Genomic DNA, 48916 nt, shown 5'->3' on the forward strand with positions numbered 1-48916 from the left:
CAGGGAAACCACCCATACCTGTTCCAGGGAAACCGCCCATACCTGTTCCAGGGAAACCACCCATACCTGTTCCAGGGAAACCGCCCATACCCATTCCAGGGAAACCACCCATACCTGTTCCAGGGAAACCGCCCATACCCATTCCAGGGAAACCACCCATACCTGTTCCAGGGAAACCGCCCATACCTGTTCCAGGGAAACCGCCCATACCCATTCCAGGGAAACCACCCATACCTGTTCCAGGGAAACCACCCATACCCATTCCAGGGAAACCGCCCATACCTGTTCCAGGGAAACCACCCATACCCATTCCAGGAAAACCGCCCATACCTGTTCCAGGGAAGCCACCCATACCCATTCCAGGAAAACCTATAATACGGTAAGAATCTAATGTCATGTTTCCACCTACTTTTTATAAATATTTCATACTCTTTTACATGCTATGCTTAAAGAAAATAAAGGAGCTTATTCTCATTTGAAATTAGGCAGACTAACTACTGATAAGTGGGGTTATGTGAACTTCATATGTATAGGATATAGATAAAAGGACTTTCAATCTTCGAATAAGAATTTAATAATTTATACAATGAATTGATAAACTGGGCAATCTGTTCATGTTAGAGTTTGTTATCATCAATCCTTTTAAACAAAAGATATAGTATTATCATTTCGAGAAGATTCTTTTATCTCCAGTTTTGGTAGCGATAAGGACTTTTGGGGAGGAGAAATCTATTACTCTTGTTAAGTTTATAGTAAACAAATTAGTCTCATACGTAGGCTTTTAGTTCAACAATAGGTAGATTACTTTCCTTTAGTTTGTAATTAAATATTATATCGTCCATGCGAAAATTCACATCAACTTCAAGAGAAATGAGAGTACCCCCGTTTTTGTATTGTAAAGAAATTCTGTATATATTGATTATAGATGGTGTGGAATAAATTGGTAATGGTTATTGCTAAAATTCCAAATATAAAAAACTGGAAAATTCAGTTTTATGAGAAGGGACAATGTGATAAAATGTAAAAAATAAAGAAAAAGCAATGAAAGAGAAGAGTACATATTCAAAACTTTTCAGAGAGCTGATATGTGGTGGGAATCAGTAAGGGATGAATATGGAATGGGCTCTGGAGCTTCTAGCTGAAATGAGTAAGTAAAGACGGTTACTTCACGTTATCGAAGTATGAAGTGAGCTAATGATAGCTAATAAAGGTGGTACCGCGGGAGTCTCTCGTCCTTTTTAAGGATGAGGGGCTCTTTTTGTTTTTTTTTTGAGAAAGGAGGAGTTAGGATGAGTGGAAAAATTATGTTAACAGGAATTAAGCCGACGGGTTATCCACATTTAGGGAACTATATTGGCGCGATTAAACCTGCATTGCAAATGTCAAAGAATAATGAAGGAAAAGCATTGTATTTTATAGCTGACTATCATGCGTTAAATGCTGTGCATGATCCAGAGAAGTTTAGTAGTTATACGAAAGAGGTAGCTGCTACTTGGTTATCACTCGGACTTGGAGAAGATGTTATTTTTTATCGACAAACAGAAGTGCCGGAGATTCTAGAGTTAGCTTGGATATTAGCTTGCTTAACTCCGAAAGGGCTTATGAACCGTGCTCATGCGTATAAAGCGAAGGTGGAGCAAAATAAAGAAGCAGGATTAGAAATCGATGCAGGAGTGAATATGGGATTATATACATACCCGATTTTAATGGCAGCTGATATTTTATTATTTCAAGCGACTCATGTACCGGTAGGAAAAGATCAAATCCAGCATATTGAAATCGCTCGTGATATTGCGACGTATTTTAATCATACATTCGGCACGACATTTACGCTTCCTGAGTATGTAGTGCAAGAAGAAGGGGCAATTTTACCGGGACTTGATGGAAGAAAGATGAGTAAAAGTTACGGAAATGTTATCCCATTATTTGCAGAGCAAGAAAAACTACGAAAGTTAATATTTAAAATAAAAACAGATTCTTCACTTCCAAATGAACCGAAAGAACTAGAAACGTTATTTACAATCTATAAAGAATTTGCGACAGAAGATGAAATTCAATCAATGCGTGAAAAGTATGAGACCGGAATCGGATGGGGAGATGTGAAAAAAGAGTTATTTCGCGTTGTAAATCGTGAGTTAGCTGGACCTCGGGAAAAATACGCAACGTATATGAATGAACCCCATTTACTATATGAAGCATTAGAAAAAGGTGCTGAGAGGGCGCGGGCTATTGCGAAGGTGAATTTGGTGGAAATTAAAAAACGGATTGGATTTGAGAGGGGACGCTGAGCGTTCCCTTGTTTTTTTCTATATAAATTTTAATGATTTATTCGTCATATTGTTACGTAAAAGTAAGGGGTTTTATATTTTCTTTCGAAACTTATTAGTTGCATATATTAAAAAGTATGCTAATATAATTATACTTATTAAACGTGTTTAATAAGTATAATTAAAGGCACTTATTAAAGTTGTTTAATAAGTGTAATTCATTCTATAACGAAGGAGATGATTCTATGAAAACGGAAAAAGAAAAGATGTTGGCGGGAGAAATGTATATTGCGGATGACGAAGAATTAGTGGCTGATAGGGTGGAGACAAAACGTTTGACACGTCTTTATAACGAGGCTATGGAGACAGGAGATGAACAACGTTTTACTTTATTAAATCAGCTTTTAGGTTCTTCAGCTGACGGAAAAACCCACATTAATCCTGATTTTCGTTGTGATTACGGCTACAATATCCATGTTGGAAAGAACTTTTTCGCAAATTTTAATTGTGTGATTTTGGATGTTTGTGAAGTACGAATCGGTGATAATTGTATGTTTGCACCTGGTGTTCACATTTATACTGCTACGCATCCGTTGCATCCGGTAGAGCGGAACTCTGGAAAAGAATATGGGAAGCCTGTAAAGATTGGTAACAATGTTTGGGTTGGCGGGGGAGCCATTATTAACCCTGGTATTTCAATTGGAGACAATGTTGTAATTGCTTCAGGAGCAGTTGTGACAAAAGATGTACCTAATAATGTAGTAGTTGGTGGTAATCCAGCTAAAGTTATTAAAACGATAGAAGAATAAAAGGCGTTTTCATTAGTGTGTAAATTATCGTATAGACAATTTGAAAGGTGTTTCATATGGAGAAATATAGTGCGGACAATCATACAAAGACATTACTTGCCTCCCGAAACGTTCTTTTTCTCTTATTTGCTTTGCCAGGTGTCGCGTTTGCTACATGGATTTCAAGAACAGCAGCGGTGCGAGATATTTTAGGAGTGTCAAATGCAGAAATGGGCTGGATTTTGTTCGGACTATCAGTCGGTTCAATAATTGGTTTACTGAGTGCAAGTCGCTTCATTGACTGTAAGGGAGCTAGAGACGTTATTATAGGCAGTATGTTTTTTATGATTGTTGGATTGCTTTGTTTAGGTATTAATATTTATTTTGTTTCTAGTATGGGGGCTTTTGGTAGCTTACTAGTATTTGGGGTAGGATATGGATTAGCAGAAGTCGCATTAAATGTAGAAGGTTCTTCCGTTGAGCGGAAATTAGGAACAACACTTCTACCGAAATTTCACGGTTTTTTTAGCATAGGAACTTTAGTAGGCGCGCTTAGTGGTTCTGTCGCGGCTTCGCTTCACATCCCAATTCTGTATCAGTTTCTTGCAATTTCGATCGTATTTGTATTACTTGTATGTATGTTGTATCGTTTTCTTCCGCATGGAACAGGAAAGAAGGAGAAAGCGCGGAACAATAAGCGAGCGAAGCGTACTTCTTTACGTATGGAAAAAAAGGTGCTTTTAATTGGTCTTTTTGTACTTGGAATGGCATTTGCAGAAGGAAGTGCAAATGATTGGCTACCTATCGTGATGGTAGACGGACATCAGCAAAGTGTAGTGACAGGCTCTATTATGTACACAATTTTTGTATTGGCAATGACGTTAGCTCGTATGTGTAGTAGTTATTTCCTTGATCGATTCGGTCGTGTCACTGTCGTACGTGCTACTATTATAATGGCGATTATAGGAATGTCAATCGTCATATTTGGGAGTAATTTATATTTTCTAGCACTTGGTGTAGTACTGTGGGGGATTGGTGCCGCGCTAGGTTTCCCGATTGGTCTTTCAGCTGCTGGAGATGGTGGTGAAAATGCGACTTCTAATGTTGCTGCAGTTTCTATCATCGGTTTTACAGCCTTTTTAGCCGGACCACCATTTTTAGGTATACTGGGGGAAGCATTCGGAATACGCAATGCCTTGCTAGCTGTTTTATTATTTGTTGTCTTGTCTGGAATTGTATCGTCTGTTACGAGAGAGAATAAATCGAGTTAAATAAGGAGTGCATGCCAGCGGAAATATATCATCTCTATTGCTTTAGAAAATGATGTATGATATATTGTCAACGCAACTTATTAAAAGTGTTTAATAAGTATGTTGATTAAGGTGGTGAGCGATTTGAGTGAGCAATTTGTTACTCAAAAATCGATTAAAGAGACGATCCTTCGCGGCATTCGTACAGCTCTTCTAGAGCAAGGTAGTGCAACGAAAGTTGAACTTAGTAATACATTAGAAATTAGTTTTCCAACGATAAGTAAATTTATAGAAAATATGAAACAAGACGGTGAAGTCACTTTAGTTGGTTTAGATGATTCAAGTGGCGGAAGAAGAGCGAAACGATATGCGTATAATCCGGAATATATGTTAGGATTAGCGATATTTTTAGAGAAAAATGAAACGAATTATACCATTTTTAACTGTTTAGGGGAAGTAAAAGAACAAGGAAGTACTTCAAGTGTATTAATGGATACGGGCTTACATTTATTAACAGAACATATAGAAAGTCTTATAACTACATTTCCGAAAATAAGCTCTATATCAATTGGTGTTCCTGGTGCGGTCGATAATGGACGTATTTTCTACATTCCTGGATATGAAAAGTTTCAAAATTTTAATTTGAAAAGTCATTTGGAGGATCTGTTTTCTATACCAGTAGTAATAGAAAACGATATGAATGCCGCAGTGCTTGGTTATTATAAAAACACTGGAAATCATGACAATTCCTCTCTTGTATATTTGTATTCAGGTCAAAATGGCCCAGGTGCGGGGATTATGATAAATGGAGATGTAGTACGAGGAAGCACCTTTTTCTCAGGAGAGATATCTTTCGTTCCGCAGTATGATAATAAAAATTTCCTACAAGCTTTAAGAAGTGGAGACGAAGTAAACGATGCAAATAATCCAGAGGAATATAATATAGATGCTATTACTCGTTTAATAGCTACATGTATAGCTATTATTAACCCTCATGCCTTTATCTTCTGTGATGATGAAGTGAACCAATTTGTAATAGATCAAATTGTAAAAACTTGTCCGCAGTACATTCCGGCCGAGCATATTCCTCAAATAACAGTGAGTGTTTGGAAAGAAGATTATTTATATGGATTAAAAAGCCTTGGACTTGATCTTATGATTACGAAAACAAAGAAAGAAAATTAAATGTACTGGCAAATAAGCATCCAATTGCCAGTTGAATAACATAAAAGAAAAGGTGTCGATTATGAAAATTGAACATGTAGCAATTTGGGTAAATGATTTAGAAGGTATGCGTGATTTCTATAAACAGTACTTCAATGGTAAGGAAAATAGCATATATCACAATCCGAAAAAGCAGTTTGAATCTTATTTCATAACTTTTGAAGGTGGGGCGCGTCTAGAACTTATGAGACAGGTAGGGATAGATGATGCATTACAAACACAAACAATAGGATATGCTCATATTGCTTTTTCTGTAGGTAGTAAAGAAAAAGTGAATCAATTAACGGATATGTTAAGAGAAGCAGGCTATCCTGTGTTAAATGGCCCGCGTACTACAGGAGATGGTTACTACGAAAGTGTAGTAAGTGACCCTGAAGGAAATCAGATTGAGATAACAATCTAGTTATGTAGTAATAATTGATAAAAGTATAAAACTTGTTGTTCCCCAAAATGTTTGCGAGAAATCTATTATTTCTTTAGAAAGGGGGACATAACAGTGAGTGAGTCAATTTTTATTTTTTGTATATATTCATTGTTTATTTGTATTATATCAATAGCTGGGACATATAAAATGGGTACATTTTACGTGATGCCAATGGTAACATTTCTTGTTTTTCTTATTTTAAATGTTGCATTGTATGATCCATCATTTTTCTTTTGGGTTGGCATGTATACTATTTTTGCATTTATTGTTTCTTATATAACTATACTTTTTGTAAAGGGATATAAAGTTGTAGAAAGAGAACGTTAATATCATTTTGGGGAAATAGGGATTTACGGTGAACGAAAACAACCTCATTTCACGTTGTAATGACGGGAAATGAGGTTGTTTTATTTCCATTTTTAATTAGAGGGATGAAAATCGTGAAGAATCCCCTCAATGACTGGATGAAGGGTACTAGGTAACTCATCAAGCGGAAAGAAACGTAATTCTTTTGACTCAGTTTGATCACATATAAGCTCACCGTGAAATTCACGGCAAATATAAACAACGAGTACACCGTGTACTTGATCGCCGTTTGGATAGATTTGAAAGTAATCTGGTCCTGAGTATGTACGGAATAGTTCTGGATTTTTAATGATAAGCCCAGTTTCTTCAAATACTTCTCGCTTTAAAGCGTCTTCGAGTGTTTCGTTATATTCTAAGGCCCCGCCAATAATACCCCAGCGGTTAAAATCTGTCCGAAGCTGCAGTAATACTTCATCTTTTTCATTTAATATAATGGCGTGTGAGCCTATCAAAATAAGTGGATGATTTCCTACTAGATTTCTCATGTCTTCAATATAGCCCATATTTCTTCTCCTTATATTTAATAATAATTAGGCAGTTCTTTTAACATTTTTTCTGTTTTACGTGCTGTAAATGCTAAGTTATGATCATCTTTTGTTCTAAAAAATAATGTGCGTAAAAAGAGTTTAATGTTTGCGCATAAAATACAATACTCATTAAGGGAAAGGCGTTTTCTAATTTGAGGAAGCCTTTTTATTTTTTTATAAATAATTGAAATTAACTCATCTTGCGGAAAGTCATGATATAGCATCGATAGTAACGGCGTAACAATGCGTTCATCTTCGTTATTATGAAATAGATCCGATGGAATGAACATTTTATTTAATAAACAATGAATTAATTCTTCGTACGACTCAAAGGTCGTATAGGAATTGTGAACAATTTCAGTGAAGGCATCAGATACGTGTGCAAGACAATGAGCCCATCCTTTATTTTCAATATAGCCTCGAAAATCCATTTCTAAGTTTGTGTATGTAATGAGTTTGTTTTTTATTTCTTCGATATCCTCCTCTGTAAAAAAGTAGTGCGAGTTAGCGAATTGGAGTATTAACGCAATTAACGAAACAGTGTATGAACGTGTGAAAACCCCATCTGTATGTGGGGAGTGAATGTCACAATATAAATACTCATCACTTAAACAAGTTTGTAAAAGTAATTTCAGTTGATCATCCATAAGAAATTCGTGATGAATAAAATGGGCAAAACATTTATAGATAAGTTGGTAACGAACGTAACTATCAGTCGTTCCGACATACTGAAGCATGTTCAACGTTAACTCATTAATATCTATATGTTGCAGTTGCGTATAGTCATTTTGTTGTATAAGCTCTAACTGTTGTTGCAGCGCTGTAATATCCAATGGAGAACCTCCTCCGCACTTTAAAGATGCGATGTTTTCTAGTATTCTATATATTCAAGGACAATCCTGCTCATGCAAGGAGAACAAGTAGAAATTCGGGTATGACATAGATGAGGGAAGTATATGATGACTATAGAACAGTTAGAAAAACATTTTAAAATAAGAAGAAATGCTTCTTCTGTCATGATAAAAGAAAATAATGCAGAGATTTTTACAGAAGAGCAATTAGAAGAGATGATGCAATATTGCGTTGCTGAAGCTGAAAAAGATGGATTAGAAAAACTATATTTTGAAATCTCTTCAAAAAGCCCAAATTATGATGTGTATAAAAAATGTTTCGAAACGTATTCATTTGAATATATTACTGAAAACATGATCGTATTTAAGGATATATATGAAGTAGAAGCTGTAGAAAGTGAAATTGATTTTAAGCTTATTGAAGAAGTAGGAGAAGATACTTTTTATTCTCTTTGGAACGAAATGACGGAAGAACAAGTCACTTATGATCAATTTGTAAATATGATGCTACAAGAAATTGGTGGGCAATGGAAAGAACATTGTTTAACAGCGAGTATCGATGAAGAGCCAATAGGAATTGTAATCCCGCATATTGAAAGAGGTACGTTAGAAGAAGGAAAACTTATGTATTTCGCAGTCGCTCCAAATATGCGAAATAAAGGGTATGAAGCAGCATTCTTTACAGGGGCAATGTTTGTCTTAAAGGAAATAGGCGCATCTTATTATATTGGTGAGACAAATGTACAAAACGAGTGGATGAAGGATGTCTTTGAAAAGAACGGATGTCAGCAACTGAGCTCTACTGAGCGATATGTGAGAAGATTTTAGAAGGATGGATGGCTTACTCTCTCGAACTCATTTAGCGGGAGGGTTATATATGCCGGAAAAACAATTTCATTCTTTTGTTTTACTGTATCCAGAGATCTTGTTAGAAGGTTGGAACATCGAAAAATTTTCAGAGCGTTATGAGGGTGAAAAGTGGGAAACATTTTGGTTTCAAGTTGTTACGCCAACTAGTATGTTTCGGGTAAAAGAGTTTTTCCTCGATATAATGGAGCCGGTATTTCCAGATAGTTGTATTTCTCAAGCAAAAGGAGCTTGTTTTCAATATAAAGGGTTTGTGTATTGGAAAGGTGTAAATTATAAGGGAAAAGAAAGTTACGTTACATCTAAATGGAAAACGCAAATTGAAATTTCTATTGATCGTGGAAATGTAAACCAAGATGAAATGGAAAGATTTCTATTTGGGTTACAGCCGGTAAATATGGAGTTTGCGAAAACGATATTACATACACCATTTCACTTATTAAGCTTTCAAGCGAAGAGAGGTGAAATGGGTGAGATAGGAAGATGTCGTGATTGGAATGCTCCAGATGACGTAATCTATTCGAAATTGCCAATTCATGAAAAGTTAAGTTGGAAGCTCGAATCGATCGGATTAGGAAATGACGAAACGCAGTATGTATACTGGGATGAAGATAGTAAACTATATGCACTTTGGGTTTGTAGGCATAAAAACAAAGCGTACTATCCTGTTTCTTCATGGACAACGAATTATAGCGTTAAACAGATGATAAACGGGTTAGAGTTTTATTCGCACCCAGATCGGGGAACAGTTGTATATGAAGATTTAGATGATGAGCAAATCGCATATGTATTTCGAGGGAATCCGTGTACAAATTTTGAACAAGTAAAAGAACTTTTTGCCTGTTTGTAAGATAAAAAGAAAAATGAGAACGACAAAGTAGATATTCCTATAATACAATAGAGTAAGATTCGATTATAAGAGAAAGCGTTGGTGAAAGAATGGAGCAGCAAAGAAATTGGCTACAAGCAACTGTAGAAAGAAATGAAGATAATACGTTACAAATAAAGTGGGAAAATAATATAGAAGAAGTTCGTATTTATTGGAGTACTTCACCAGATCATATTGAAGAAACTGGAGAATTACTTGTAACAGTAAGTGGGGATTCAGCATGTACAATTGAAAACCCGAGTGAAAATGAGCGTCCATATTTTAGGTTAGTAGGAAGTAATGGACAAGCAGTGACAGTAGCTGAGCGTAGATTACCATTACAAGGTGCGTTTAACTTCCGTGATATGGGAGGATATGAAACGACTGAAGGCCGTAAAGTAAAATGGGGTAAGTTGTATCGTTCTGAAGAATTAGCAGGATTAACTGAGTGGGATATCGAGTATTTACAGAAGTCTGGCTTAAAATTAATTTGTGATTACCGTACAGATTTTGAAGTGAAACATAAGCCAAATCCAGGTATTACAGGTGCTCGTCAAATATGCTTACCAGTTATGCAAGACTTAGCGAAAGATTTAAATATAAATGAGTTTTTCCAAGTTGGTGATTTATCAGTATTAGGCAAACCAGGCGAATACCTTGTGAAAATGAATCAAGATTTTGTAAGTGGTAATGAGGCGTTTGTGAGCTTCTTAAAACTCGCTCGAAATCCAGAAAACTTACCGTTAGTAAACCACTGTACAGCTGGAAAAGATCGTACTGGATTTGGTTCTGCATTATTATTACTTCTATTAGGTGTATCAGAAGAAACAGTAATGAAAGACTACTTACTAAGTAACGGTTTCCGTGAAAAGTTAAATGAAAAAATGATGGCATTTTTAGGTGCAAAATTACAAAACGATGAAAGTAGAGCAATATTAGGTGCGATGTTTGAAGCTCGTGCTGAATATTTACAAGCTGCGATTGATGAAATTAAAAAGCAATACGGATCAGTTGAAGCATACGCTGAAAAAGCTCTTGGCTTTACGAAGGAATCGTTAGAGGAAATGAAAGAATTATTGCTAGAAGATAAATAATGAGGAGGGAGGCTGATGGGATTAGCCTCCTTTTCTTATTGTTGCTATAATTTTGTTTATGAGGATGTTGTGCACCGAGGAGAAAATGGTGAAAAGGACTTACGAATCGGGGGATGAAATGATTCATACACGCTTAAAAGCAGAAGAGTTAAGGGGAAAGCTAACAATAATATTAAGTCAAGAATACAGGGAATTAGCTGTTCAGGATTTAAAGGTGATTGGAACGGGTGTGCAAAATATTGTTTTTCGCGGAGATTCAGAAAAAGGGGCTTTAGCATTTCGAGTGCCGTGGGAACGTGAAGTGGAAAATATAAATGAAGATTTATTTAATAGTCGGATTTCATTGCAAAAGGAAACAGAGCTTTCTAAGTTTTGTTATTCAAAAGGTATTCCAGTGCCAAAGATACATGGATTGTATCTTTCTGCCGAACTTGATTTTTTAATATCGGATTATGTATCTACTGATCATATGCCAATTTCTGCATGTGAAATAGGGAAGTTAGTTAGTGAGCTTCATAGTATACCAATCGATGGTTTACAATACGAGCAGAACATTAGAGAGCCAATTAGTAAGTATATAGCGGAACGAATTGTGAAAAGAGTAGAAGGTTTTAATACAATTACGGATTGTGGAATTAAACTTCCAGATACAAAAACAATTGAACATATTCTTAGTACAGCTAATCATGTAAAGAGTTTATTGCATATGGACATTCGACCAGCAAACTTAATTGGATATAATGGAGAAGTTAAAGCGATAGTTGATTGGGATAACGCTCTAATTGGTCATCCATTATTGGAGCTTATGAGAATAGCTGAAACGAATGAGGTTAATTGGGAAGAATTTAAAGAGGGATATAAGAATGATGGTATCTTTAACGCTACCCCGCATATTGTTAGTTTATTTTATAGGTTAGATACAGCGGTCATGCTTGCAAACTTATTTATAGCACATTTGAAAATAGAAGATAAAGGTGTATTCTATAAAGAGCGAGTCAAAGCACTTTATAATGAAATATATATAAGCTTATAATTAAGCTATGAGAATGAAGTTTTTAAATTAGGAATTGAGGAGAACACCATGAAATACAAAGTTATATTATTCGATGTAGACGATACATTATTAGATTTTCCTAAAACGGAAAGAAACGCATTACATAATACCTTTGTACAGTTTGGCATGCCTACAGGGTATAATGATTATCTTGCAAGTTATAAAGAGATTAGTAATGGATTATGGAGAGATTTAGAAAATAAAATGATTACGCTAAGTGAATTAGCGGTAGACCGATTTAGACAATTATTTGTACTTCATAATATAGAAGTAGATGCGCAGCAATTTAGTGATATATACCTTGAAAATTTAGGGAAAGAAGTACACCTTATAGAAGGTGCAGTGCAATTATGTGAGAACCTTCAAGATTGCAAGTTAGGTATTATTACGAATGGATATACAAAAGTGCAACAATCTAGAATTGGAAATTCGCCTTTATGTAACTTCTTTGATCATATTATTATTTCAGAAGAGGTTGGCCATCAAAAGCCAGCCCGTGAGATTTTCGACTATGCATTTGAAAAACTTGGGATTACTGATAAATCCAGTGTACTAATGGTTGGAGATTCGCTAACTTCTGATATGAAAGGCGGAGAAGATTACGGTATTGATACTTGTTGGTATAATCCGAGTCTGAAAGAAAACAAGACAAGTGTTAAGCCGACCTATGAAGTGGAGAGTTTGCTGCAAATTTTAGGAATTGTAGATATTGCGGAAAAAAGTGTAGTCTGTTCCTAATCTAAATGAAATTATATCGACGCAAAATGAAATATATCGAACATAACTTCGAATATATCGACGTTTCAACAAAAGATACCGATTTAACGACATGTTATGACACAAAAAGCCCTTTATTTTATAAGGGCTTTTTTACATTAATCTTCAAAAATAAAGATCTCATCAATAGAACTATGTAGTGCTTTCGCGATATCATGGGCAAGCTGCAAGGAAGGATTATATTTTCCTTTTTCGAGATGGCTAATTGTTTCACGGCGTACACCAACACTTTTCGCTAAATCTTCTTGTGTCAAATTCAATTTGGCGCGGTATTCTTTTATCTTCGTTACGAACGCCATGGCGCATCTTCCATTTCATCAACTGGTTTATCGTAAAAGAACATAGAGAAACCGAACGTAAGAATAAGTGTGCCGAAAATAAGAGCGATATCAATCTCTTGTAGTGTAGGGTTTGGAAATAACATTTCAACAAACATAATGATAGCGGTAGTTAGTAATGTAACGATAAATGCATTGCGGCACGATTTATTGACGATTTGTTCAAACAGTTCATCGTGTTGAACCGTTCTATACGTTGTGAAAAAGGAGAAGAAACAGAACATAGTAAACAGTCCTTTTTCGTAAAAAAATCCGAGAAATCCGAAGAAACCGAGAAATCCTAAATATTTTATCCAAGTTGTTTTCATGATAGGTCCTCCTTATAATGTTAGAAATAAATCATATTATGTTATAAATATATCACATATAGAAAAGAATGGTAATAATAGTTTTCCAGCTCTTTTCATAATAATAGTAAAAAGAGGAAATATACTGCGAAACAAAGAGGATAATATTGTAAAATGATTGTAAGGAGGGGGAGGAAGAAATGTTAACTTGGATAATGATCGTTGTATTACTTGTAGTGATTACTGTAATTGCAACGGTATTAATTGGGCGAAATGGTGATGCGAATTATAGTAAAGCTACAAAGGGGAATATTAAACGGCTTACAATGATTTATATTATACTAGCTGTCGTTTTAATTGTTGGATTAGGGGTTTATATTTATTTTAAAGGTTGAAAAAACTGAAAAAAAACAAAAATCTAAAAATAGAATTATGCTATAATATCAATATAGTTATTTGGTAATTAAGGAAAGGATTGGATGGAATGATTGAAATTACGAATGTGTCAAAAAGTTATAATGGGTCTACCTATGCAGTAAAAGATTTAAGTTTATCTGTGCCTAGCGGAGAAATCTTTGGATTTTTAGGACCGAATGGTGCGGGTAAATCAACGACAATTAAGATGATTACTGGTATTCATGGGGTGGACAAAGGGACCATTACGATTAACGGCAAAGATATTACGAAAGAGCCGATGGAAGCGAAAAAGACGTTTGGTTATGTGCCAGATAGCCCAGATATGTTTTTACGATTAAAAGGAATTGAATATTTAAACTTTATGGCAGATATGTATGAAGTGCCGAAAGAACTAAGGCAAGAGCGAATAGAGTCTTTAGCGAAGAAATTTGATCTTTATAATGCATTATCTGACCAAATTCAAAGTTATTCACACGGTATGAGACAAAAAATCGTTATTATTGGTGTGCTTATACATGAGCCGGATGTATGGATTTTAGACGAACCATTAACAGGGCTTGATCCGAAATCTGCATATATTTTAAAAGAAATGATGAGAGAACATGCGGATAAAGGGAAGATTGTATTTTTCTCTACACACGTATTAGAAGTGGCAGAAAAATTATGTGACCGCGTTGCGATTATTAACAGGGGGAATCTTCAGTTTAAAGGGAATTTAAATGAAATGAGAGATCATTTTAAATCCAATGAATCACTTGAAAAAATGTTCTTGGAGATGACGGGAAATGAGTAAAATTTGGACGTTAACGAAAGTATTATTGAAATTAAATTATGCAGATTTCATAACAGATAAGAAGAAACGCTGGGCGTATGTATTTTCATTTGCAGCAATATTATTTGTTGGCTTCTTAATATTTGGTTCGATGACACACGGAATGTATGAAGGTATGAAACATATAGGACAGGAACCGGGAATTATTATCGCAATAGGACTTGCGATTGCGAGTATTTGGGTATTTTTAATGAGTATTACGAACATTTTAACTGTATTTTACTACAGCAATGATATTGAAATGTTACTGCCGTTACCATTAAAACCAGCGCAAATTATTTCAGCGAAATTTTTAACGGTATTAATAACACAATACGTAATGAGTTCATTCATTTTATTACCAATCTTTATTACGTACGGTCTAAAAAGTGGCGCATTTATTACATATTACATATACATGATTTTTATTTACTTACTCTTCCCGATCGTGCCGTTAGTATTAGCTTCGTTACTGATGACAATTATTATGAGGTATACGAATATAGCGAAAAATAAAGACCGAGGAAATATATTTATTGGAATCGTAAGTATACTATTTATTGTAGGAATTAACGTATTTATGCAGTGGAGAAATAAAAGTGCGTTTTCTGGAGACGCAGCTGCGGAATACCTTGTAAATAATCAATCCTCTCTTTTAGTACAAATGACAAATTATTTTCCAACTACATATTTTGGAGCAGTGGCATTAATAGAAAGTGCAAGTTGGAAGGGACCTTTATATGTATTAATCTTTGCACTTATTTCATTTGTATTTTTTGTGGTGTTTTATTACATTGCAGAGCGTACATATTTAAAAGGGGTTATTGGACTTTCAACGAGTACAGCAAAGAAACAAGCTATTACGTCGGAAGGTTTACAGAAATCAACGGTACAAAGTTCACATTTAAAAGCATATGTGAAAAAAGAATTTAAAACGTTATTCCGTACACCGCAATTTTTCTTAAATTGCATTGTACAAACTTTCGTTATGCCGATTATGCTATTCTTTGTTTTATTCGTACAAGATGGAAATTTAAAGTGGATTACAGGATACATTAATAATCCAGAATCGGCAGGTCTTGCAATTGGTGTTGGCCTTTGTGCATCGTTATTTTTAATGGGGAGTAACGTTATTGCAACAACGTCATTTTCACGAGATGGAAGCTCTTGGTTTGTGAATCGATACTTACCAGTAAAGGCGTCCGATATCTTTTTTGCGAAAGCATTAACAGCTTGGATAATTAATATAGCAATTCTAGCAGTATTCGGTATTACGATGGCAGTTGTAGCGGGAGTTTCACCAGTCTTTATGATACTTTGGTACTTGCTAAGTGCGAACGGGTTATTGTTAATTAATTTGATAGGTACACGCTGGGATGCACAAACTGCAGACATACATTGGGATACCGAACAGAAATTATTTAAAAGTCGATATACAACTTTATGGAATTTTTTAGCTAATATTTTAATAGCTTTAGTTATTGTAGCGGGAGTAAGTGTATTATACTTCTTCCTTCAAGTAGGACTGTGGGTTATGTTTATTGTTTTATTTGTAATGTTTACGATTGTAAATTATATCTTTATTAAAATTTTAAAACTAGGTGCAGAACGCATATTGTCAAATATTAATTAAGAAGGTAGATCCTCTGTATTCGTGCAGGGGATTTATCACGCTATTTGTGGGCAGTAAGACCTCTCACTCAAAATTAGGCTGAAAGCAAAGAAGTTAGGTGGAATCAACTGCCCGTAAATGCCCGATTGGTTCAACTAATAATCAGCGGGGGATGAACAAAAACCCCGCTGATTATAGTTTCACTTTACGTATAGATGGAGGAGAAAAGGTGAAGACAATAGCAATTGTAACAGGGGCAACTCGTCTGAATGGAATTGGTGCAGCTGTATGCAAGGTGCTTGCTCAAAAGGGGATAGACGTCTTTTTCACGTACTGGCCAAGGTATGATAAAGCGATGACGTGGGGAATGAATGGTCAAGAACCCTTTTTGTTAAAAAAGGAGATTGAAAGTTACGGTGTTCGATGTGAAATGGCAGAGATCAACTTATCGCAGTCTTATTCGCCTAATCGTGTATTGTATATGGTATCAGAACGTTTAGGTGAGCCATCTATTCTTATTAATAATGCGGCGTATTCTACTCATACGAAAATTGAAGAGTTAGATGTAGAGCAATTAGATAAACATTACACGGTCAATGTCCGTGCTACTATGTTATTAAGTTCATTATTTATTAAACATTTTTCACTTAAAACGAGTGGTAGTATTATAAATCTTACTTCTGGGCAATCATTGGGACCAATGCCAGATGAATTGGCATACGTAGCAACAAAGGGAGCGATAGAAGCATTTACAAAGTCTGTTGCACCAGTTGCTATGGAGAAGGGGATTACAGTCAATGCTATTGATCCAGGACCAACGAATACAGGATGGATTACAGAGGAATTACAGCATCATTTAGTATGGAAATTCCCGCAAGGTAGAGTTGGAGAACCGGTGGATGCAGCACGTTTAATTTCTTTTTTAGTAAGTGAAGAAGCAAAGTGGATTACTGGGCAAGTCATTCATTCGAATGGTGGTTACTTATAATAATATTATGTTAATATGTGTTGAGAAACAAAAATATTATAAAATATTTAATTTTTTTGCATAAATAAAATGTCAAGAAAGATAAAAAATTGATAGGGGAGTATGTTGTCATTTGTAGATTGTAAATCTTCATGTGACAACATACTCTTTTTCTTTTGTACAGAGGAGAAAAATGAGGTAGAAGAAACTCGAATATTAAAATAAATTTATCGTTTTTTGTACGTATTATTATGAAGATTACTGTCGGAAAGATGATGATTCGTGTGAAAAGGAATTTTTCAAGGGAAAATAGAATCGTAAAGAGGAGGATAAAATTGTAAACATAGGGGGATTTTTATGAAAATGAAAAAGGTCGCTATCGCATCAGTAGCAATTGGTACAATGCTTACAATGGCAGCTTGTAGTACCTCCACAGATAAAGATGCAGCGAAGAAGGATCAGGCAACTGCACAAAATGAAGAGCAATCAAAAACGACAAGTGCAGATGAAGCGTCAAAAACAACGAAAGATACTGAAAAAGACACAAATACTTCTTCGAATGAAAAAACAGATAAAGATGCAAAAAATACAAAGGAATCAACAGGAACAGAAAGCAACGGTAAAACGTCAACTCAAAATGAGAATGGAAAAACAAAAGAAAAAGAAACAACAGGAAAAACGAATGATCAAACTACTAGCGGGAAAACAACAGATCAAAGCACAAGTACAAGCACAAACAATAACGGAAAGACAACGAAAGATCCGAAGAAAAGTGTTGCTGTGAAAACGAGCGTTAAAGAAGTTGTTGCATTAATTGATAGCTTAGACAAGCAGTTGGCTGCTAATCCTAAGTTAGATACAGTAAATAAACTCGGAAAACAAATTAATGAGAAGTGGGATGTAATTGAAAAAGAGTTAGAAGCATCACATCCGACGGATTCTAAAACAATTGGTCAAAGTATGTATCCGTTAATTGTAGGAGCGGAGAAAGAAAAGATCGATGTTAATAAAATGAAGTCATTAACGACGAAAACGAAAAAAGATTTAAATCAATTATTAACGAAGCTTTCATAGTTTCAAAAGCCTACTCGTGTGAGTAGGCCTTTTTTCGGTTGTTGAGGTAGTTGTCTTATTCTATTTAAATTATGTTATTTATTGTTCATTTGCGTTTCGGTTTAAGAAATAAAGGCTTCATTTGAAAGGAACATTATAATGATAGAAAAGAGGGATAACAATTAAAGATATTCTTTGATAGAAAGTCATAAAAAATACTTCCTTGTAAATATATAGTAGTCTATTTAAATTTGTAATTTAGTAGTTTTTAAAACTTATTATTTTTAACGGGAATTTTATTTTGTAAGTATGTGAGACTCGAAAAAGAGCACTTCGTAAAAGTGCTCCTTAATATAGTTTTATTAAAGATATTCTAACTTAACAATGTTAATAAGAAAGTAGAAACATCAAATAGGATATGCGCGATAGCACTTGCCCATATTGAATTAGCTTTAAATGCAGCCCAGTTGAAAGGTAATCTAGCTAAAGCGATGACAGCAAAAATCTGAATCAAATTTCCTTGGTATGTAAAATAGTGTGCTAAACCGAAAATAAATGCTCCAATAAGTGTTATTAAAATCATTGCCCACTTTTCATTAATTCCTTTTCTTTTTAAGTAGTAGATCCCTAGTATTGATGGGACTAGAACTAAACATTCTTCACCAATTAAACTGAATACAATAATTACAAAATTAAGAGTAAATTGAACGGGAGTATTGTGTTCAAAAATACCACTAGCTGCATTAGTAGCAAATTGATAATGGAAAATATATTTCAGTGATAGTGCGATAGCAAAACTTTGTAAAATGTTCCATACGTAACTTATCAAAATGATTTTAGTTGCTCCCTTTTGTAAGGGACTAAAAGCTAACTTAATACCATCTAGTCCGTAGGTTACATATAATCCAACCAAACCTGCTATCGCCAAAAATGTGAAGCTAATAAGTATTTCTGAAAATACTAAACCTAGGTAAGCAATGATAATTAATAAAATACTAAAAATTGCGCGCCAAACATTAATAGTTTTTTTGTTAAAGAGACTGTTCATTTTGACTTCCCCCAACTTTATTAAACGTTTTAATGGTATAAAATTACAAAAAACAGCTTCCAAATTTATTGTATGATAGGGGTAGTAAATCTAAAAGAAGAATGTTTGCAATTACATCAATTATTTTTAGAAATATGTAAATATTGTGAAGTTGTTTACAATAGCGAAATTTAATGAAACAATCTTTTTTAGCGAGAATGCTTTGTGAATAGTTGAATTGCTTTTTCAGGTACATAGAATTTCCCATTGCTTTTTACAACAATGCTTCCTAATTCATAATCTTTCCCACCGATACGAATAATGTTTTTATTAACAAACAATTTGGCCGCCGTATTATTGCGTTTTACTACAAGCACCGGGTTTCGTACATCTTTTTTGTCAATTGTTACAGTTGCACCAATTTGTTTAAAGGCCGTTTCAGCATCTAAGAACAATTTCTTAGTGATTTCTCCTAATTGAAATCCCATTGCTTTAGCCATTATTTTCGCAATGTCTGTATTTTGGACTAAACCGTATGGCTTTTGAGGACCGTAAGAGTATAAAAATACATCTTCACCTGTATGACCACCAGTTGTAAAACCGATGTTCGCACGGTTGGCCAATAATTTAGTAAGGATTGGACCTACATCAGCTTTCTTATGTGCATCTTTTAATTTTTCTCTTTCATCATCAGTTAGGTTGTCTAAACCGTAAAGAGCAATTACTTCTTTTATATTAGATAAATCATCTTTTAGTTTACTTGTAGCACCTTCAAGTGTCATTTTCGCCTTTTTCAGTGGGTCAATGTAAGCTGATACTGGTGTAGTATCATATCCTTTTGTTGTATTGCTGTTGCCAATGGAAATACCGCTATTACCGTGATCCGCTAAAGCAATGACCATAGTGTTACCATCTTTCTTCGCAAACTCTAACGCTTCTGTAACTGCATCATCAAACGCCAATACATCGCTAATCATCCCGATTGGGTCATTTGCATGTGCTGCCCAATCTGCCTTACTACCTTCTACGAATAAGAAGAAACCATCTTTATCTTTTGATAATGTTTGAATTGCTTTTCTCGTCATCTGGGAAAGAGTGGGCTGCTCAGGATGATTTGCTTCACGATCCATATCGAAGGCAAGGGCAGTATTAGAGAAAGAACCCCAGATTTTCTTTGATTTGGAGTTTAGTAACGCATCTTTTGTTTCGACAAAGTCGTACCCTTTGTCTTGAATCACTTTTACTAAATCTTCGTTGTCTTTACGAATGCCATTGCTTGTCGTAGGCTGAAGTGCTGCCTTTCCACCACCTAATACAACTTCTATATTTTGATAAACTTGCTGTTCACCAAGTAGTTCAAAATTTTTACGGTTAACGTGGTGGGCAGAGAAACTAGCAGGAGTAGCATGCTGAATTTCTGAAGTAGCAATGATTCCTGTCGCGCGGCCGGAACGTTTTGCGCCTTCTAATACGTTGGCAACTGGACGAAACTTGAATTCTTCTTTCACTGGTTCTAAGCCAGGTGAATTCACAATAGAAGGTAATACGCCCACGTAACCTGAATTTGATTTGTTTCCTGTCGCTAAAGCTGTGGCTGCCGGTGCAGAGTCCGTAATAGCTGATTCTGCGGAATACGTACGAACACCTCCGGATACAATTTGATCTAGTGCAAGAGGTGAGCCTTTATACCACCGGGCCAATGTTGTAGCAGAAGAACTTGTCCCATCTATAACCATGAAAATTACATTTTTGGGTTGCTTGCTTTCTTTTTTTACCGCAGCTTTTACCTCGTTATGGTTCATCATGATTCCTGCTGCTAATGTACCTATTGCTATCGTTCCTGCTAAAGTTAGTCCCGTTATCTTTTTATGAAGATTATTCATTGTGATTCCTCCATAGGTTGTTTTCGATATCCCAATCTATCGTTCGTATGTAAACAAGATTTATTATTAGTAGTACCCTATTGCAACGAAACTAACAATAACTATTGAGTCAAAATATTGGACACCAAAAGTTAAATTTAAGCTACGTATTCAGCAATCGCTTCTTCTCATATAAAACCTTTGTGCACCTTTAAGTTACACAGTCTTTCCTATAAAAAGAATCTTCTCTTTATTTTATGGGAAACATTAGAAAAAGGATGGTGGGAACATGACAATTGATCGAGTTTGTACAATTGGACCAGCGAGTAATAATGAAGAAACATTAGCGCAGCTAATAAACAATGGTATGAAAATTGTTCGTTTGAATTTATCACATGGCACGCATGAAAGTCATAAAACAATCATGCGTTTAGTAAAATCGTTAGACGATTCTATTAAAATTCTAGGGGATGTACAAGGCCCTAAAATAAGATTGGGTGAAATGAAAGAGGAACAAATTACACTTGAAGCAGGGGATTCATTTATTTTACATACCAATCCAGTACAAGGGAGTAAAGAAGAAGCAAGTGTTGATTATGTGGAGATTGCGAATGACGTAAAAGTTGGAAGTAGAATTCTTATTAATGATGGAGAAGTTGAATTAATTGTTGAAAAGGTAAGTGCGGACAAAATAGAAACGAGGATAAAAACAGGTGGAAATATTGCTTCTCATAAGGGGGTAAACTTACCAGGTACAATTGTTAGTTTACCAGCTATTACAGAAAAAGATAAAAAAGATATTCAGTTTCTTTTAGAAGAGAATGTTGATTTTATTGCGTGTTCTTTCGTTAGAAAACCTAGTCATATAAAGGAAATACGAAGTTTTATACATGAACATAAAGAAACATCTCCTAATTTAATTGCAAAAATAGAAACGATGGAAGCAATCGAGAATTTTCAAGACATATGCAAAGAAGCGGATGGCATTATGGTCGCAAGGGGAGATTTAGGTGTGGAATTACCGTATCAATTTATTCCGCTTTTGCAAAAAATGATGATTCGTGAATGTAATCGAACGAATACATATGTCATTACAGCGACACAAATGCTTCAATCTATGGTAGATCATTCTATTCCTACAAGAGCTGAAGTGACTGATGTATTTCAAGCTGTACTGGACGGGACGAATGCTGTTATGCTTTCTGCTGAAAGTGCGTCAGGGGAGCATCCAATCGAAAGTGTGAAAACGTTACGTCTCGTTTCGGAATTCGCTGAGCATGTGAAAAAAGATGGGCCTTTTGCGATGAAAGACGTACTGGAATTGCTGCATAAGTCTCTTTAATATGAAAATTTATATTCATCGTTTATAGTATTAATGGGATACTTATGCTGAACCAGCAAGAATTTGTTGTTCTTTCTGTATGAATTCAACTTTTTTATGGAAAGATATGTTAGTAAGTATACGATTTGAACGTTCTATTTTTTAGAGTGTGATAGGAGGAGAATGAATATGTCAGATATTGAAGTAGGCGAAGTTTTTAGCCTTAGCGACGAGAATAATGAAGAACAAGAAGTTGAAGTACTTGGAGCGATGGATGTCGAAGGAGCAGAATATATTGCGGTTGCTTTTGTTGAAGATATTCAAACAGAAACTGAGGAAGACATTGATATCTTCTTTTTAAAAGTAGAAGAAGATAGTGAATTCTCATACATTGAGAGTGACGAGGTATTTGAAAAAGTATCTGCTGCATTTGAGAAGATTTTGGACGAGCAAGAACAAGAATAGTTTGACACAAGAGGGAGATGTATATCTGCCCTCTTTTTTGTATAGGATGGAAAAATTTTTCTCTAATTTCTGTTTTTCAATCCACTATGAATCATACACTTCTTTTGTGTTCGCGGAAGCCGCATTTAATAAAAGGAAAATGGCTGCTATAATATGCAGAACGATTGCTATATAAGGAAAGAAGGCAACTAGAATAGTGAGGATACCTATATAATTAGAATAGGTTTTCATGTCTTCCTTTTTAGCTAATAAAATTGTAATGATATGTAAAGTAATTACTATAAGTAGCGGTATCCCGTATAAGTCAACTATTCCTTGAAGTAAATAATAAGGAATTAATAAAAGGTGGGATATACCTGTAGTCCACTTCAATGCTTTTACGACTGTCTTCAAAGTTAATTCCTCCTAAATAATATGTTACTAAATATAGTGGTGAATGGATATACTTTTGTAATTCACATTCAGGAAAAACAGATAATAATATTATGTAAACTGATTGGTTCTTTATCCCGCTATTGGTGGTCAGTAAAACTCCCACCTCAAAATTCGGCTAGAGTAAAGAAGTTAGGTGGAAGCCCTGCTGCCCGTAAACGCCCGTTTGGTGAAGGCTAATAATCAGTGGGGGATGAACACCCACTGATTATAGTTTCACTTTATTTATGCACTAGAAAAACCACCCAAATGAGGGTGGTTCGTATTATAAATAATTACGTAAAGAAGAAAGGGGAACCTTTACTTCACTACCTTCCTTCATATTTCGCAGCATAACTGTTTCTGTAGATAGTTCTTCTTCACCAATTATTAGCACATACGGGATATTTTCTTTATTGGCATAATTAAGGGCACGTTTCAATTTACGTCCGGCTAGTTCAAGTTCGATTTTTAAGGAAGTAGTAGAACGCAATTGCTGGGCAATTTGTAAGCATTGTAATTCTGTCCCGAGTGGGATGATAAATACATCCGCTGTAGATGATATTGCCTCTTTCTGTGATAGTGCTGTATAAATAACGTCTAAACCGAATGAAATACCGACTGTTGGATAGTTCATATTATCATCACGGAATGCACCAATAATATTATCGTATCGACCACCGCTACCGATGCTGGATGTAATCGAGCCATCTTTTAGAAAAATTTCATACACGGTACCTGTGTACATCGTGAGCCCTCGTGCTAAAAACGGATTGAATATAGCATTTTCATTTATTCCGAGGGCGATTAAATATTGCTGTAGTTGTTGTAGTTCATCTACTCCATCGGCGACAAGTGTATTATTGAAAGTGTCTTTAAAGTCGGTAATAGTGAGCTTTAGGCAAGATAAAACAGTATTACATATTGTATCGGCCATTTCTACAGTAATCCCGCGCTCCAATACGTCTTTTCGTACACCATCAATCCCAATCTTTTCGATTTTATCCAATGATAAAATTACGTCACTCGTTAATTCGATAGGGATGTTAATAGACTGGAGAATACCATTTAATAATTTTCGATTGTTATATTGAATCGTTACTTCTAAGTTTAACGTTCGGAACAGCTCAAACGCCATGCTCATAAGTTCTGCTTCTGCCATGACGGATTCTACACCGACTATATCAACGTCACATTGAATGAACTCACGAAATCTCCCTTGTTTAATCGGACCATCTCGAAATACTTTCCCAATTTCATAACGTTTAAAAGGAAGGCGGATGTTCGGATTCATTGCCACGACTTTTGCGAATGGAATTGTTAAATCATAGCGTAAGGCAAGGTCGCGTTTCCCTTGATCCTTAAGTGTATATATTTCTTTTAAAATCTCATCACCACCGCCGTATTTGTATGCCATAAGTTCATACATATTTAACGTTGGGGTTTCTAAAGGCTTACATCCATACCGTTCAAATATATCTTCACACGCTCTTTTAATTTTGTTTCGCAATACTTGTTCCTCTGGTAAATAGTCTTTTGTTCCTTTTACATTTTTCATTTCCATTGTAATCACTCCTCTTTTAAATTAAAAAAAGCTATGCAGGTATAAAAATACCCACATAGCTTTTTGAACGCTTCGTGGGTCAACAGGAAAAGCCCTGTACCCACGAAGAAAAATTTTTCTTCGGATACACGGCGTTACGTATGATGATGAAGTTGGAAAGAAGTATTAAAATTTCGCATTACAAATCTCTCCTTAACGTAAGTTTTTCCAAATTATATCAGATGATTTTTGAATTATCAATATTTTTAGTTTTGAAATATACGTGAAGTTATGTAGGAGAAATGGGAAAGGGTGTATAATATAATAAAACTTAATAATATGAAATAACTTTTTAAGGAGACCGCTATGAAAAAAGATAAAACTAATGCGATGCGAATATTAGATAAAGAAAAAATTGAATATTCGATGATGTCATATGATCCGGATGATGGGAAAATTGATGGCGTATCAGTGGCCGAGAAAATTGGACGAGAAGTGAGAGAAGTATATAAAACGTTAATCGCTCAAGGGAATAGTAAAAATTATCACGTTTTTATCATTCCAGTAGATGAGGAACTAAATTTAAAAGCAGCCGCAAAAGCAGTAGGTGAAAAGAAGATTGAAATGATTCCTGTAAAAGATATTACGAAAGTGTCAGGATACATTCGCGGCGGTTGTTCACCAGTAGGAATGAAGAAGTTATTTTCTACATGTATTGATGAAAGCGCCCAATCGCTTGATACGATGATAGTAAGCGGCGGGAAAATCGGCATACAAGTTGAGTTGAAAGTGGATGACTTGGCGAAAGTGACGAGAGCGCAGTTTGGTGAGATAACGAAGTTCTAGTTTTATTAAATTCAGATAATAATTTATAGGATAGTTAGTCCATTATGAGGGCTGATTATCTTTATTTATTTACATAATGAATGAAATGAATAAAGATTGAATATTTAGTTTAATTAGAATGAATACAAACATCTAAAGAAATATGATAAAAGGTTGGTGGTCCTCCATGCCCATCAACCTTTTATTATGAAGTAACACCAGAACGTATTATATTATTGTTTTTTATTAACAGACATAAAAAATATTTTTTATTGATAATTAACAAACACTATTATAAAATGTTAGCATATATATAAACAAAATTAATATTCGTTTGATTTATCTAAAATAGATAGGAAGGGTTAATAATAATAAAATAATGGGTATATCACCTACAAAGAGCCACGAAAAGAATGGGACCAGTACGGAAAAGATGCTTTCGTAAAAAACAAAAATAAAAATTATTTGTTCTTGAAGAAAAGTGACTAGAAAAGTTACAACCATATGGAGAATAAGGTTATACGAAAAAAAGTCTTAAAAGGGGGACGGAATTATGGAACAAAGAAAGTTTTCAGTAACACCTCAAGATCGAATGAATTATGTATTAGGTCTTTATGCTGCAGATCAACAAATTAATGCAGTTCTTTATTTTCCTGTAGGTATATCAAAGGAAATACTTGAACAATCAGTAAGGATAACGTTACAATTGCAGCCGGTTTTGAACAGCCGGTTTGTAGAAAATGATATTCCTTACTGGGAGGAGCATTCATCTGCCACTAACTCACCTATTTGCCTTTTTACAGAAGGAAATGATCAAGAATTTGAAATAATGGCAATAGATTTTATTAAGGAACCTGGTGATCGTATTCAGGGGCCTATGGTTCAAACAAAATTATTACGAGGCACTACAACAGACATGTTAGTTGTGAAATTATCTCATCTATGTTCAGATGGTGCAGGAGTCAAGGAATATATTAATTTGCTTGGAGCAATTTATACTCATCTTTCCTTAGGACGATCTAAGGATCAAATTATAAAGGAATTTAGTGAGGGAAATGAGAGTTTTCGAGATCAATCACATGTATTCAAATATGCTGGAATATCGGACATAAAAAGTGCGTATCGTCCTAACCAAGAACAACAGGCATCGTTATGGTCTTTTCCATCTCAACCCAACAAAAATAAATCCCCTCAAATGTCCGTACGGCGGTTGAGCCATGAGCAATCTCTACGTCTAACCCAATGGACAAAAGCACAACAGGCTACCTTGAATGATGTAATCATGACTGCATACTTCCGAGCTTTATCACATTTCACTGTGTATGCAGAACCTCGCACCGCAGAAAAGATGATCGGTTTAACAATTGATTTACGTCGATATCTGCCTAATTATACAACTGGTGCTATTTGTAACTTATCTGGCATGGAAATGCCAGTGATTAAAATGGGGGATGATGAATCATTTAATCAGACTCTCGTTCGAATTAAACAATCAATGGATAAAATAAAGTCTCAAAATCCAGGTCTTTCTTCAGCAGCAGGAATGGAGCTACTGGCAGGTATGAAGCTATCTGTGGTGAAGGAAATGTATAGTCAGCAATATGAACAGGCTTTACAGATGGGGATGGCATTGCCATTACTGACAAATTTCGGGGTGATCGCTGATGAACCTATTCAGTTTGGCGAATTTCAAGCTGAGGACGGGTATATGACATCACCCATTATGTATGCGCCATTCTTTTCAATGGGTGCAAGCTTTTATAATGGAAGGCTTACATTTACGATTGGTTATCATACACCGGATACATCAAAAGAAATGGTAGACAAATTTTTAGAAAGTGTTGTTAATCAACTACCATAAAAAAAAGAGAATATAGCGCGAAAATTTCTAGCAGGATTGTATTTTAAGGACTCGTCCCATGTACGGCTAGTCTCTTTTATAAACTATACATTTACCAGGCAGGCCTTACTCCTGATAAAAATTTATCTTCGCTTACTTCGTAAAATATTTTTGTTAAATCTACTCTGATCATTTGTATTTGTTCAGCACCTATCTTTATGTTTCATATTTATGGAAAATCGAAGTGGAAAACAATTTGCACCGCGAGAAAAACAAGATATATCGGCATAAAAGTACTAAAAAAGAGCTGATTTAAACTAAACTTTGAATCAGCTCTTTTTATTATTTTTTGAAATGTTTCATATCTATTATTCATAATAGGTGTACCCTTCATGCCCATCAACCTAGGTTTTTAATATATCCTCAAAACGAAAACTTTATATCGCTACAGTAATTTATGAGAATTCAGCTCGTTTTTTTCGTTTTTGGGAAGAGCATATTTCTTAAGTTGATGGGTATTTGGCGATACCCCTATAAAATCTATGACCTAAATATAAGCTCATTGGAGCTTCTTTTTATTTTGGACGGATGTTTCCTAACGGTTGTTGTGGGCTAATATAGTTCAGTATATGTTTTTTGTAATAAAAATCCATTGTAAAATGTTTTTTTTATTAGATATCCTTTTAAAAACGAACATTTTTTGGGTTTTGAAGAGGAATGTTCATGTTTTTCGTTGCGTATTCACTAATAGTTTGTTATATTATCCATATAATAATTAAAAAAACATCACTCGTATATACTCGGTAATATGGTCCGAGCGTTTCTACCTAGTTCCCAATGAAAGAACTGGACTACGGGTTAAAGTATTCGGTCGTTCGGTGTATTGAGCCGCTACCGATCTATAATTTAGCATTGGCCTCATTTTTTGCTTAATTAACTTTGACTACCGTAGTTCTAGAAAGTAGAGATTCTTCTACAATTTCTAGAACTTTTTTCTTTGGACCAAAACTCCGAGTATGTGAAACAACAAGAGAAAGAGGAGATTATTTATGAAGAAAAACCTGTTAAAAAAATATGCTTCCCTAGCAACTACTATCGCATTGTCATTTGCAATACTTGCAGGATGTAATGCTAGTCCAAAACAAGTAGCTGAGGCAAAAAGTGATCAAAAACCTATCTTAATTCAAGGCCCAATGCCAATAGAAGCTGAAAAATTTGCAAAAAGGTTAAAAAATGTGAAAGAAGAAAAATCTGGGAGTTTTGTATTTTATAAAGGAACTGTAGACAATTATCCTGTAATCGTTGCGAAAACAGGTAAAGGAATGGAAAATACAGCAGCCGCTACAGCAGTGGCTATTGAAAAATATAAGCCTATAGCAATTATTAACCAAGGAACATCAGGTGGACATGATCCTAATTTAAATGTATTTGATATTGTTTTAGGAAAACAAGTCGCGAATATAGGTTCACTAAAAACAACAAATATGAATGAGAACCAAGGAATTGAACCGGAAAAATGGATATCTATGGACCTGATGGCTTCTGAAGGGAGTGCAGGAGAAGATCCAAATGCTGAGAAAATCCGATACTACGAGGGAGATAAGGATTTACTTGCAGCAGCTAATGCAGTAAAAGATAAATATACAAAAGGTAAAGTGGTGGAAGGTACTATAGGTTCAGCAGACGTTTGGAATAATGAAGTTGATAGAATTAAGTGGTTCCATACAAAATACGGTACATCTGTAGAAGAAATGGAAGGTGCTGCAGCAGCGCAAATCGCAAAAGCTTATGACGTACCATTTTTAGGAATTCGAGTGTTATCTAACAATAAAACAAACGGCGGAAAATACAACCCGAATACAGCAGCGGCAAATCAAGAATATGTATATGAAGTAGTTAAAAAGTATATAGATTCGATGCAAAGTAAATAGTAGTAGTTCTGTCCCAGCATAAACATCAAGTAACTGTAAATGTTTTCGAGACGGATAAACTTGTCTTAGGAATGGTAGTTGAAAAAGAAAAGCTTGTTTCTTATAAAAAATATAAGAAACAAGCTTTTTTATTTAAAATAAATTGGGTAATTAAACTATAACGTCAATGTGTATCGTTGAATATCATAATAATATAATGGGGGGTGATGTTATATGGCTCTTACTACAGGACCAATTGAAAACGTAGGAAATCAACCTGCTAATGCAAATAGAGTTAGGGTGAAGATCCTTAACCGTACTGCGGGCCCACTTACTGGAGTAGCTAGAGTTTTTAGACTTGACGGTTCATTAGTATTAATTGAACAGGTAAACTTCAATGTGAATTCTAATGCTTCTACTTTTGTAACTCTAAGTTTAGTTCATCCTGCTTTTGGACAAGCATTTGAATATGAAGTTCAAATTGTTCCTAATCAACCTGGTGGACTATATAGTGTTTATGGACTAACAGCTGAAAGTGTTATCATTACTGCACAACGTGTTGTGAACTCAGAATTGACACAGTTTCTTTAATTAAAATAGATTGGTGCCTACATGGTATCCAATCTATTTTTGTACGTATTATTCAGAGAAAGAAAGGTTTTACACAAAAAAAGACAGTTATGGAAAAAGGAAAAGTCGAGCTATCATCTTGATTTTTATTATTTCTGTCTTAGACTTTATCCCGCTATTTGCCGGGCAGTAAGACCCCCCACCTCAAAATTCAGTGAAAGCGAAGAAGTAGGGTGAGGGATGAACAAAACCCCACTGATTAAAGTTTCACTTTATCTGTTTTGTGGCATGGTTTTCTTTGAATGCTTTTTATTCAAAATGTTTTTTTAAGTATTTATCAAATATGCATTATTGCATAAATAAATTTAAATTTATAAGTTAATATTAAACTACTTTTTAGTTGTAAAGAATATTTTAATAATCTTTATAAGAGAGGGGTATGGGTTTCTAAAGAATTTTGGGGGGGAGAAAGCATTTTTTAGCGAATAGCTTCAAATTATATTTTAAAGGGGAAATGGGTATATGAAGTTCCGAAACACAAAACTTGCTATGGTTACACTATCTTCATTTTTTATTTTAGGTTCTGCATCTCTATCATTTACAGATATCATACATGGTGAAGTAGTTTCTGCATCTCCACAAGTAGATACGTTTTCAGCACAAGAGATTACTGTAAAAAACTATGACGATACATATTATAATAACGCTATAGGAAAAACGGGTTTAGAATTAAAGAAGGAACTTCATAATGTTATTGATAATCATACAAAGATATCATACAGTGCGGTTTGGGAAGCGCTAAGAGATACTGATGAAGATCCAAATAATAAAAATAATGTGTTGCTCTTATATACTGGGCGTTCGCAAGGGAAATTTACGAATGGTTCAGGAGTTGATAACTGGAACCGAGAGCATGTTTGGGCAAAATCACACGGTGATTTTGGAACGGCTGCAGGACCAGGAACAGATCTGCATCATTTAAGAGCGACAGATGTATCTGTAAATAGTTCACGTGGAAATCTGGATTTTGATAATGGTGGTATGAACCATTCGGAAGCGACAGAATGTAAATATGATAGTGATTCTTGGGAACCTCGTGATAGTGTAAAAGGAGATATTGCTAGAATGCTGTTTTACATGGCTGTTCGTTACGAAGGAGACAACGGCGAAATAGACTTAGAACTAAATGAAAAGGTGAATAACAACAAAGATCCATACATGGGGAAATTATCTGTTTTATTAAAATGGAATGAACAAGACCCTGTCGATGATTTAGAGCGAAAGCGTAATGAAGTGATTTTTACAAAATATCAACATAATCGCAATCCTTTTATTGATCATCCTGAATGGGTAAATAAAATTTGGAACTAAGATTTTTAAAGAATTTTTAGTGACATTATACTTTGACAGAAGGGATTGATTATTATGATCAATCCCTTCTTATATCTATGATAGAATAAATGGTTTTCATAGGAGTGGAATAGATTATAATAAAGTTTTTTACTTAAAGCAATAGTTTCAAGTGGTAAGCTTTATTTTCCTTCATTTGTATATAACTTTCACCGCACATACAAATTATTGCAACATTAGACAGGGAAACGAAAAAAATCCAAGAATATGTAATATAAAAGGAAAAGAAAAGAGGGAAAGAGATGTGGAAAACTACGGATCTATGTGATGAATTTGAAAAGGAATTACAAATATGTCGCCAGTCTTTTCAATCTTATGGAAAGAAAGAACAATTTTATGGGAAAATAGCAACGGTAAAAGTGAAGGATGATAATGTACTAGTAAAAGAGGGGTTACAAACACTGCCGGAAGGTACAGTATTAGTTGTTGATGGCGGAGCTTCTAAAAATTGTGCGTTACTCGGTGATAATTTGGCAGCTATTGCGGAAGAAAGAAACTTAGCAGGAATTATTGTAAATGGATATGTTCGTGATTCTAGTGCATTAAAAAATATTAATATTGGTATTGTAGCGTTAGGGACAATGCCAAATAGAAGTGTAAAAGAAGGAAAAGGAGAAAGAAATATTCCGGTGCAATTTGGTGAGGTTGAATGGAAGCCGAATGAATATGTTTATGTAGATGAAGATGGAATTATTGTTAGTGATAAAAGCCTACATAGTGAGGGATAATTTCTATTAATGGAAGCTTATTAAGCTATTATTCTTAGAAAATAAATCTGATAAAGCATGGACAAAATTCTTTGTCAATAGTAAAATAATACAGAAAATCAAAATTTGCAGAATGTATAGGTTTATCGTTTTACGATAAAGTGAAACTTTAATCAGTGGGGATTTTGTTCATCCCCACTGATTATTAGCCTTCACCAATCGGGCATTTACGGGCAGCCCGACCCCGACCTAACTTCTTTGCTTTCGCTGAATTTGAGGTGGGGGTCTTACTGCTCAGCAAATAGCGGGATAACTTGAAAAGGGAGTAAATTTTGCCTAGAAAAGTGAATGTTATCACAATGGTGCGTTCATAAACGAAATTATTTTTCCTATACAAATATAGCCGCGAATAATGCGGGTAGGAGGTGTTGTGCATTTTGTTCGACACTTACAAAAAGAGAGTGTCAATCACACGCCCTTAAAGGGTCTTTTTTTGTGTAAATGTTAGTAAAGGGAGGGGATTTTGGAATGGCAATGTTAAAGAAATGGCTGCTTACATCATTAATGGCAGTGGCACTTGTATTTGTTTCTTTTGCGAATACAGTACATATTACGTTTGCTGAAGGAAAGACAGCGAAACTTGCAATTATTGGTGAATCACAAAAAGGAATTATGTTATGTCCAAAAGAAGTTTCCATTGAAGATGGAGAAACAGCTTTTAGTTTGTTACGAAAAGTCATGGGTGACAAAGTAATATCTGAAAGTATGTCATTTGGAACGTATATAAAGGGCATCGACGGATTAATGGCCGGAGCAACGAGCGGTTGGTTGTATGATGTAAATGACAAATCTGCAGAAGTTGGGGCAGATAGTTATAAATTAGAGTCTGGGGATGTTGTTGCATTTCGTTACGTTGCGGACTGGAGCAATATGAGTCAAGAAACGTTGCAACAAACGTTAGATAAGTTCGGGACTTGTAAAACTGTAGAAGAGCCAAAGACAGAGGAACCGAAAACAGAAAAACCAGATGGTAAACCAGAAGAACCGAAAACAGAAAAACCAGATGGTAAACCAGAGGAACCAAAACCAGAAGAACCGAAAACAGAAAAACCAGATGGTAAACCAGAGGAACCAAAACCAGAAGAACCGAAAACAGAAAAACCAGACGGTAAAACAGAAGAACCAAAATCAGAAGATAAAACAACAGAACAACCAAAGCAAGAGAAAGTTGAAATTCCAGCAGCACAATTAAATGAAACAATTTCTAAAACGTCAGAAAAGATGTTACAAGATGGAATTGGTAGTGATTGGGTTGCGATTGGACTCGCTCGTTCAGGTGTAAATATTCCACTTGAAACGAAAATAAACTATGTTCAGCCAGTAGCTGAAAAGGTTAAGAAGCGTTTAAATCGTTTTTCAGCAACAGATTTAGCTAGAACGATTATTATGATGAATGCAATGAATGTAGATCCTACAAAGGTAGAGGGACAAAATTTAGTACAAAATTTATTTGAATCAGATAAAGTGAATTCTGTTACAGGATACGCATTTACATTACTTGCATTAGATACAAAGAAATATGAGGTTCCGGCCGAAGCGAAATGGAATCGAGCTACTTTAGTACAAGCACTTTTACAGTCACAGCATACAGACGGTGGCTGGACGTATGATAGTTCAAGTAGTAAAGAAAGTGCTAGTAGCGTTGATGTAACAAGTATGGTATTAGCTGCATTAGCTCCTTATCAAGATCAAACAGATGTAAAGCCAGCTATCCAAAAAGCTGTTGATTATTTATACAAGCAGCAGCTAGGTAATGGTGGTTTTGCCGCTGATGGACGAGAGAATTCTAATAGTACTGCACAAGCAATTATTGGACTATCGCTAGTTAAAGATGTAGATCACGATCGTCTTAATAAAGCAGTACAAAATTTAATGTCATACCAGCTTCCAAATGGTGAGTTCAAATGGTTACCGAGTGATCAAAAAGGTAGCGGAATGGCTACAGAGCAAGCATTTTTAGCTTTACTTCAGTTTAAAGATCTTGGAAAATCGATTTATGATTGGTCAAATGTAGTAGAGAATGAAATCGATACGAAACCAATTGTAGAGCCAGAGACAACTGTAGAACAGCCGAAACAACAAGAACAGTTACAAAAACAACCAAAAGATGAAAATCTGAAAGTTGTTGTAGATAACGAACGAGTTAATAAAGAAACAAACAAGAATAAGAATCAATTACCACAAACAGGAGCATCTTCTCATAGTGCAGCAACAGAAGTAGGTATGGGTGTATTATGTATTGCTTCTGCATATGTATTATGGAGACGTAAAGCAGCTTAACAAAAATTAGGAGCAATCATTTGCTCCTAATTTTATTATGAAAGGTGAGGGACAGCATGAGTAAGATGAAATGGTTCATTTCTTTAGTTCTTTCATTGGGATTATTAGCCGGATGTGAAGAAACGGCTGTAAAGCCTGAGAAGAAGGCAGAACCGAAGCAAGAAGAGCAAAAAGAAGTAGCGAAACAGGAAGAACAAAAAGATGTACCGAAACCAGAAGAGAAACAAGCTGAACCGGAACAGAAACAACAAGAAGAGCAGAAAGATAAACAAGAACAGAAAGTAGAAGAGAAACAAAAAGAAGAAAAAGCGCAGGCACAACCGGAAGTAAAGAAAGAAGAGCAACCAAAGGAAAAGCCTGCTGCAAATAAACAACCGGAACAACAAAAAGTACAAGAAGAGAAACCTCAGCCGCAGAAAGCGCCAGAAGTAAAAGAAGAAGCAAAGGTTGTTAATCAGCCGAAAGAAACACCAAAGCAAGAGCAAAAAGAGGATCCGAATAAAGGGCAACAGGTAACTCTTCCAGCTCCACCGCAACAAAAGGCAGAATCAAAGCAGGAGCAAAAACCAGAACCAAAACCAGAGCCGCAGGCGAAACAAGTTACTATCTCCGTAAAAGGTCATGAAGGATACTTATTAGGTGCGAAAAAGGTTGATGTACAAGATGGCGATACAGTTTATAGTGTGTTAAAGAGCACAGGATTAGATGTTGATGCAATGGGCTCTAAAGGAGATGTTTACGTAAAAGGTATTGAAAATTTATATGAAAAAGATGTAAATGATAATAGTGGCTGGAAATATCGTGTGAACGGATCGTTTCCAAACCGTAGTGCTGGTGTAGTTACAGTTAAACCAGGAGATACAGTTGAATGGGTGTATGTATACTAAATTAAGAAAGGATCTTCGGTAAAGGACTATGAAAATAAGTTTTTCTTCTTTACATCCTTTTGTGAATTTTTTCTATTATATCGGGGTGATGATACTATGTATGATGTGTCTTCATCCTCTTTTTTTAATTGGAGCGATTATACTAATAGTAATCTTAAATATAGTGCAAGGAAATGGTGAGAAAATAAGAAACATGCTGCCTAGTACTATCGTGTTCTTTTTGATGGTTATTTTATTTAACTCTTTATTAACACATAGAGGAGCGACTACGTTATTTTGGTTAGGAGATAGCCGGATTAAGCTTGAGGCCTGTATGTATGGACTTGTTATGGGATTATTATTAGTTGCAATTATGTTTACGTTTGCTTCGTATAATGATATTATTTCGAGTCATAAATTTTTATATTTATTTTCAAGAATTTCACCGAAAGTAGCATTGTTAACGATGATTACAGTGAGGTTTGTTCCTTTGTTTATTAGGCGGTTAAAGAAAATTACACTCGTCCAAAAAACGAAAGGTGTGCAATTAGATTCAGGTTCACTCATTGAGCGTATAAAAAATGGGATGAAATTACTGCAAGTGTTATTAATTTGTTCGTTAGAAGATGCACTACAAACAGCAGATTCTATGCAAGCTCGTGGATTTGGTGTAACAAAACGTACGACTTATATTCGGTATAGAATGGAAAGACGCGATTGGTACACGCTAAGTTATTTAAGTATTCTATTTATAGCCTCATTCATATTTAGTTATTATGGAGGAGGGAAATTGATCATCTATCCGAAAGTGGAATCAATACTATTCCAGCAATACGATGGAATGATGTTTTTATTATTTATGATGTTTGTTAGTTTACCAATTATGATGGAAGGAAGGGAATGGATATGGTGGCGCATGCAGAAATAAAGAATTTATCATTTATATATGCTGATGAAAATGAATACGCGTTACAGCATATTTCTCTTTCTGTTCAAAAAGGAGAATTTATAGTACTTGCTGGTGGTTCAGGATCTGGGAAGACAACTTTATTGAAACATTTTAAAAAGGAGTTACTTCCAATTGGTACACGTTCTGGGCATACATATTATGATGGAGCTTTATTAGAAGATGTACCAGATTTATTATCTGCACAAGAGATTGGTATGGTATTTCAAAATCCAGAAAATCAGCTCGTGATGGATACAGTTATTCAAGAGCTAGCATTCTCTTTGGAAAATATTGGGTTACCATCACATATTATTCAAAAAAGAATAGCGGAACTCATTAGCTTTTTAGGATTTCAAGATTTATTGCATCAATCTGTTCATACGTTATCTGGTGGTCAAAAACAACTAGTAAATTTAGCTGCAGTATTAGTCATGCAGCCGAAGCTACTATTACTGGATGAACCGACAGCGCAGCTAGATCCGATTGCTGCAAAAGAGTTTTTAGGATTATTAAAACGTATTAATGAAGAACTTGGAATTACGATAGTTTTAAGTGAACATCGTTTAGATGAAGTTATACCGCTCGCAACACGCGTTGTTTGTATGGATAATGGTAGAATCATTTATGATGGTACTTCTAAAAGTGTGATAGCGAACATGTGGGAAGTAGAAAAGTTCCATCCATTCATTCCGCAAATTCCAAGATTGTTTTTAGAGTGGAATGTAGAAGATATTCCGTTTACAGTACGAGAAGCGCAAATGAAAATGAATGATTTTTCAGCGATATCATATAGGAATGGGCAAGTAGAACAATGTGAAAAGCAAGAAGTGATTTTAAGTGCAGAACATATATCTTTTCAATATGAGAAAAATAGTCCACTTATTTTACGAGATTTAACAGTAAACATCGAAAAAGGAAAATGGACAGCTCTAGTTGGGAAAAACGGAACTGGGAAGTCTACACTGTTAACGATTTTAGCAGGATTGCAAAAAGCTAGAAGAGGTAAGGTAAAGTGGAATGGAAAAGTGATACATAAAATTGATTCAAAAGAACGGTTTAAAAGTATAGGGTACGTATCGCAACATCCGTATTATCATTTTACATTTGATACAGTCTGGGAAGAGGTTTATGAGCGTGCTCGTGAATTATATGGCGAAGAGGGAAAAGTAATAGCAGAAGAAATGTTGGAAAAGTTCTGGTTAGATTCGCTTAAAGAGCGCCATCCGCATGATTGTAGCGGTGGGGAGCAACAACTACTTGCATTATGTACAACGTTATTATCAAAGCCAACTTTATTATTACTCGATGAGCCGACAAAGGGACTAGATCCATGGAAAAAGGAAAGAGTAGGAGAGCTGTTTAAACAGTTGCAAAAAGAAGGTACAACAATTATAATGGCAACGCATGATATTGAATTTGCAGCAAAATATGTAGATCAATGCATGATGTTATTTGATGGGAAAGTTATTATGAATGATGCACCGAAAGAGTTCTTTAGTGGTAACTTCTTTTATACAACATCTATTAATCGATTCATCCGTAAAGAGTTACCGTTTGCATTAACGTGGGAGGATGTGTACGAAGCGTGTCCAAACGATATGTTGCATTCATAATTTGTATTTTTATAGTAATAATAGGCACATTACTCTTTACTACACTTATCATGGACGGTTATTACATGTTAAGTAGTTTGTTTTTATTAGCTATCATTATGTTACCTTTCTATATCCGTTTTGAAAGGAAGGCGTTTGTTTCACGTGAAATTGTTATCGTTGCTGTGCTAGCGGCGATCGCAGCAGTTAGCCGGGTACCATTTTCAATTTTACCGAGTGTACAACCGACTTCGTTTGTTATTATCGTTTCTGCAATTGTGTTTGGGAGTGAAACTGGTTTTATGATCGGTGCTACAGCGGCTATTGTGTCTAACATCTTTTTAGGTCAAGGTCCATGGACGCCGTGGCAAATGTTCTCCTGGGGCATGATCGGTTTTATAGCAGGATTACTCCGAAATACATTTTTGATGAAAAAACTATGGGGACGACTCATATATGGATTTGCCGTTGGATTTCTATTTGGCTGGATTATGAATTTTTGGGGTCTTCTCGGTTTTATACAGGAAGCAACGTGGGAAACTGTCATTGCGTACTATGCCGCAAGTTTTTCATTCGATCTTAGTCATGCGATATCGAATGTTATTTTCCTTCTGTTATTTAGCACTTCATGGATTACGATCCTCACAAGATTTAAAAAGAAATACGGTATATTAGATGAGCATAACGTGACATAGAAAAGCATACTCATATAAGGTAGGGTCGCGACTTACATATTCGTTTGCCTCTTTCATGCTTCTTACATATTGTAAGGAGCATTTTTTTATTGTCAAAAAATAGATCCAATATATATCCGTTATTATATGAAATCATTTGTATAATAGTAGGTGAGAATTATTTTCAAAGAGGAGGTGTATAGTTAATGAAGTTAGTTATTCCGAAGCAGCATGGAGCATGGGCCATGCTTGTTATACCATTTCTATTAAGTATCATACTTGGGAAACCTACTATTTATCATATCCCACTGTTTTTAGCCTGGTTCTTTATCTATCTCGCTACGTATCCATTTCTCATGTACATAAGGAAAAGACGAAAAAAAGAATTGCTACACAATGCAATGGTGTATTCTATTATTGCACTCGTATTTGGGATGATTTCTTTATTATATGAATGGCGGATTCTTTTATTCGCAGTATTAATGATTCCATTGTTTATTGTAAATATGTATTACACTCGTCAAAAAAATGAACGAGCATTACTCAATGATATTTGTGCGATTATAGTGTTTTGTATAGGTGGTTTAATCAGTTATTATTTTTCAATGAAGCAAATCGATAAAACCGCAGTATTCATTGCACTTATTTCATTTTTGTATTTTTTAGGAAGTACGTTTTATGTGAAAACAATGATTCGTGAGAAAAATAATCCGAAGTATCGTCTCATATCTTGGGGGTATCATATTGTATTGACGGTAATTGTATTTGCTATCAATCCATGGTGTTCTCTTATATTCGTACCAAGTGTCATTCGAGCAATTATATTGTATGGCAAAAAAATTTCTATATTAAAAGTAGGGGTTTTAGAAATTGTTAATTCTGTATATTTTTTAATCATAACGGCAATAATAATGAAGTATGCCATTTGAAAAAACTTCCCATCTATTGATGGGAAGTTTTCAATCTTGTTCTAAAATGTGAACGGTATAATCACATCTTTGCAATGCTTGCTCTACGGCGTAAAGGGATTGTTCAATACGTGCGCGATTAAAATCTTTTTCAACTGTTTGTAGTGCTTCTTCTAAACAATGTTTTGCTTCTTTTAATGACTGAAAAGAATCTTGTACATATCCACGTGCGTTTTGATACATTTCATAGTCCTCCTTTTTTACTCATATACATGTAGTATGAACACTGAGGAGGAAAATATAATTTGTTATATTTATTTGACAATTAAAATGAAATTACGTATAGTTTATTATAAAGTGAATATTTTCTTATCCAGAGAGGTGGAGGGACTGGCCCGATGAAACCCAGCAACCGCGATGCAGGTGCTAATTCCAGCAGAACATTTTTGTTCTGGGAGATAAGACGAAGATATACGTAACTTCTTCTTATCGGAGAGGTTTTTTTGTTGCAAAAAAACCGATTACGAAAACATATAATAAGAAGAAAGGGGTTGCGAAGTACTGTGACACTCGAAAAATACGTAAAACTGCGTAGTACAGTTTATGAATATATGATAGAGCAAGATAAGCCAATATCATTGTTAGATATTCAAGAACATATCGTTTCGCATCATGAAGGAAAATTCACGAAAAAAATGTTACATCAATTTTATTTATCAAGATTATTAGATGAACTCAAACTGGATGGGAAAATTACTTTAGCTGATGATGAATATCGCTTTATTGAAAAAGGGGTATTTTATAAAGCGGGAAAAGGGAGCTAGGCTCTCTTTTTTTTGAAGTATGTAGTGTAAAAGACTGCTAAAGCAGCCTGATACAAGGGAATGGTGTTGAGTGTGTAGTGTCAAAGATTGAATGTGCCTGAAAGAGGCACTTCATTATCGGCTGCAAATAAAAGAGACACCTTCGCCGAATAGGTGTCAGTCGTTTTGCCATGTAGACTCGCTACTTGACAGTAATTAGAATAACATGCAAGGTTTTTGAAGTCAAAAGGGAATTAAAGGAAGAGGTGATAGGATGTACGCTTACTTATTAAAAGATATAACGAAATGGATTCCAAAGTACATTATAGATAAAGGTTATGAATATTATGAAGAGGGACATGTAGAAGATGTTGAAATACAAGATAAGAAAGTATTTGCTTTCGTTACTGGAAATGCAGGAAACTATGAAGTGATTATTGACCTTACTGATTTTACAAAAAGTAGCTGCGAGTGTCCGTATGAAAATTATTGTAAGCATATGGCGGCAGTTGTGTATGATATTCAAGGTGCTGGTGAGAGTACAGTTAAAGAACAACTGAAAGGTTTAGAAAAAGAAGAGTTACTAACAGTACTAAATCGTTTGTTACAAAGTTCGAAAAATGTCCAAATCGTAGAGAAGATGTTAAAGAATGGGGAGATTTAACTGTAGAGGGGAGTTGCTTTGTAGTGAACGTACTAATTATATACGCTCACCCTAGTCCTTCAAGCTTTAACGCGGCGATTTTAGAGCATGTGCAAAAAGGACTTGGGGAAACAAATCATTCTGTTACGCTACTTGATTTATATAAAGAACAATTTGATCCAGTGCTTGTATTTAATGAAGAGAAGAAAAGACGTGATTTAGTAAATGAAGAAGAGACAGTTCGGTACAGAACATTAGTGGAAGAAGCGGATGCGCTTCTCTTCATCTATCCGATATGGTGGTGGGGGATGCCTGCTATTTTAAAAGGGTTTATTGATCGCATTTTCGTAGCTGGATTCGCTTATAAATATGAAGGTGCCTTGCCGAAGGGCTTATTGAAAGATAAGAAGGCGTGGGTTATTAATACGTTAGATTCACCATTATGGTATGTGGCTCTATTATATCGATCAGCAGATTGGATTATGATGAAGAGAGGTGTTTTACGTTTTTGCGGCATTCGCGATATAAAACGGTCAGTTTTTCAATCTGTGAAAACGAGTAAACGAGAGAAGCGGGAAAAGTGGTTATTACAAATAGAAGAAGCGGCTCGTACATTATGAATGAAATCGATCGTATTATAAAGTGTTGCAATTGTGATGACGAACTTTTTCGTACGTATATTAATTGTTTAGTCCAATTGAAGAAGTATAGTGAAACGTTTCAACAAATTCAGATGCAATTAAGAAATGATTATTTAATAAGAGGGATTTGTGAAAGAGAAGTTGATGAGGTAGTACGGGGAAGTAAAGAATATGAAATACATTTTCTTCCTAAAGTATTACAGTGGAATTTCTTGAGGGGAAATCCACATTTGATTGAAAAAATATGTGAAGATTTTTTTGCATTTGCGGCATTAAATCTTACGGAGATAGAGTGGAAGAAGATTATAAATTGCGTGGGAAATAAGTGATTCATTATGTAAAAAAGCTAGTATAAGACTAGCTTTTCGTTTAAATAAATAAGAAACATAGACTAATGATGAAACCTGCATATAGTAAGTTAACAACGCAAAATCCCATAATATCACGAGCACCTAAACCAGCTATCGCTAATGCTGGTAACGCCCAGAAAGGTTGAATTAAATTTGTCCAAGCATCGCCCCATGCAATTGCCATCGCTGTTTTCGCAGCAGGTACACCAAGTTCAGCGCCAGCTGGAATCATAATTGGTGCTTGCACTGCCCATTGACCGCCTCCAGAAGGAACGAAAATATTAACAATTCCAGCACTTAAAAATGTAAAGAGCGGGAAAGTAGTTTCATTTGAAATGCTAATAAAGAAAGTAGAAATAGCTCCTCCAAGCGAAAGCCCTTCACTATTTACTCCAATCATCATGCCCATAATTCCAGCATAGAACGGAAACTGAAGTAAAATACCAGAAGCGCTCTTTGTTGAGTCAGAGAAAGCGCGAATATATTGAATCGGAGTACGCTGGAAAATAAGACCCGGATTATTGAAGAAGGATATTAGCTATTTTTAACGAATTTTGAATTACAAACAAATTTTATCAAAAGTGGTGAGATAATATAGAGAGTAAAACAAATTTCTTTTTGGATATGAAAATGGAAAAATGTATAGTTAGCAAGCTTCGGAGTGCTGGTTGTGTTTTCGCAGAAGATGAGACCCGGTTACTTATGTCAGAGGCATTAACTCCAGAGGACCTTATGAAAATGGTAGAAATGCGAGTCAACGGTCTACCTCTGGAATACGTTGTTGGATACACGGAGTTTTGTGGTCTACGAATAGAAGTGGATCGAGGCGTTTTTGTACCACGTAAACGTACCGAGTTCCTTGTTCATCAAACAGAGGTCCTGTCGCGTTCTAGCGATATCATTGTTGATCTATGTTGTGGATCAGGTGCTGTGGGTGCCGCACTGGCATCAGCTTTGGGACGAGTTGAATTGTATTCTGTTGACATTGACCCTATCGCAGTACAATGCGCTAGCCGTAATGTAACGAATTTTGGCGGTTATGCTTTTGAAGGTGACTTGTATAAAGCTCTACCAGACTCACTTAAGGGCCATGTAAATATCCTAGTTGCGAACGTACCTTACGTTCCTACCGAAATAATAAAGTTTCTCCCCCGGGAGGCACGCCTATATGAACCAAATGTAACGCTTGACGGAGGAGACGATGGTCTTAACATTCTACGAAGAGTCGCAGAAGAAGCTTTACTCTGGTTAGCTTTGGATGGACATCTTTTGATAGAGACGAGCGAAGTTCAGGCACCTCAGGCCTTTGAAATCTTTTCTGCTGCTGGGCTTAGCACAAAAGTCGTTAGAAACAAGGAACTGGATGCTACTGTCATTATCGGTTCTAATTCTAGCTTTTAGAGTAAATAAGCACGATTCAATGAATATAATCATTTTGATAATCAATCTCTACAAGGGGGGGAATCAGGAAAATACGGATTTACAACACTAAGAAGTGTTAATCCATAAAAAAGTGCACCTCCGATTGTTAAACTGTGTCTAATAACCGGAGATGTACTTTTTTATTTACCTTATTAAACCAAAGCATCTGTAAGCATGATAGCAAAGGATTAAAAATCACTATTTCTCCCAAAGTTCGATCAATCGACCTTCAGGATCTTTAATCCAAATAAACTTTCCAAATTCACTAATCTCTTCTTTCTTTTCAAGAGGTACACCAATATGTTCAAGATGCTGAATAGTCTCGTTTAGATTATGTACTTGGAAATTTAACATCACTTGTTGTTCTATTGGAAAATAACTGTCTTTTTCGGTAAAGAAAGAAAAGATAGTCTCAGTTCCTAATTCAGGTTTAATCACAGTCCCATTCCAATTTTCTATTTCAATCTTCAACACTTCACTGTACCATTTTTTTATAACATCGAGATTGTTAGTTCTCCAAAATATTCCTCCGAAACCTTTTATCATTGTATTTAACTCCTGTCTGTCTTTTAATTTTTAATGTGATTATGTATTCAATATATCAAAACAAAAGAGTAATAGTAAGTGGGAAATAGGGGGCCTGGAAAAATGAATAAAGCAATGATAAAAGACCGCACATGAGGTAAAAGCAATGTGCGGTCTTTTAAATATAGTACAGTATTACGAAGTTTCGCTAATTTTAGTATCTGTATGAGTGTTAGTAGCAATTCTTTTCTTTACCTTTAAGTGATAGTAGGTGTAGCAAAAGATGATAAATGGTACAGTGCAATAGATTCCTAGTCTTTGATTCGGGATAAAGATAAGACTTATTAATATAATGCCATACAATCCAAAACCAAGAATTGGTACAAGAGGATAAAGTGGAGTTTTAAATTTTAAGTTTTCTAATTTTCCACCTTCGGCTAAATAATGTTTACGGAAAAAGAATTGAGAAACACAAATTGACATCCAAACAATAATTGTAATGACTCCAGAAATTGAAATCAGCCATAAGTAAACTGTTTCAGCAGCTACAACGCTTGTCAAAAGAGAAAAAGCAGAAATAGCTATCGTTAAGATTAAAGCGTTTAGAGGTATCCCTCGTGATGATAATTTCTTTAAAAAGGCTGGAGCCATATCATTTTTTGATAATGACCAAAGCATTCGTGTTGCAGCGTACAGCCCTGAGTTTGCGACAGAAAGAACAGCAGTAAGAATAACAAAGTTCATAATATCAGCTGCATAAGGAATACCTATATTATCAAAAACAGCAACAAACGGACTCTTAGTTAATCCTGCCTCTTCCCAAGGAATTAAAGCCACAAGAACAAAGATTGCTAAGACGAAGAAAAACATCGTGCGCCATATTATATTTCTAATAGAACGAGGTAAAGTCTTTGCTGGATCTTCACTTTCACCTGCTGCGATTCCAACAAGTTCTGTACCTTGGAAGGAATAGTTGACTGTAACCATTGTTAAAAGAATAGCGGCAAGTCCATTTGGGAATAAACCACCATGATTTACGAAATTTGAAAGAAGCGGAGCGGGTTCGTTTCCTTTTAAATCAATAAAGCCGAACATAGCGGCGCCGCCAAGAATAATGAAAGCAATAATGGCAGATACTTTTATACTTGAAAACCAAAATTCTGTTTCTGCATAACTACGAGCAGATAATGCGTTAATAGTGAATATTGTAACACCAAATATTAAACACCAAACCCAGACAGGAATATCAGGAAACCAGCGCTGCATTGTAATACCAGCAGTTGTAAATTCAAGACCGGTCGTATTCGCCCAGCTTAACCAATACAACCAGCCGATTGTAAACCCAGTGGCAGGGTTAATGAATTTGGTAGCATATTCCTGGAAAGATCCTGAAACAGGCATTGCTACAGCAAGCTCACCAAGACATAACATAACAAGATACATTAATAATCCACCGGCCATAAAGGCAAGTACGGATCCACCAGGTCCAGCTTGACTTATAATAAAACCAGATCCGTTAAATAACCCCGTTCCAATCACACCACCGAGTGCAATCATGAATAAATGTCTACTTTTCATCGTGCGCTTTAATTCATTGTTTGAATTGTTTACTTGCGTCATTGTTTTCCTCACTTTCAAAATTGGTAGTATGAAAATTGATGTTTTTCCGTATTATGGAATGTATTCCGTGATGTGAAATCCTGTTATAATTTTCAGATAATTAAGAGAAAAAGTCAATATTTTTTTGTTTGCGTTTTCAAAATGTTGATAGCGTATCTTTTGTTTATTTTGAAAATTAAATAAATTAATTGATTTCAGTTTGAATTTTTGTTAAATTGATAGTTAATTAGGCTAAACATACTACAAGTAAAGTTGAGGCGAGTTATGGTACAGTCCATTGATCGAGCGATAGGTATTATTAAGTTGTTGAATTCTACAAATGAAAAAGAGTATTGGGCTATTTCTGATATAGCTGATAGAACACATCTCCCGGTTAGTACAGTACATAGATTACTGAACTCTCTAATGGAGCATGGATTAGTTACGCAAATTTCAGAAACAAAACAGTACAAGATTGGACCAATGTGGATGGAAATAGGATTACGTCAATTGGAGAAGGTAGACTACAGATCTGTTGCAAGAGAAGTGATGAAGCGTTTGGCCTCTGAAGTTGAAGAAAGTGTTTATTTGAACATTCCAAATGGAACACATTCTATTATCATTGAAAGAATTGATAGCCCTTTAAAAATTCGAGTTATCGATAACTTAGGGGAACAGATTCCACTTTCGATTGGAGCAGCAAATAAAACGATGCTTGCCAATATGAACACGAATGAAATGGAACACATTGTAGAACAATTACTTTCTTCTTTACCAGAACAAAAGCAAATCCTTTCCGATCAAATAAAGCAGATAAGAAACGAAGGGTATGCTGTGAGTTATGGTGAAAAAACAGAAGGGACAGCTTCAGTAGCTGCACCTATTATCGGATTTAATCATAAAGTAGTAGGAGCATTAAGTATTGGATTGATTAGTCATCGCATTAATGATGATCGACTATCTTTTCTTATTAGTAAGGTAAAACAAGCAGCTCATGAAATATCAATAAAAATCGGCAGAACATCAGAAGTATAATTTTGATAGCTGTCGTCATTTTTTATTCATATATTGGAATTGATTTTCATAATGCGGAAAAATAGGGGGATTTATATGTCAAAGTGGCAATCTAAAGAGCAATTGGTGCAATTATTAAGCGATCTTGTTGAAATTCCTAGTATTACAGGTTCAGAAGCTGAAGTTATATTGCCAGACTTTGTTGTAGAACAATTATCTGACTTACAGTATTTCAAACAAAATCCGCATCATTTGCAAAAAAATCCGACGGGGGATGGACGATATTTTGTTACAGCCCTAGTAAAGAAAAGTGATAGTACGAAAAACACCGTAATTCTTGTTAGTCACTTTGATGTTGTAGATGTACAAGATTACGGAGTGTGGAAAGAAGATGCATTTAACCCTAAAAAGTTAACATCTATGTTTTATTCTCATAAAGATGAGCTACCAGATCATGTACGTGAAGATATTGAACAAGGAGATTGGCTCTTTGGTAGAGGAACAATGGATATGAAATGTGGTCTAGCTTTACAAATGGCGATGGTTGAACAAGCTTGTGAAGGAAGATTTGATGGGAATGTTCTTTTATTGGCTGTTCCAGATGAAGAAGTGAACTCTGTAGGGATGAGGGCTGCTGTTCCGAGATTATTAGATTTAGCAAAAGAACACGCCTTAGATTATAAAACGGTCTTAAATTCAGAGCCTATGTTTTCAAGACATCCTGGTGACCAAAATAAGTATATTTATACTGGTTCTATTGGTAAAGTGTTACCCGGTTTCCTTTGCTATGGAAAAGAGACACATGTAGGCGAACCTTTTGCAGGGTTAAATGGGAGTTATATGGCTGCATTATTAACAGCAGAATTAGAGTTGAATACGGACCTTTGTGATATTGTAGAAGGGGAAGCGAGTCCTCCACCAACTAACTTGCTTCAAAGAGACTTAAAGGAGGATTACTCTGTACAAATTCCTCATCGTGCTGTCACATTATTTAATTTGTTTTTACTAGAAAAAACGATGACAGATGTAGTTTCATTGTTACGTCAAAAAGTAACGAAAGTAGCAGAGAAAATCGAAGAATCGTATGAGGAGCGCGCGTATCATTTTTCTAAGTATAATCCGTTCATACCGCCGAATCTCAAAGTGAATGTATTAACGTATGAAGAGCTTATCGCGTATGCAATTGAACAACATGGACAAGAAAAAATAGATGAAATTCAATCCGATATTATAAAAAATAGAGAAGATAAAGATGATCGTGCGGTAACTATTGATTTAGTAGACAAATTAGCTATCTTATGTAAAGAAAAGGCTCCAATGATTGTACTTTTCTTTGCTCCGCCATACTATCCAGCTGTGAGTTCACGCAACAATCATTTAATTAAAGAAGTAGTTGTAGAAATGGAAAAGTATGCTCACTATAATCATAGCATTTCATTTGAAAATCAAAATTATTTCGGGGGAATTTCAGATTTGAGCTATGTGGGCTTACAGAACCCATTGGATTCAATGAGTTCTCTTGTAGACAATATGCCATTATGGGATAAAGGATATTCGATTCCACTTCAGGAATTAGAAGAATTTGACGTTCCAGTATTAAATATGGGACCGGTAGGAAAAGATGCACATCAATGGACGGAGCGTTTGGACGTAAATTACGCATTTGAAACGTTATTAGATATGTTACCTATATGTATTGAAAAACTACTTGTTTCTAATAAAGTTACACAGTCATAGTTTCTGTGTAAGGGGGATAAAAAAAGACCGTAATAATACGGTCTTTTTTTGCTTAATGAATGGTGTGAAGCCTTAGCTTTATGAGAATGTGACGGTACCTCATTTATTAATGTTACTTGATCAGTAGAGAAATGGGAGAAAATTTTGATGTAAGAATTTTCTTGTCCTCTTTTTTATATTAATTATTTAACATAAAAAGCTTTAGGACTTTGCAGAGCTTTTTCTACCTCTTTTTGTGTGAGAATAGGATTGGGAATTGCTGGTACTATAGGAAGCATTAAATCATTTTCTTCGTTACTATGACCTTTAGGGTCATTTGGACAACAAGGTGATGTGCTTTCTCCATCTGCTAATCTATTTCCTCCGACAAAAAATAAGCCAATCCATTCGTTAACTCCTTGAGTATATGGGAGTGAATTTTTTATAGTATATGGATTAAAACAGTCAATTTTATCTACGAAATATTCTTCATTGAACAACTTGTATAAGTTGTATATTATTAATAAATATAGCTTGTACACTTTTCATAATGGTATTTGCTAAGTTTTTTTATAAAATAATCATGTGAAGTTAACATAACTTATTGTATCAATAGTATATATTTGCGTAGAATATCCATTTTAAGGCTTTGAAGTACCCTCCTAAATGAAAAATTTATTTCTCTAAAGTTAGTTATTTAGTGAAGTCTGCTCATTTTTTTCGTATTAGGGAAGAATGTACTTTTTAACTTGATGGGTATGGGGTAGTACACCTTTTAGTAAAACCGGAGTGGAAATGATGAGTATAAATAGTTTTGTGAGATTGATAAAGAACGAATTATTAAAAGAGGTGAGCATAAGAAGTGAGGATGAATTCGAGCCTGTAGTAGTTAAAGATATTCCTAGACTTTGGAAGTGTTTAGGGACAGGTAATTATGCCGCAGTATTTATGCACAAAGAATACAAAGATTGGGTAGTGAAAGTTTACGCGCGAGAAGGAGAAGGAATTGAAAAAGAGTCAGAAGTATACCGAAGAATCGGAAAATCATCCTTCTTAGTTCGAAAGTCTTATATATAAAAGGAGAAAATTTTCATAGTATTGAAAACGTTTTAAAAAGTAAAATTAACCTTAATACGTAATG

50 protein-coding genes, 2 pseudogenes, 2 riboswitches and 1 other annotated feature are annotated in these 48916 nt (G+C 35.1%); of the genes and pseudogenes, 38 read left to right on the forward strand and 14 right to left on the reverse strand.

What is annotated here, in order from left to right:
* A partial coding sequence (locus tag CDB3_RS07935) for a hypothetical protein (RefSeq protein WP_128854027.1) occupies positions 1-397 on the reverse strand: 397 nt, incomplete at its 3' end.
* Between the two features lie 635 nt (positions 398-1032).
* Positions 1033-1240: a binding site (T-box leader), on the forward strand.
* A 4-nt stretch (positions 1241-1244) separates the two neighbouring features.
* On the opposite strand from CDB3_RS07935, the gene CDB3_RS07945 reads away from it, so the two are divergent.
* From CDB3_RS07945 to CDB3_RS07970, 6 genes are all read left to right on the forward strand, one after another.
* Positions 1245-2288 (forward strand): tryptophan--tRNA ligase, encoded by a 1044-nt coding sequence (locus CDB3_RS07945; protein WP_128854028.1) that lies wholly within the window; start codon positions 1245-1247, stop codon positions 2286-2288.
* A gap of 224 nt (positions 2289-2512) precedes the next feature.
* Positions 2513-3076, forward strand: coding sequence for a maltose O-acetyltransferase (locus CDB3_RS07950; protein WP_128854029.1), 564 nt, complete (start codon positions 2513-2515; stop codon positions 3074-3076).
* 56 nt (positions 3077-3132) lie between these two features.
* Positions 3133-4326: an MFS transporter gene (locus CDB3_RS07955; protein ID WP_128854030.1), complete on the forward strand. Its 1194-nt coding sequence runs from the start codon at positions 3133-3135 to the stop codon at positions 4324-4326.
* A 123-nt stretch (positions 4327-4449) separates the two neighbouring features.
* Entirely contained in the window at positions 4450-5490 is a 1041-nt protein-coding gene (locus CDB3_RS07960; RefSeq protein WP_128854031.1) for an ROK family transcriptional regulator, read from the forward strand.
* 61 nt (positions 5491-5551) lie between these two features.
* Positions 5552-5932 carry a VOC family protein gene (locus CDB3_RS07965; protein WP_128854032.1) on the forward strand — a complete coding sequence of 127 codons (381 nt, stop codon included), beginning with the start codon at positions 5552-5554 and terminating at the stop codon, positions 5930-5932.
* Between the two features lie 93 nt (positions 5933-6025).
* Entirely contained in the window at positions 6026-6280 is a 255-nt protein-coding gene (locus CDB3_RS07970) for a YbeF family protein (protein WP_128854033.1), read from the forward strand.
* Positions 6281-6372: 92 nt separating this feature from the next.
* Here the strand turns inward: CDB3_RS07970 and CDB3_RS07975 are convergent, their stop codons facing one another.
* Entirely contained in the window at positions 6373-6822 is a 450-nt protein-coding gene (locus CDB3_RS07975) for an NUDIX hydrolase (RefSeq protein ID WP_128854034.1), read from the reverse strand.
* A 17-nt stretch (positions 6823-6839) separates the two neighbouring features.
* On the reverse strand, positions 6840-7679 hold the full coding sequence (locus CDB3_RS07980) for a DUF2785 domain-containing protein (protein WP_128854035.1): 840 nt from the start codon (positions 7677-7679) through the stop codon (positions 6840-6842).
* A gap of 123 nt (positions 7680-7802) precedes the next feature.
* Between CDB3_RS07980 and CDB3_RS07985 the strand changes: the two genes are divergently transcribed.
* From CDB3_RS07985 to CDB3_RS08005, 5 genes are all read left to right on the forward strand, one after another.
* A complete protein-coding gene (locus tag CDB3_RS07985; RefSeq protein ID WP_128854036.1) occupies positions 7803-8525 on the forward strand; it encodes a GNAT family N-acetyltransferase in 723 nt (240 codons plus the stop codon).
* 4 nt (positions 8526-8529) lie between these two features.
* Positions 8530-9414 carry a hypothetical protein gene (locus tag CDB3_RS07990; RefSeq protein WP_372708529.1) on the forward strand — a complete coding sequence of 295 codons (885 nt, stop codon included), beginning with the start codon at positions 8530-8532 and terminating at the stop codon, positions 9412-9414.
* Positions 9415-9503: 89 nt separating this feature from the next.
* Positions 9504-10526: a tyrosine-protein phosphatase gene (locus tag CDB3_RS07995; RefSeq protein WP_128854038.1), complete on the forward strand. Its 1023-nt coding sequence runs from the start codon at positions 9504-9506 to the stop codon at positions 10524-10526.
* A gap of 88 nt (positions 10527-10614) precedes the next feature.
* On the forward strand, positions 10615-11559 hold the full coding sequence (locus tag CDB3_RS08000; RefSeq protein WP_128854070.1) for a phosphotransferase family protein: 945 nt from the start codon (positions 10615-10617) through the stop codon (positions 11557-11559).
* Positions 11560-11607: 48 nt separating this feature from the next.
* On the forward strand, positions 11608-12318 hold the full coding sequence (locus CDB3_RS08005) for a YjjG family noncanonical pyrimidine nucleotidase (RefSeq protein ID WP_128854039.1): 711 nt from the start codon (positions 11608-11610) through the stop codon (positions 12316-12318).
* Between the two features lie 137 nt (positions 12319-12455).
* Here CDB3_RS08005 and CDB3_RS08010 read toward each other — a convergent pair whose 3' ends face one another.
* Both CDB3_RS08010 and CDB3_RS08015 read right to left on the reverse strand, forming a co-directional pair.
* Positions 12456-12656 carry a helix-turn-helix transcriptional regulator gene (locus CDB3_RS08010; protein ID WP_097833193.1) on the reverse strand — a complete coding sequence of 67 codons (201 nt, stop codon included), beginning with the start codon at positions 12654-12656 and terminating at the stop codon, positions 12456-12458.
* Positions 12644-13003, reverse strand: a complete 360-nt coding sequence (locus CDB3_RS08015) for a DUF3796 domain-containing protein (protein WP_128854040.1) — start codon at positions 13001-13003, stop codon at positions 12644-12646. Before CDB3_RS08015 ends, CDB3_RS08010 begins: the two co-directional genes overlap by 13 nt.
* Before the next feature lie 179 nt (positions 13004-13182).
* Here CDB3_RS08015 and CDB3_RS08020 point away from each other — a divergent pair, with 179 nt between their 5' ends.
* The 5 genes from CDB3_RS08020 to CDB3_RS08040 all read left to right on the forward strand — a co-directional run bounded on the left by CDB3_RS08020 (position 13183) and on the right by CDB3_RS08040 (position 17863).
* On the forward strand, positions 13183-13377 hold the full coding sequence (locus tag CDB3_RS08020) for a hypothetical protein (RefSeq protein ID WP_000958861.1): 195 nt from the start codon (positions 13183-13185) through the stop codon (positions 13375-13377).
* 89 nt (positions 13378-13466) lie between these two features.
* Complete coding sequence (locus CDB3_RS08025) at positions 13467-14192, forward strand: ABC transporter ATP-binding protein (RefSeq protein ID WP_128854041.1); 726 nt, start codon at positions 13467-13469, stop codon at positions 14190-14192.
* Positions 14185-15843, forward strand: a complete 1659-nt coding sequence (locus CDB3_RS08030; protein WP_128854042.1) for a putative ABC transporter permease subunit — start codon at positions 14185-14187, stop codon at positions 15841-15843. The genes CDB3_RS08025 and CDB3_RS08030 overlap by 8 nt, the downstream gene beginning before the upstream one ends.
* Positions 15844-16051: 208 nt before the next feature.
* Positions 16052-16810: an SDR family oxidoreductase gene (locus CDB3_RS08035; RefSeq protein ID WP_128854043.1), complete on the forward strand. Its 759-nt coding sequence runs from the start codon at positions 16052-16054 to the stop codon at positions 16808-16810.
* A 336-nt stretch (positions 16811-17146) separates the two neighbouring features.
* On the forward strand, positions 17147-17863 hold the full coding sequence (locus CDB3_RS08040) for a hypothetical protein (protein ID WP_128854044.1): 717 nt from the start codon (positions 17147-17149) through the stop codon (positions 17861-17863).
* A gap of 352 nt (positions 17864-18215) precedes the next feature.
* Here CDB3_RS08040 and CDB3_RS08045 read toward each other — a convergent pair whose 3' ends face one another.
* Both CDB3_RS08045 and CDB3_RS08050 read right to left on the reverse strand, forming a co-directional pair.
* Positions 18216-18890: a CPBP family glutamic-type intramembrane protease gene (locus tag CDB3_RS08045; RefSeq protein WP_128854045.1), complete on the reverse strand. Its 675-nt coding sequence runs from the start codon at positions 18888-18890 to the stop codon at positions 18216-18218.
* A 188-nt stretch (positions 18891-19078) separates the two neighbouring features.
* On the reverse strand, positions 19079-20752 hold the full coding sequence (locus CDB3_RS08050) for an alkaline phosphatase (RefSeq protein ID WP_128854046.1): 1674 nt from the start codon (positions 20750-20752) through the stop codon (positions 19079-19081).
* A 268-nt stretch (positions 20753-21020) separates the two neighbouring features.
* Here CDB3_RS08050 and CDB3_RS08055 point away from each other — a divergent pair, with 268 nt between their 5' ends.
* Together CDB3_RS08055 and CDB3_RS08060 are read left to right on the forward strand one after the other, a co-directional pair.
* Positions 21021-22073, forward strand: coding sequence for a pyruvate kinase (locus tag CDB3_RS08055; RefSeq protein WP_128854047.1), 1053 nt, complete (start codon positions 21021-21023; stop codon positions 22071-22073).
* A 168-nt stretch (positions 22074-22241) separates the two neighbouring features.
* Positions 22242-22517, forward strand: a complete 276-nt coding sequence (locus CDB3_RS08060) for a DUF1292 domain-containing protein (RefSeq protein WP_071744143.1) — start codon at positions 22242-22244, stop codon at positions 22515-22517.
* A gap of 84 nt (positions 22518-22601) precedes the next feature.
* On the opposite strand, the gene CDB3_RS08065 is transcribed toward CDB3_RS08060, so the two are convergent.
* Together CDB3_RS08065 and CDB3_RS08075 are read right to left on the reverse strand one after the other, a co-directional pair.
* A complete protein-coding gene (locus tag CDB3_RS08065) occupies positions 22602-22910 on the reverse strand; it encodes a hypothetical protein (protein WP_128854048.1) in 309 nt (102 codons plus the stop codon).
* 304 nt (positions 22911-23214) lie between these two features.
* Positions 23215-24492: a histidine--tRNA ligase gene (locus CDB3_RS08075; RefSeq protein ID WP_128854050.1), complete on the reverse strand. Its 1278-nt coding sequence runs from the start codon at positions 24490-24492 to the stop codon at positions 23215-23217.
* A 345-nt stretch (positions 24493-24837) separates the two neighbouring features.
* Between CDB3_RS08075 and ybaK the strand changes: the two genes are divergently transcribed.
* From ybaK to CDB3_RS08145, 12 genes are all read left to right on the forward strand, one after another.
* Positions 24838-25317, forward strand: coding sequence for a Cys-tRNA(Pro) deacylase (gene ybaK, locus CDB3_RS08080; protein WP_128854051.1), 480 nt, complete (start codon positions 24838-24840; stop codon positions 25315-25317).
* A gap of 532 nt (positions 25318-25849) precedes the next feature.
* Positions 25850-27157, forward strand: coding sequence for a condensation domain-containing protein (locus tag CDB3_RS08085; RefSeq protein ID WP_128854052.1), 1308 nt, complete (start codon positions 25850-25852; stop codon positions 27155-27157).
* A 749-nt stretch (positions 27158-27906) separates the two neighbouring features.
* Positions 27907-28010: riboswitch (purine riboswitch) on the forward strand.
* 175 nt (positions 28011-28185) lie between these two features.
* The gene (locus tag CDB3_RS08090) at positions 28186-29067 is read left to right on the forward strand and encodes a 5'-methylthioadenosine/S-adenosylhomocysteine nucleosidase (RefSeq protein ID WP_128854053.1); all 882 of its coding nucleotides are present in this window, start codon (positions 28186-28188) and stop codon (positions 29065-29067) included.
* A 213-nt stretch (positions 29068-29280) separates the two neighbouring features.
* Positions 29281-29637 (forward strand): ATPase, encoded by a 357-nt coding sequence (locus tag CDB3_RS08095; RefSeq protein WP_087954886.1) that lies wholly within the window; start codon positions 29281-29283, stop codon positions 29635-29637.
* A 501-nt stretch (positions 29638-30138) separates the two neighbouring features.
* Positions 30139-30987: an endonuclease I family protein gene (locus CDB3_RS08105; protein WP_002110882.1), complete on the forward strand. Its 849-nt coding sequence runs from the start codon at positions 30139-30141 to the stop codon at positions 30985-30987.
* 281 nt (positions 30988-31268) lie between these two features.
* Complete coding sequence (gene rraA / locus CDB3_RS08110) at positions 31269-31754, forward strand: ribonuclease E activity regulator RraA (RefSeq protein WP_128854055.1); 486 nt, start codon at positions 31269-31271, stop codon at positions 31752-31754.
* Between the two features lie 507 nt (positions 31755-32261).
* The gene (locus tag CDB3_RS08120) at positions 32262-34073 is read left to right on the forward strand and encodes a DUF4430 domain-containing protein (protein ID WP_128854057.1); all 1812 of its coding nucleotides are present in this window, start codon (positions 32262-32264) and stop codon (positions 34071-34073) included.
* A 56-nt stretch (positions 34074-34129) separates the two neighbouring features.
* Positions 34130-34960: a DUF4430 domain-containing protein gene (locus CDB3_RS08125; protein ID WP_128854058.1), complete on the forward strand. Its 831-nt coding sequence runs from the start codon at positions 34130-34132 to the stop codon at positions 34958-34960.
* A 28-nt stretch (positions 34961-34988) separates the two neighbouring features.
* Positions 34989-35867 (forward strand): energy-coupling factor transporter transmembrane component T, encoded by an 879-nt coding sequence (locus CDB3_RS08130; RefSeq protein ID WP_128854059.1) that lies wholly within the window; start codon positions 34989-34991, stop codon positions 35865-35867.
* Positions 35840-37501: an ABC transporter ATP-binding protein gene (locus CDB3_RS08135; RefSeq protein ID WP_128854060.1), complete on the forward strand. Its 1662-nt coding sequence runs from the start codon at positions 35840-35842 to the stop codon at positions 37499-37501. Before CDB3_RS08130 ends, CDB3_RS08135 begins: the two co-directional genes overlap by 28 nt.
* Positions 37474-38175 (forward strand): ECF transporter S component, encoded by a 702-nt coding sequence (locus CDB3_RS08140; protein ID WP_128854061.1) that lies wholly within the window; start codon positions 37474-37476, stop codon positions 38173-38175. Before CDB3_RS08135 ends, CDB3_RS08140 begins: the two co-directional genes overlap by 28 nt.
* Before the next feature lie 185 nt (positions 38176-38360).
* Positions 38361-39083, forward strand: a complete 723-nt coding sequence (locus CDB3_RS08145) for a YwiC-like family protein (RefSeq protein WP_128854062.1) — start codon at positions 38361-38363, stop codon at positions 39081-39083.
* Positions 39084-39113: 30 nt separating this feature from the next.
* Here the strand turns inward: CDB3_RS08145 and CDB3_RS08150 are convergent, their stop codons facing one another.
* Entirely contained in the window at positions 39114-39305 is a 192-nt protein-coding gene (locus CDB3_RS08150) for a hypothetical protein (protein WP_000284538.1), read from the reverse strand.
* A 123-nt stretch (positions 39306-39428) separates the two neighbouring features.
* A riboswitch (SAM riboswitch) is annotated at positions 39429-39527 on the forward strand.
* Between the two features lie 98 nt (positions 39528-39625).
* On the opposite strand from CDB3_RS08150, the gene CDB3_RS08155 reads away from it, so the two are divergent.
* From CDB3_RS08155 to CDB3_RS08170, 4 genes are all read left to right on the forward strand, one after another.
* Complete coding sequence (locus CDB3_RS08155; RefSeq protein WP_128854063.1) at positions 39626-39886, forward strand: hypothetical protein; 261 nt, start codon at positions 39626-39628, stop codon at positions 39884-39886.
* Positions 39887-40139: 253 nt separating this feature from the next.
* The gene (locus tag CDB3_RS08160; RefSeq protein ID WP_128854064.1) at positions 40140-40529 is read left to right on the forward strand and encodes an SWIM zinc finger family protein; all 390 of its coding nucleotides are present in this window, start codon (positions 40140-40142) and stop codon (positions 40527-40529) included.
* 23 nt (positions 40530-40552) lie between these two features.
* Positions 40553-41128, forward strand: a complete 576-nt coding sequence (locus CDB3_RS08165; protein ID WP_128854065.1) for an NAD(P)H-dependent oxidoreductase — start codon at positions 40553-40555, stop codon at positions 41126-41128.
* A complete protein-coding gene (locus CDB3_RS08170; RefSeq protein ID WP_128854066.1) occupies positions 41125-41478 on the forward strand; it encodes a group-specific protein in 354 nt (117 codons plus the stop codon). Before CDB3_RS08165 ends, CDB3_RS08170 begins: the two co-directional genes overlap by 4 nt.
* Positions 41479-41518: 40 nt before the next feature.
* On the opposite strand, the pseudogene CDB3_RS08175 reads toward CDB3_RS08170, so the two are convergent.
* Positions 41519-42013: pseudogene (locus CDB3_RS08175) on the reverse strand (TIGR00366 family protein); the annotation flags it as partial.
* Between the two features lie 116 nt (positions 42014-42129).
* Between CDB3_RS08175 and CDB3_RS08180 the strand changes: the two are divergent.
* Positions 42130-42900, forward strand: coding sequence for a putative protein N(5)-glutamine methyltransferase (locus tag CDB3_RS08180; protein ID WP_128854071.1), 771 nt, complete (start codon positions 42130-42132; stop codon positions 42898-42900).
* 219 nt (positions 42901-43119) lie between these two features.
* Here CDB3_RS08180 and CDB3_RS08185 read toward each other — a convergent pair whose 3' ends face one another.
* Both CDB3_RS08185 and CDB3_RS08190 read right to left on the reverse strand, forming a co-directional pair.
* Positions 43120-43467 (reverse strand): VOC family protein, encoded by a 348-nt coding sequence (locus CDB3_RS08185; RefSeq protein WP_128854067.1) that lies wholly within the window; start codon positions 43465-43467, stop codon positions 43120-43122.
* A gap of 174 nt (positions 43468-43641) precedes the next feature.
* On the reverse strand, positions 43642-45066 hold the full coding sequence (locus tag CDB3_RS08190; protein WP_128854068.1) for an amino acid permease: 1425 nt from the start codon (positions 45064-45066) through the stop codon (positions 43642-43644).
* A gap of 264 nt (positions 45067-45330) precedes the next feature.
* Here CDB3_RS08190 and CDB3_RS08200 point away from each other — a divergent pair, with 264 nt between their 5' ends.
* Positions 45331-46080: an IclR family transcriptional regulator gene (locus CDB3_RS08200; protein WP_097833160.1), complete on the forward strand. Its 750-nt coding sequence runs from the start codon at positions 45331-45333 to the stop codon at positions 46078-46080.
* Between the two features lie 75 nt (positions 46081-46155).
* Positions 46156-47796, forward strand: coding sequence for a M20/M25/M40 family metallo-hydrolase (locus CDB3_RS08205; protein WP_128854069.1), 1641 nt, complete (start codon positions 46156-46158; stop codon positions 47794-47796).
* 182 nt (positions 47797-47978) lie between these two features.
* Here CDB3_RS08205 and CDB3_RS08210 read toward each other — a convergent pair whose 3' ends face one another.
* Positions 47979-48275 (reverse strand): hypothetical protein, encoded by a 297-nt coding sequence (locus CDB3_RS08210; RefSeq protein ID WP_256869689.1) that lies wholly within the window; start codon positions 48273-48275, stop codon positions 47979-47981.
* Positions 48276-48573: 298 nt separating this feature from the next.
* Between CDB3_RS08210 and CDB3_RS08215 the strand changes: the two are divergent.
* A pseudogene (locus CDB3_RS08215) lies at positions 48574-48866 on the forward strand (serine/threonine protein kinase); the annotation flags it as partial.
* Positions 48867-48916: the final 50 nt, after the last annotated feature.

Origin of the sequence: Bacillus sp. CDB3 (genome assembly GCF_002081505.1) — a bacterium.
GTDB lineage: Bacteria > Bacillota > Bacilli > Bacillales > Bacillaceae_G > Bacillus_A > Bacillus_A cereus_AT.

What these genes read in the sequence shown, in the direction of transcription:
- CDB3_RS08190 (WP_128854068.1), bottom strand. Translation starts at nt 45,066, where the DNA reads ATGACGCAAGTAAACAATTCAAACAATGAATTAAAGCGCACGATGAAA.
- CDB3_RS08025 (WP_128854041.1), top strand. Translation starts at nt 13,467, where the DNA reads ATGATTGAAATTACGAATGTGTCAAAAAGTTATAATGGGTCTACCTAT.
- CDB3_RS08045 (WP_128854045.1), bottom strand. Translation starts at nt 18,890, where the DNA reads ATGAACAGTCTCTTTAACAAAAAAACTATTAATGTTTGGCGCGCAATT.
- CDB3_RS08170 (WP_128854066.1), top strand. Translation starts at nt 41,125, where the DNA reads ATGAATGAAATCGATCGTATTATAAAGTGTTGCAATTGTGATGACGAA.
- CDB3_RS08005 (WP_128854039.1), top strand. Translation starts at nt 11,608, where the DNA reads ATGAAATACAAAGTTATATTATTCGATGTAGACGATACATTATTAGAT.
- CDB3_RS08050 (WP_128854046.1), bottom strand. Translation starts at nt 20,752, where the DNA reads ATGAATAATCTTCATAAAAAGATAACGGGACTAACTTTAGCAGGAACG.
- CDB3_RS07995 (WP_128854038.1), top strand. Translation starts at nt 9,504, where the DNA reads ATGGAGCAGCAAAGAAATTGGCTACAAGCAACTGTAGAAAGAAATGAA.
- CDB3_RS08120 (WP_128854057.1), top strand. Translation starts at nt 32,262, where the DNA reads ATGGCAATGTTAAAGAAATGGCTGCTTACATCATTAATGGCAGTGGCA.
- CDB3_RS08040 (WP_128854044.1), top strand. Translation starts at nt 17,147, where the DNA reads ATGAAAATGAAAAAGGTCGCTATCGCATCAGTAGCAATTGGTACAATG.
- CDB3_RS07975 (WP_128854034.1), bottom strand. Translation starts at nt 6,822, where the DNA reads ATGGGCTATATTGAAGACATGAGAAATCTAGTAGGAAATCATCCACTT.
- CDB3_RS08205 (WP_128854069.1), top strand. Translation starts at nt 46,156, where the DNA reads ATGTCAAAGTGGCAATCTAAAGAGCAATTGGTGCAATTATTAAGCGAT.
- CDB3_RS08095 (WP_087954886.1), top strand. Translation starts at nt 29,281, where the DNA reads ATGGCTCTTACTACAGGACCAATTGAAAACGTAGGAAATCAACCTGCT.
- CDB3_RS08075 (WP_128854050.1), bottom strand. Translation starts at nt 24,492, where the DNA reads ATGGAAATGAAAAATGTAAAAGGAACAAAAGACTATTTACCAGAGGAA.
- CDB3_RS07950 (WP_128854029.1), top strand. Translation starts at nt 2,513, where the DNA reads ATGAAAACGGAAAAAGAAAAGATGTTGGCGGGAGAAATGTATATTGCG.
- CDB3_RS08160 (WP_128854064.1), top strand. Translation starts at nt 40,140, where the DNA reads ATGTACGCTTACTTATTAAAAGATATAACGAAATGGATTCCAAAGTAC.
- CDB3_RS08135 (WP_128854060.1), top strand. Translation starts at nt 35,840, where the DNA reads ATGGATATGGTGGCGCATGCAGAAATAAAGAATTTATCATTTATATAT.
- CDB3_RS07965 (WP_128854032.1), top strand. Translation starts at nt 5,552, where the DNA reads ATGAAAATTGAACATGTAGCAATTTGGGTAAATGATTTAGAAGGTATG.
- CDB3_RS08200 (WP_097833160.1), top strand. Translation starts at nt 45,331, where the DNA reads ATGGTACAGTCCATTGATCGAGCGATAGGTATTATTAAGTTGTTGAAT.
- CDB3_RS08185 (WP_128854067.1), bottom strand. Translation starts at nt 43,467, where the DNA reads ATGATAAAAGGTTTCGGAGGAATATTTTGGAGAACTAACAATCTCGAT.
- CDB3_RS08130 (WP_128854059.1), top strand. Translation starts at nt 34,989, where the DNA reads ATGAAAATAAGTTTTTCTTCTTTACATCCTTTTGTGAATTTTTTCTAT.
- CDB3_RS08020 (WP_000958861.1), top strand. Translation starts at nt 13,183, where the DNA reads ATGTTAACTTGGATAATGATCGTTGTATTACTTGTAGTGATTACTGTA.
- CDB3_RS07985 (WP_128854036.1), top strand. Translation starts at nt 7,803, where the DNA reads ATGATGACTATAGAACAGTTAGAAAAACATTTTAAAATAAGAAGAAAT.
- CDB3_RS08085 (WP_128854052.1), top strand. Translation starts at nt 25,850, where the DNA reads ATGGAACAAAGAAAGTTTTCAGTAACACCTCAAGATCGAATGAATTAT.
- CDB3_RS08015 (WP_128854040.1), bottom strand. Translation starts at nt 13,003, where the DNA reads ATGAAAACAACTTGGATAAAATATTTAGGATTTCTCGGTTTCTTCGGA.
- CDB3_RS08030 (WP_128854042.1), top strand. Translation starts at nt 14,185, where the DNA reads ATGAGTAAAATTTGGACGTTAACGAAAGTATTATTGAAATTAAATTAT.
- CDB3_RS08150 (WP_000284538.1), bottom strand. Translation starts at nt 39,305, where the DNA reads ATGTATCAAAACGCACGTGGATATGTACAAGATTCTTTTCAGTCATTA.
- CDB3_RS08125 (WP_128854058.1), top strand. Translation starts at nt 34,130, where the DNA reads ATGAGTAAGATGAAATGGTTCATTTCTTTAGTTCTTTCATTGGGATTA.
- ybaK (WP_128854051.1), top strand. Translation starts at nt 24,838, where the DNA reads ATGAAAAAAGATAAAACTAATGCGATGCGAATATTAGATAAAGAAAAA.
- CDB3_RS07955 (WP_128854030.1), top strand. Translation starts at nt 3,133, where the DNA reads ATGGAGAAATATAGTGCGGACAATCATACAAAGACATTACTTGCCTCC.
- CDB3_RS07945 (WP_128854028.1), top strand. Translation starts at nt 1,245, where the DNA reads ATGAGGGGCTCTTTTTGTTTTTTTTTTGAGAAAGGAGGAGTTAGGATG.
- CDB3_RS08010 (WP_097833193.1), bottom strand. Translation starts at nt 12,656, where the DNA reads ATGGCGTTCGTAACGAAGATAAAAGAATACCGCGCCAAATTGAATTTG.
- CDB3_RS08180 (WP_128854071.1), top strand. Translation starts at nt 42,130, where the DNA reads ATGGAAAAATGTATAGTTAGCAAGCTTCGGAGTGCTGGTTGTGTTTTC.
- CDB3_RS08060 (WP_071744143.1), top strand. Translation starts at nt 22,242, where the DNA reads ATGTCAGATATTGAAGTAGGCGAAGTTTTTAGCCTTAGCGACGAGAAT.
- CDB3_RS08105 (WP_002110882.1), top strand. Translation starts at nt 30,139, where the DNA reads ATGAAGTTCCGAAACACAAAACTTGCTATGGTTACACTATCTTCATTT.
- CDB3_RS08145 (WP_128854062.1), top strand. Translation starts at nt 38,361, where the DNA reads ATGAAGTTAGTTATTCCGAAGCAGCATGGAGCATGGGCCATGCTTGTT.
- rraA (WP_128854055.1), top strand. Translation starts at nt 31,269, where the DNA reads ATGTGGAAAACTACGGATCTATGTGATGAATTTGAAAAGGAATTACAA.
- CDB3_RS07990 (WP_372708529.1), top strand. Translation starts at nt 8,530, where the DNA reads ATGGATGGCTTACTCTCTCGAACTCATTTAGCGGGAGGGTTATATATG.
- CDB3_RS08055 (WP_128854047.1), top strand. Translation starts at nt 21,021, where the DNA reads ATGACAATTGATCGAGTTTGTACAATTGGACCAGCGAGTAATAATGAA.
- CDB3_RS08090 (WP_128854053.1), top strand. Translation starts at nt 28,186, where the DNA reads ATGAAGAAAAACCTGTTAAAAAAATATGCTTCCCTAGCAACTACTATC.